The 57,671-nt window shown below is 71.1% G+C and carries 46 protein-coding genes (1 of these 46 running past the window's edge); 19 read left to right on the plus strand and 27 right to left on the minus strand.

Translation table 11 applies throughout. From position 1 onward, the window contains the following. Positions 1-134: 134 nt before the first annotated feature. From HJG45_RS26330 to HJG45_RS26340, 3 genes are all read left to right on the plus strand, one after another. A complete protein-coding gene (locus HJG45_RS26330) occupies positions 135-1,094 on the plus strand; it encodes an ArdC family protein (RefSeq protein WP_171616708.1) in 960 nt (319 codons plus the stop codon). A gap of 152 nt (positions 1,095-1,246) precedes the next feature. Beyond that, positions 1,247-1,891 (plus strand): AAA family ATPase, encoded by a 645-nt coding sequence (locus HJG45_RS26335; protein WP_171616710.1) that lies wholly within the window; start codon positions 1,247-1,249, stop codon positions 1,889-1,891. After that, positions 1,878-2,228 carry a ribbon-helix-helix domain-containing protein gene (locus HJG45_RS26340; protein ID WP_171616712.1) on the plus strand — a complete coding sequence of 117 codons (351 nt, stop codon included), beginning with the start codon at positions 1,878-1,880 and terminating at the stop codon, positions 2,226-2,228. Before HJG45_RS26335 ends, HJG45_RS26340 begins: the two co-directional genes overlap by 14 nt. Before the next feature lie 250 nt (positions 2,229-2,478). Here the strand turns inward: HJG45_RS26340 and HJG45_RS26345 are convergent, their stop codons facing one another. From HJG45_RS26345 to HJG45_RS26360, 4 genes are all read right to left on the minus strand, one after another. Then, positions 2,479-3,570: a histidine kinase dimerization/phosphoacceptor domain -containing protein gene (locus HJG45_RS26345; protein WP_171616713.1), complete on the minus strand. Its 1,092-nt coding sequence runs from the start codon at positions 3,568-3,570 to the stop codon at positions 2,479-2,481. A gap of 245 nt (positions 3,571-3,815) precedes the next feature. Then, positions 3,816-4,454: a hypothetical protein gene (locus HJG45_RS26350; RefSeq protein WP_171616715.1), complete on the minus strand. Its 639-nt coding sequence runs from the start codon at positions 4,452-4,454 to the stop codon at positions 3,816-3,818. Beyond that, on the minus strand, positions 4,451-5,347 hold the full coding sequence (locus HJG45_RS26355) for a hypothetical protein (RefSeq protein WP_171616717.1): 897 nt from the start codon (positions 5,345-5,347) through the stop codon (positions 4,451-4,453). The genes HJG45_RS26350 and HJG45_RS26355 overlap by 4 nt, the downstream gene beginning before the upstream one ends. Then, positions 5,344-5,832, minus strand: coding sequence for a hypothetical protein (locus HJG45_RS26360; RefSeq protein WP_171616719.1), 489 nt, complete (start codon positions 5,830-5,832; stop codon positions 5,344-5,346). The genes HJG45_RS26355 and HJG45_RS26360 overlap by 4 nt, the downstream gene beginning before the upstream one ends. 231 nt (positions 5,833-6,063) lie before the next feature. On the opposite strand from HJG45_RS26360, the gene HJG45_RS26365 reads away from it, so the two are divergent. After that, complete coding sequence (locus HJG45_RS26365; RefSeq protein WP_171616721.1) at positions 6,064-6,324, plus strand: hypothetical protein; 261 nt, start codon at positions 6,064-6,066, stop codon at positions 6,322-6,324. Between the two features lie 16 nt (positions 6,325-6,340). Then, a complete protein-coding gene (mobF, locus tag HJG45_RS26370; protein WP_171616723.1) occupies positions 6,341-10,807 on the plus strand; it encodes a MobF family relaxase in 4,467 nt (1,488 codons plus the stop codon). Positions 10,808-10,886: 79 nt separating this feature from the next. Here mobF and HJG45_RS29565 read toward each other — a convergent pair whose 3' ends face one another. The 15 genes from HJG45_RS29565 to HJG45_RS26445 all read right to left on the minus strand — a co-directional run bounded on the left by HJG45_RS29565 (position 10,887) and on the right by HJG45_RS26445 (position 27,234). Then, positions 10,887-14,609 (minus strand): ATP-dependent RecD-like DNA helicase, encoded by a 3,723-nt coding sequence (locus tag HJG45_RS29565; RefSeq protein ID WP_217363045.1) that lies wholly within the window; start codon positions 14,607-14,609, stop codon positions 10,887-10,889. A 397-nt stretch (positions 14,610-15,006) separates the two neighbouring features. Next, a complete protein-coding gene (locus HJG45_RS26380; RefSeq protein ID WP_254452806.1) occupies positions 15,007-16,860 on the minus strand; it encodes a type IV secretory system conjugative DNA transfer family protein in 1,854 nt (617 codons plus the stop codon). Next, positions 16,860-17,903, minus strand: a complete 1,044-nt coding sequence (virB11, locus tag HJG45_RS26385) for a P-type DNA transfer ATPase VirB11 (RefSeq protein WP_171616725.1) — start codon at positions 17,901-17,903, stop codon at positions 16,860-16,862. Before virB11 ends, HJG45_RS26380 begins: the two co-directional genes overlap by 1 nt. Beyond that, positions 17,900-18,997, minus strand: coding sequence for a TrbI/VirB10 family protein (locus tag HJG45_RS26390; RefSeq protein WP_171616727.1), 1,098 nt, complete (start codon positions 18,995-18,997; stop codon positions 17,900-17,902). Before HJG45_RS26390 ends, virB11 begins: the two co-directional genes overlap by 4 nt. Continuing rightward, positions 18,994-19,983 (minus strand): TrbG/VirB9 family P-type conjugative transfer protein, encoded by a 990-nt coding sequence (locus HJG45_RS26395; protein WP_171616729.1) that lies wholly within the window; start codon positions 19,981-19,983, stop codon positions 18,994-18,996. Before HJG45_RS26395 ends, HJG45_RS26390 begins: the two co-directional genes overlap by 4 nt. Continuing rightward, positions 19,980-20,783 (minus strand): VirB8/TrbF family protein, encoded by an 804-nt coding sequence (locus tag HJG45_RS26400; protein ID WP_171616731.1) that lies wholly within the window; start codon positions 20,781-20,783, stop codon positions 19,980-19,982. Before HJG45_RS26400 ends, HJG45_RS26395 begins: the two co-directional genes overlap by 4 nt. Further along, entirely contained in the window at positions 20,780-20,935 is a 156-nt protein-coding gene (locus HJG45_RS26405) for a hypothetical protein (protein ID WP_171616733.1), read from the minus strand. The genes HJG45_RS26400 and HJG45_RS26405 overlap by 4 nt, the downstream gene beginning before the upstream one ends. A 52-nt stretch (positions 20,936-20,987) precedes the next feature. Next, on the minus strand, positions 20,988-21,920 hold the full coding sequence (locus HJG45_RS26410) for a type IV secretion system protein (RefSeq protein WP_171616735.1): 933 nt from the start codon (positions 21,918-21,920) through the stop codon (positions 20,988-20,990). Continuing rightward, a complete protein-coding gene (locus HJG45_RS26415) occupies positions 21,910-22,317 on the minus strand; it encodes a hypothetical protein (protein ID WP_171616737.1) in 408 nt (135 codons plus the stop codon). Before HJG45_RS26415 ends, HJG45_RS26410 begins: the two co-directional genes overlap by 11 nt. 8 nt (positions 22,318-22,325) lie before the next feature. After that, entirely contained in the window at positions 22,326-23,024 is a 699-nt protein-coding gene (locus tag HJG45_RS26420) for a type IV secretion system protein (RefSeq protein WP_171616739.1), read from the minus strand. A gap of 14 nt (positions 23,025-23,038) precedes the next feature. After that, positions 23,039-25,456 (minus strand): helicase HerA domain-containing protein, encoded by a 2,418-nt coding sequence (locus tag HJG45_RS26425; protein ID WP_171616750.1) that lies wholly within the window; start codon positions 25,454-25,456, stop codon positions 23,039-23,041. Continuing rightward, positions 25,449-25,793 (minus strand): type IV secretion system protein VirB3, encoded by a 345-nt coding sequence (locus HJG45_RS26430; protein WP_171616752.1) that lies wholly within the window; start codon positions 25,791-25,793, stop codon positions 25,449-25,451. The genes HJG45_RS26425 and HJG45_RS26430 overlap by 8 nt, the downstream gene beginning before the upstream one ends. Before the next feature lie 11 nt (positions 25,794-25,804). Then, entirely contained in the window at positions 25,805-26,110 is a 306-nt protein-coding gene (locus HJG45_RS26435) for a TrbC/VirB2 family protein (protein WP_171616754.1), read from the minus strand. Beyond that, on the minus strand, positions 26,107-26,811 hold the full coding sequence (locus HJG45_RS26440; RefSeq protein WP_171616756.1) for a lytic transglycosylase domain-containing protein: 705 nt from the start codon (positions 26,809-26,811) through the stop codon (positions 26,107-26,109). Before HJG45_RS26440 ends, HJG45_RS26435 begins: the two co-directional genes overlap by 4 nt. A gap of 33 nt (positions 26,812-26,844) precedes the next feature. Beyond that, on the minus strand, positions 26,845-27,234 hold the full coding sequence (locus HJG45_RS26445) for a hypothetical protein (protein WP_171616758.1): 390 nt from the start codon (positions 27,232-27,234) through the stop codon (positions 26,845-26,847). A 1,068-nt stretch (positions 27,235-28,302) separates the two neighbouring features. Here HJG45_RS26445 and HJG45_RS26450 point away from each other — a divergent pair. The 11 genes from HJG45_RS26450 (at position 28,303) to HJG45_RS26500 (ending at position 48,719) form a co-directional block, all read left to right on the plus strand. Beyond that, positions 28,303-29,235, plus strand: a complete 933-nt coding sequence (locus HJG45_RS26450; RefSeq protein WP_171616760.1) for a replication protein RepA — start codon at positions 28,303-28,305, stop codon at positions 29,233-29,235. A 166-nt stretch (positions 29,236-29,401) separates the two neighbouring features. Further along, entirely contained in the window at positions 29,402-32,566 is a 3,165-nt protein-coding gene (drmD, locus tag HJG45_RS26455; protein ID WP_171616762.1) for a DISARM system SNF2-like helicase DrmD, read from the plus strand. Between the two features lie 2 nt (positions 32,567-32,568). Then, positions 32,569-36,426: an Eco57I restriction-modification methylase domain-containing protein gene (locus HJG45_RS26460; RefSeq protein WP_171616764.1), complete on the plus strand. Its 3,858-nt coding sequence runs from the start codon at positions 32,569-32,571 to the stop codon at positions 36,424-36,426. 241 nt (positions 36,427-36,667) lie between these two features. Beyond that, entirely contained in the window at positions 36,668-36,922 is a 255-nt protein-coding gene (locus HJG45_RS26465; RefSeq protein WP_171616766.1) for a hypothetical protein, read from the plus strand. Then, on the plus strand, positions 36,907-37,221 hold the full coding sequence (locus HJG45_RS26470; RefSeq protein WP_171616768.1) for a hypothetical protein: 315 nt from the start codon (positions 36,907-36,909) through the stop codon (positions 37,219-37,221). The genes HJG45_RS26465 and HJG45_RS26470 overlap by 16 nt, the downstream gene beginning before the upstream one ends. 102 nt (positions 37,222-37,323) lie before the next feature. Continuing rightward, complete coding sequence (locus HJG45_RS26475) at positions 37,324-38,430, plus strand: XRE family transcriptional regulator (protein WP_171616770.1); 1,107 nt, start codon at positions 37,324-37,326, stop codon at positions 38,428-38,430. Positions 38,431-38,437: 7 nt separating this feature from the next. After that, positions 38,438-38,950 carry a hypothetical protein gene (locus HJG45_RS26480; protein ID WP_171616773.1) on the plus strand — a complete coding sequence of 171 codons (513 nt, stop codon included), beginning with the start codon at positions 38,438-38,440 and terminating at the stop codon, positions 38,948-38,950. Next, positions 38,947-42,420, plus strand: coding sequence for a DISARM system helicase DrmA (gene drmA / locus HJG45_RS26485; protein WP_171616774.1), 3,474 nt, complete (start codon positions 38,947-38,949; stop codon positions 42,418-42,420). Before HJG45_RS26480 ends, drmA begins: the two co-directional genes overlap by 4 nt. 12 nt (positions 42,421-42,432) lie before the next feature. Beyond that, positions 42,433-44,313: a DUF1998 domain-containing protein gene (drmB, locus tag HJG45_RS26490; protein WP_217363046.1), complete on the plus strand. Its 1,881-nt coding sequence runs from the start codon at positions 42,433-42,435 to the stop codon at positions 44,311-44,313. A gap of 139 nt (positions 44,314-44,452) precedes the next feature. Further along, positions 44,453-47,230 carry an SIR2 family protein gene (locus HJG45_RS26495; RefSeq protein ID WP_174890578.1) on the plus strand — a complete coding sequence of 926 codons (2,778 nt, stop codon included), beginning with the start codon at positions 44,453-44,455 and terminating at the stop codon, positions 47,228-47,230. After that, a complete protein-coding gene (locus HJG45_RS26500) occupies positions 47,223-48,719 on the plus strand; it encodes a hypothetical protein (protein ID WP_171616777.1) in 1,497 nt (498 codons plus the stop codon). Before HJG45_RS26495 ends, HJG45_RS26500 begins: the two co-directional genes overlap by 8 nt. A 107-nt stretch (positions 48,720-48,826) precedes the next feature. Here the strand turns inward: HJG45_RS26500 and HJG45_RS26505 are convergent. Together HJG45_RS26505 and HJG45_RS29570 are read right to left on the minus strand one after the other, a co-directional pair. Next, positions 48,827-49,896, minus strand: a protein-coding gene (locus HJG45_RS26505; RefSeq protein ID WP_217363047.1) for an IS630 family transposase whose coding sequence is annotated in 2 segments (ribosomal slippage) — positions 48,827-49,404 and positions 49,404-49,896 — 1,071 coding nt in all. Because the reading frame shifts where the segments join, the coding sequence is not laid out codon by codon here. Positions 49,897-50,081: 185 nt separating this feature from the next. Continuing rightward, positions 50,082-51,071 carry a site-specific integrase gene (locus HJG45_RS29570; RefSeq protein WP_171616779.1) on the minus strand — a complete coding sequence of 330 codons (990 nt, stop codon included), beginning with the start codon at positions 51,069-51,071 and terminating at the stop codon, positions 50,082-50,084. 271 nt (positions 51,072-51,342) lie between these two features. Between HJG45_RS29570 and HJG45_RS26515 the strand changes: the two genes are divergently transcribed. The 3 genes from HJG45_RS26515 (at position 51,343) to HJG45_RS26525 (ending at position 52,636) form a co-directional block, all read left to right on the plus strand. After that, on the plus strand, positions 51,343-51,741 hold the full coding sequence (locus tag HJG45_RS26515; RefSeq protein ID WP_217363048.1) for a FitA-like ribbon-helix-helix domain-containing protein: 399 nt from the start codon (positions 51,343-51,345) through the stop codon (positions 51,739-51,741). Then, positions 51,738-52,160 carry a PIN domain-containing protein gene (locus HJG45_RS26520; protein WP_171616781.1) on the plus strand — a complete coding sequence of 141 codons (423 nt, stop codon included), beginning with the start codon at positions 51,738-51,740 and terminating at the stop codon, positions 52,158-52,160. The genes HJG45_RS26515 and HJG45_RS26520 overlap by 4 nt, the downstream gene beginning before the upstream one ends. Positions 52,161-52,330: 170 nt before the next feature. Next, positions 52,331-52,636 (plus strand): hypothetical protein, encoded by a 306-nt coding sequence (locus HJG45_RS26525; RefSeq protein WP_171616782.1) that lies wholly within the window; start codon positions 52,331-52,333, stop codon positions 52,634-52,636. A gap of 221 nt (positions 52,637-52,857) precedes the next feature. Here HJG45_RS26525 and HJG45_RS26530 read toward each other — a convergent pair whose 3' ends face one another. The 6 genes from HJG45_RS26530 to HJG45_RS26555 all read right to left on the minus strand — a co-directional run. Continuing rightward, on the minus strand, positions 52,858-54,786 hold the full coding sequence (locus tag HJG45_RS26530; RefSeq protein WP_171616784.1) for an AAA family ATPase: 1,929 nt from the start codon (positions 54,784-54,786) through the stop codon (positions 52,858-52,860). Beyond that, positions 54,783-55,286: an ABC-three component system middle component 2 gene (locus tag HJG45_RS26535; protein WP_171616786.1), complete on the minus strand. Its 504-nt coding sequence runs from the start codon at positions 55,284-55,286 to the stop codon at positions 54,783-54,785. The genes HJG45_RS26530 and HJG45_RS26535 overlap by 4 nt, the downstream gene beginning before the upstream one ends. After that, on the minus strand, positions 55,274-56,377 hold the full coding sequence (locus HJG45_RS26540) for an ABC-three component system protein (RefSeq protein ID WP_217363049.1): 1,104 nt from the start codon (positions 56,375-56,377) through the stop codon (positions 55,274-55,276). Before HJG45_RS26540 ends, HJG45_RS26535 begins: the two co-directional genes overlap by 13 nt. Beyond that, entirely contained in the window at positions 56,374-56,775 is a 402-nt protein-coding gene (locus tag HJG45_RS29035) for a PaeR7I family type II restriction endonuclease (RefSeq protein WP_302479817.1), read from the minus strand. Before HJG45_RS29035 ends, HJG45_RS26540 begins: the two co-directional genes overlap by 4 nt. Before the next feature lie 10 nt (positions 56,776-56,785). Continuing rightward, positions 56,786-57,100, minus strand: coding sequence for a HigA family addiction module antitoxin (locus HJG45_RS26550; RefSeq protein WP_171616790.1), 315 nt, complete (start codon positions 57,098-57,100; stop codon positions 56,786-56,788). 115 nt (positions 57,101-57,215) lie between these two features. Then, positions 57,216-57,671, minus strand: the final stretch of a protein-coding gene (locus HJG45_RS26555) for a hypothetical protein (RefSeq protein WP_171616792.1). It continues 468 nt past the right edge of the window; the window shows 456 of its 924 coding nt (coding positions 469-924); its start codon lies off the right edge, out of view — the gene reads right to left on this strand; it ends in the stop codon at positions 57,216-57,218.

Genomic DNA, 57,671 nt, shown 5'->3' on the forward strand with positions numbered 1-57,671 from the left:
CTCGCAAGCCTGCGGCCCGCTCCCTCGCAGCCCGGCCGCGCCCGGCCGCGGGCACCCCCCTCCCGCTCCCGGTCTCGCCGACGGGCAGGGAAGCAGCGGGGCTGCTTCCCGCTGCCACGAAGGGAGAGCAAGGCATGACAAGGGACCGGGCGAACGAGACGGGGATCGAGCGGGCCGACGTCTACCAGCGGGTCACGGACCGGATCGTGGCGGCGATCGAGGCCGGCGCGAAGGCGGGCGACTGGCGGATGCCCTGGCACGCCGGGGCGGACGGCCGGCCCGCGGCGGCGCCGGTCAACGCGGCGACCGGCAAGCCCTACCGCGGGGTCAACGTGCTGGCGCTCTGGGCCGCGGCGCACGCGGCGGGTCATGCGACAGGCATTTGGGCCACCTACCGCCAGTGGCAGGAGCTCGGGGCGCAGGTGCGCAAGGGCGAGCAGGCCAGCCCCGTGGTGTTCTGGCGCGTGCTGGACGGGCGGGGCGCCGAGGAGGCCGGGGACGAGGGCGAGGACGAAACGGCCGGCCGGGGCCGGCGGCTGCTGGCGCGCGGCTACGCGGTGTTCAACGCGGCGCAGGTCGAAGGCTACGAGCCCCCTGCCCTGCCCGTGCTGCCCGAGGCGGAGCGGATCGCGTGCGCCGACGCCTTCTTCGCGGCGCTGGGTGCCAGGGTCGAGCACGGCGGCGCGCGGGCCTGCTACGTGCCGGGCCAGGACCTGATCCGGCTGCCGCCCTTCGCGGCGTTCCGCGACGCGGTGGCCTACTACGCCACCTCGGCGCACGAGCACGTCCACTGGACCGCAGCGCCCGGCCGGTGCGGGCGCGACCTGTCCGGGCGCTTCGGCTCGGAGGCCTACGCGGCGGAGGAACTGGTGGCGGAGCTCGGGGCGGCCTTCCTCTGCGCCGACCTCGGCCTCGCGGCCAAGCCCCGGCCGGACCACGCGCAGTACGTGGCCTCCTGGCTCATGGTGCTGCGGGGCGACAAGCGCGCGGTCTTCACGGCGGCGGCCAAGGCGCAGGCGGCGACGGACTGGATGCACGCGCGCCAGCCGGGGGCGGGGCAGGGGAGCGACGCGGCGCCGAGCCTCGCCGCGTAGGCGACGGGCAGGGCGGCAGCCGCCCCAGTCCCCGGTGGCGCGGGCCGCTTCGCGGCTCGCAAGCGGCGGCGCTGCGCGCCATCCAAAGGCGCTGGCCTTTCCAGGCCAGAACCTTCATAGTGCAGACACTCGGGGCATGCAGAGGACCAGAGGTGCAGATCTTCTCGCTCATCAGCCAGAAGGGGGGCGCGGGCAAGAGCACCCTGGCCCGCCAGCTCGCCGTGCTGGCCGGCGAGGACGCGCCGAGCCTCCTGATCGACCGCGACCCGCAGGAGACCACCACGAAATGGTGGCAGCGGCGCCAGGCGCTCCAGCCGGCGCCCGAGCGGCCCGACCTGATCGACCTCGACGGCACCGACCTCACCACCGCCGCGGCGACGCTGCGCAAGCGGCCAGGCGGCGGGGCGGTGTTCGTGGACACCCGCCCGGCGGTCGCCGAGCCCGAGGCGGAGGCGGCGCGGGTCGCCGACCTGGTGATCGTGCCCGTCCGCCCGTCGCCCGACGACCTCGAGGCGGTGGGCGAGACGCTGAAGATCCTCCGCCGCCTCGGCCAGCGGGCGGTGCTGGTGGTCAACGCCGCCAAGAACGAGGGTCGGGCCCGCGACGCCCGCGCAGCGCTGTCGCGTTACCCCGTCCCGGTCTGTCCCACCCACATCGCCGACCGCGCGGTCTATCTCGACGCCTCGCTGGAGGGACGCGGGGTGGGCGAGATGCGGGGTGCCGCCGCGCGCGACGCCCACGCCGAGCTCAGGACCGTGTGGGCTTGGCTGCAGGAGGTCGCCCATGAGCAGCACTAGGCGCGGGCGCTCGCTCGCGGAGGTCATGTCGCCCATCGAGGACGAGGCGCCGGCCGAGGCCGCGAAGCCGGTGGCGGGGCAGGGGGGCGAGGCGGCGCCGGCCGGGGAGGAGGCGCGCGGCGCGCCCGCCGTGGTGCCGGTCAACATCCTGGTCGCGCCTGAGGACCGGCGCCGGCTACGCCAGCTCAGCCTCGACACCAACCTCAGCCTGCAGAAGCTCGGGCACGAGGCGTGGAACCTCTTGCTCCAGAAGCGGGGCCTGCCGCCGCTCAAGCCGGTCAGCGCCAACGTGCCGAGCGGGCGGGCGGCGGGGCGGCTCCGGAATGGAGGTTCTTAGCTGCGGTCCTGGGAACCTCAGAAGGTGAAAACCTTTGCGGTGCGCTCGCGGCGCGCGGGACCGCGGCAGGGGAGACCGGCATCTGATACTGAGAAAACCGGACGGGCGCTGCTTCGTCGTACATGGATAGCTCGGCCATCCGTGGGTGGAAGCGGCCATTCACAACTCGACGGATGCAGTATCTGGGGCCGATGCGCAATCGCGGGCCCCTCGGCAGGCGCACGGTGTGGGGAGACGCATGGCGTCGGGCTCAGACGACGAGCGGGAAGGTCATCGTCACCGCGGTCCCCGTGGATGAGCTGTCGATCTCGACCCGTCCGCTGAGCTGCGCGGCCAGGGACCGTACCAGCCGGAGCCCCAGGCTGCCTGGCCGCTGCTCCCCCATGCCCGGGCCGTTGTCGCGGACCACCAGCACCGCCTCGTCGGTCCCGGCGTCCACGCGGAAGGAGATGCTGACGAAGCCGTCCGGCCGGTCGTTGACCGCGTACTTGAGGCAGTTCGTCACCAGCTCGTTCAGCACCAGGCCCAGCGGCACGGCGCGGTCGGGGCGCAACTGGAGGGGCTCGAGGTCGCGCTCGATGCGCAGCTCGTCGCCCATGCTCCGCTCCAGCCCCGAGCAGAGCGCGTCGAGGTAGGTCGCCGCATCGACGACGCTCTGGCCGCTCTCGACGGTCAGCAGGTCGTGCGCGAGGCCGACGGCGGCGACGCGGTCCATGACCTCCCGGTAGTCCGCCCGGAGCTGCTCGCTGGAAGCCTTCCGGCTGCGGCTGGCCAGGATCGAGAGGATCATCTGGAAGTAGTTCCGCACCCGATGGTTCTGCTCGCGCATGTAGGTGTCGGCCTGGGCGAGGCGCCGCCCCAGCTCCTCGGCGTTGCGCTCCAGAGCAGCCTGCCCCTGGCGGTGCCGGATGCCCAGCGCGAGCGTCAGGGCGAGGGAGAGCAGGAAGCGTTGGTCGTCCTCACCGAAGGCGTCCGGGGCGGTGTGATCCACCTCCAACACGCCCCAGACCACCCCGTCGACGGCAATCGGTGCGTTCAGGACTGAAACGACACCGTGGTCCCGCAGCAGAGAGGAGTAGCGGAGGTCCGGGTCCTCGCCGATGTTGCCGCTGAGGACGGACTCCCGCGTCTGGTAGCTCTGGCCGGGCGGCGACATCATGTCGGCGCCCAGCCTGGCATGGCCGACGATGCCAGGCCTCCACCCCTTGCCCGCGACGACCAGCAGGTCCCCCTTGTCGCTTCGGTAGCGCATCACCTTGGTCAGGGGCGCGCCCGTCCCGCGGGCGGCGTGCTGGCAGGCGAGGTCGAGCAGGCGCTGCGTCTCGGTGGCCTCAGCGGCCACTCGCGCGAAGTCGAGCAAGACGGACTGGTGACGACGTACCCGTTCAAGGGTCTGGCCGAGATTGTTCCTCAACGATTGGCTGTTGGGCATTGCAGCGTCATCCGACCGCTACTGGCGGTGCGAGACAAACCGGCGGACGTGCAGTTGGTTGGCTCGCGACGGCCGCGAAGATCCACCCTGGTCGCAAGCGCCAGATTGAGATTTCCCCGAAGGCGAGAAGGATAGAACCTATGAAGGTTCTATCCTTAATTCTTTCCAGAAGCGCTTGGCGCCGTGGGCGGCGGAGCATCGAGCCAGAGCGCCACCGCGCAGGCCCGGCGGCCAGTGGCGTCCGCCCACACCGTGCGGCCCTCGCAGCGGCGCAGCGCCGCCTCGATGTCGTTGTTCTCCATCAGCCCGAGCCAGGCGCGCGCCGAGGCGGAGCCGTCCCGCAGCGCCGCGGCGAGCCCACCGGCCGCGTCGCGGGCGCGCGCGGCCTCTTCGGCGCGGCCCCAGGCGTAGCCGCCGCCCGCAGCGCCGAGCACGAGGAGCGCGACGCCGAGACCGGCGCCGAAGGCGAAGCGGCGGCTCGTGCTGAGCGCGAGGCGCGCCGCCTCCCGCCGGGCGCCGTCCGCCGCCGCGGCGGCGGCCTTGCGGACAAGCTCCGCCTGCGCTGCCGGGTCGAGCGGCCGGCGCACCGCCTCGATCCCGGCCGCGAAGGCGCCGAGCGCGGCCGAGAGCCCGGCGAAGGCATGACGCATCGGGTCGTTCTGCAGCGACGCCTTGGCCACCGCCCGCTCCAGCTCGGCCTGCGCCGCGCGGATCGCCGCGTCCGCGTCCTCGGCCGGGGCAGGGGAGGGGGCGTCGCCCGCCGCCAGCTCCACCGCCTCGCGCGTCGCGGTCACGGGAGCCAGGTGCGGATCGGCGCCAGCTCCGCCTCCATCGCCTCCAGCCACTTGCGTACCCGGCTGCGGTCGAAGGGGCCGAGCGGGGCGACCTGGCGCCCCTCCGGCGACTGTCCGTCGCGGGCGTCGGAGAAGTGCAGGCGCTTCGCCTCCACCTCAGCGGCGACAGAGGGTTCCAGCCGCGGCATCCACAGCGGCACCGCCCCGCGCGCCACCGCGGCGCGGAAGGCGCTGTGGCGCAGCACGCGGGCGAAGGCCTCCTCGCGCGGCAGCGTCGGGTCGGCGAGGCCCTCGTTGAGCAGGATCGCCACCGCCCGCGGCCGGAAGCCGCGCGCCTCGAAGGAGGCGAGCGAGGCGAGGTCGTCCACCCGCGGGCCGAGCGTGTAGACCGCGACCGGCGACACCCCGGCCTCCTCCATGGCGTCGGCGAGGTCGGGCACGTCGGCGAGCAGCCGGCCGAGGCTGGTGTCACCGCCGCCGAGGTCAAGCAGCCCCGACTGCCGGTGCACCATCAGGTGCCGCAGCAGCCGCTCCAGCCACTTCGCCACCGCTGCCGCGTCGTTGGTCGGCGGCTCCTGCACGCCGCCCAGGAAGCCCGTGAGCGAGCGGTTCTGCGGATCGAGCGCGGCGAACACCGCCTCGCGCCCGCCGTCGAGGATCACCTCGGCGAGGTAGCGCAGCAGCGTCGTCTTGCCGCTGCGCCCCGGGCCGATGGCGAACCAGGCCTTGGCCCGGCCCGAGAGGTCCACCGCCGGCGCGGGCGGGGCGGCTCGCGCCTCCGCCGCCGCGGTGGCGGGGGGCAGGCCGACGACCAGCTCCTCCTCGCCGTCGAGCGCGGCACTGGCCGCAAAAGGGGTGATCGCCGCGCCCTTGGGCGCCTTGCGTTGGGTCACGTCGGGTCTCCGTCGGTTGAGCGCCGGCGCGCCCTGCCGAGCAGGGTCGCGGGCTTGAACTCGGGCTCGTCCGCCGCCGGCTCCTCGGGGTCGAGCAGGGGCAGGCCGAACGAAGGGGCGGCCGCGCGCGGCTCCGGCGCGGCGGGCAGGGGAGGGGGCGGGGAAGGGGCGGCCGGACCGGGCAAGGGACGCCCCTTGCGCTTCGCCTCGGCCGCGGCGTCGCGGCGGACGCGCCACCAGACGTGGCGCACGGTCTCGGGGTTCATCGGCCCGCCGTCCGCCGCGGTGAAGCCGCGGCTGGCCAGGGCTGTGGCGACAGCCTCCCAGGTCGGGCTTTCCTCGGCGAGGAAGGTGGCGAAGGTGGTCCGCCGCGCCCGCATCCAGCGGTAGAGCGGCGAGCGGGTGGTCTTGCCGCTGCGCGCCACCTCCCGCCGCAGGGCGGCGAACTCGTCCTCCTCCGGGCTGCCCTCGGGCTTGGCTGGCATCCGCGGAGGCTACCCAGGCCTCCGGCGTGGAACAACCGCGGAAGGCCCGCGGCAGAGCCGTTGAACGATTGTTGAGCAGGCGTGGATGAGGCGTGGAAGCTGGGAAGGAGAGCAGGCTCACTCAGACCAATGCATCCTAGCGGATGCTTGCCCGCGCGTGTCGCGCGTGGTGGGATCGGGAACGCGGGGCACGGGCGGTTCCCTCCCCGGCCGGGAGGGGGAGAACAAACCATGCCCGAGAACGCCGTCACGGTCGAGCTGGCGAAGCTGCGGACCTCGGTCGAGGCCCTCACCCAGGGGCTGCGGCTGATGGTGGAAACCCAGGAGACGCACACCGAGATGCTGCGCGCGATCCTGGACGCCGCCACCGGTGAACCGCCGGAGAGCGAGCTGCCAGAGCTGCTGCGCCAGGTCGTTGGGCGCCTGGACGAGCAGACTGCCCTTCTGCAGCGGATCGAGGCCGCCGGGTCGCGCCGGACCCCGCCGGCCTGACCGGGCGCGCCCGGTCGTGCTGACCTTCCGCAAGGGGGCCGTCGCCGCGCCCTCGGCCGCGCGGGCGATGGCCGAGCACCTGCTGGAGGAGACGCTGTCGCCGGAGCGGCTGGGGGTGGCCGAGTACTACACCCGCGGCCTGGGCGTGCGGCCGCACCACCAACTCGACGCGGCGGACGCGGCCAGGCTGCCTGGGGTCGGCGTGGTGCCGACGCCGCGGCGGGACCTGCACCCCCGGGTGGCCGAGATCCTTGGCCTCGACCCGAACGCGCCGCCCGGCGTCGAGGCGGTGGCGAACATCCTCGGCGGGCTGCGGGCGGATGGGGGCGAGCTCCAGACGAACGCCGCCGCGGGCGCCCGGTCCGTCGCCTACATCGACCTCTGCTTCTCGGCGCCGAAGAGCGTGTCGCTGGCCTGGGCCTTTGCCGAGACCGAGGCCGAGCGCGGCTCCATCCTCCAGGCGCACAAGGACGCGGTGGACGCGGCGTTGCGCTACGTTGCCGGGGAGATCGGCGTGGCGCGCCGCGGCGACGGCGGCCGGGGCGGGTCGGAGCCGGGCCACATCGGCTGGATCGCTTTCGAGCACTACACCAGCCGTCCAACCGTCGAGCTGGCCCGCGCCGACCCGAAGACGGGGGTGGTGGAGACCGAGCTGCACACGGTGAAGGTCGCGGGCGACCCGCAGCTCCACACCCACTGCGCCGTGCCCAATATCGTCGTCACCGATGCCGGCCACGTCGGCGCGCTCGACCTCGCCGCGACGCGCGGGCGCATCCACGAGTTCGGCGCCACCTACCAGGCGCGCTTGGCCGCGAACCTCCGCCGCATCGGCGTGGCGGTGGAGCTCGACCCGCGCACCGGCATGGCACGGCTGCCCGCCGTTCCGGAGCGGGTCTGCCAGGAGTTCAGCAAGCGCACCCGCGATGCCGAGGGCGCCGCCCGCGCCGAGGCGCGACGCCGCGGGGTGGACTGGGACGGGCTCTCGCCCGAGGGCAAGATCGCTTTCCTCAAGGGCGGCGCCGGGGCGAGCCGGCGGGGGAAGGCCGACGACATGGGCGACTTCGCGGCCTGGCACGCCCAGGCCGCGGCGCTCGGCTGGCGGCACCGCAGCGCCGTGGACCCGCGCGGGCCGGCGCCTGCCCCCGCGCGCGCCGAGCGGCTGGCGCGCGCCTATCGGGCGGCGCTGCCCTTCCTGGAGGCGGAGTTCGCCCGACGCTCCGTGCTGGCCGGCGCGGACGCGCGCGCCGCGGCGGCGCGCGGCCTGATCGCCTCCGGGATCGAGGACGCGGCCGACATCGACGCGGTCACGCGCGCCATGCGCGAGCGCGGGGTGCGGCAGGACGGGCGGGCGACGGCGCTGGTCTGGGGGCGCGAGGGCGAGCGCGGCGAGGTGCGGATCACTACCGCGCTGCACGAGGCGCAGGAGGCCGAGCTGGTGCGCCTCGCCCGCACCGCGGCGGCCGACCGCTCGGCTGCGCTGCCGCGGGAGGCCATCGCGGCGGCGGTGGCGCGGAGCGGGCTCGACTTTTCCGGCGCGCACGGGGCGGCGCAGCGGGCGGCGATCGACCGGCTCGGCGACGCCGGCCGGCTCGCCGTCGCGGTGGGCGCCGCCGGCTCGGGCAAGACGACGCTGCTGCGCCCGCTCGTGGAGGTGTGGACCTCAGAAGGTTCGGAGGTTCACGGGGTGGCGCTTGCCTGGCGGCAGGCCGAGCCGCTGGCCGAGGCCGGCATCGCCAGGGAGCGCTGCGCCGCCCTTGCGCCCTTCCTGGACCGCGCCGCTCGGGGCGAGGTCGCGCTTGGCCCGCGGAGCGTCGTCGTGCTGGACGAGCTCGGCCAGGTCGGCGCGCGGCAGATGCTGGAGCTGCTGCGGCTGCGCGAGCGGCACGGCTTCCGGATCGTGGCGCTCGGCGACGACCGGCAGTGCGCGGCGATCGAGGCGGGGCCGGTGGTCTCGCTGCTGCGTCGGGCGCTGGGCGAGGAGGCGATCCCCGAGATCGTCACCACCCGCCGGCAGCGGACCGAGCGGGAGCGCGAGATCGCCGGCCACTTCCGTGCGGGGCGCGCGGCCGAGGCGCTGGCGATGAAGCGCGCCGACGGCACGGCCGAACTGGTGCCGGGCGGCTACGATGCCGCGGTGCGCCGCGCCGCCGCGCTCTGGGCCGAGCGGCGGGCCGCGAACCACGACGACCCCTCCTTCTCCATCACCGTCACCGCGCCGACCAACGCCGACGCTCGCGCCGTCGCCGCGGCGATCCGGGAGGAGCGGCGGGCGATGGGCGAGCTCGGGCCGGACCTCGTGACCCTGCGGGCCGCCGACCAGGCGGGCGCGGCCTACCCCCTGCCGCTCGCCGTCGGCGACCGGGTACGGCTGTTCGGGCGCGCCAACGCCACCTTCGAGGGCGGCACGGTCGGCAACATCGGCAACAACGGCTCGGTGCTGGAGGTGCGCGGGATCGAGGCGGCCGGGTTGCGACTGCGCACGGCGGAGGGCCGCGTCGGCCTGGTGCGCTGGGAGACCCTCGCCGACCGCGACACCGGGCGGGTGCGCCTCGCCCATGGCGATGTGCTGACGGTGGACGCGGCCCAGGGCCTCACCAGCACCGAGCACATCAATGCCCTGCCGGCGGGCTCGGCCGCGCTCGGCGGCGCCAAGGGCTACGTCGCCGAGAGCCGGCACCGCGAACGGTCCTGGCTCGTCGGCAGCGACGGCGCCGAGCGGCGGGAGGCGGCGGAGCGGCGCATGCTCGGCGACCCGCGCCCGGTCACGGCCGAGGACGCCTGGGAGAACCTCGCGCGCAACCTCGCCCGCCGGCCGGAGAAGGAGAGCGCGCTGGATTTCCTCGACCGCGCCCGCGAGGTCGGGCGCGGGGCGGCGCGGGCGATGCAGGGCGCTTTCCGCGGCACGGAGGCGCGGGCGGCCGAGGGCCGGCCCGCCACGGCGCTCGCCGGCCGGCTGGGTCAACGGCGCGAGGCGCAGGCGGTGGCCGAGGCGGCTGCGCGGCTCCGCCGGGCGCTGGAGGCGCGCTGGGAGGCGCTGCGGACTCTCGCCGGCCGGCTCGCGCGGGCAGGGGAGGGGGCCGGGGTGTCCGCCCGGCCAGAGGGCCAGCCCTCCCCTAGGGAAGCCGCGGGGACGGCCGAGGCGATGCGCGACCGGGCTGCGGCGGCGCGGCGGTCCGCCGCAACGGCGAGGGACGCCGGCCCAGACCACGGCCCGAGGCCCGGTGTGCTCCGCACCGCCGCGACGCGCCGCCAGGAGGCGCGGGCGGTCGCGGCGGTCGCCGACCGGCTCTGGATCGCGCTGGCGGAGCGCGGGGCGGCGCTGGCAGGCATGGGGCAGGGGAGGGGCAGGGTGGCACGGGATGGGCATCGGGAAGCCTCGGCCGGGGCGCCGCGCGAGGACGAGCGGCGCGGGGACGCCCCGCCGCGGGCCTTCGCCGCCGGCGAGGTGGAGGCGGCCTTCGCGCAGGCGCTGCGGCGGGCCGGGCTGCGCCCGCCGGAGTCGGTGGTGATGGACGGCGCGCTGCGGCGCGTGCCGGTGGAGGGCGACCGCAAGGGCCAGCGCTCCGGCACCTATGTCGGGCACCTCGACGGCTGGCCCGCGGGCTACATCCGCAACCACCGCACGGGCGAGGAGGTGCGCTGGAAGGCCGAGGCGCCGCGCGCGCTGCGGCCGGAGGAGCGCGCGGCCCTCGCTCAGGCGACGGCCGCCCGGGCGACCCGGCGCGTGGCACTGCGCTCGGAGGAGCAGCGCCGGGCGGCGCGCCTCGCCCACCGGCTCTGGGCGGCGGCGCGGCCAGCCGAGATGCATCCCTACCTCGCCGCCAAGGGCGTCTCCGCGCACGGACTGCTGCGGGTGGACGAGAAGGGCAACCTGCTGGTGCCAGTGCAGGGGGTGGACGGAAGCCTCTGGGGCCTGCAGCGCATCGGCGCGGATGGGTCGAAGCTGTTCCTCAAGGGCGCCCGCACCGAGGGCGGGCACCTGCTGATCGGCAGGCTGGAAGCCGGCACGCCGCTGCTGGTAGCCGAGGGTTATGCCACCGGCGCCACCCTGCACGCCGCGACGGGCCTGCCAGTCGCGGTCGCCTTCAACGCGCACAACCTCGAAGCCGTGGCACGGGCCTACCGCGCGGCCTACCCGGCCCGGCCCATCGTGGTCGCGGGCGACGACGACCGGCACCTGCCGCTCCGCACGCCGCCGCTGCCGAACGTCGGACGCGAGCGGGCCGAGGCCGCCGCAGCGGCCGTGGGCGGCGTCGCCGCGCTGCCGTCCTTCGCGCCGGGCGAGCGCGGGACAGACTGGAACGACCTTGCGCGGCGGCAGGGTCTGGAAGCGGTGGTCGCGGCCATTGATGCCGTCCTACCCAAATACGAGCGAGGGGTGATGCTCGACCGCCAGCAGGAGCAAGGAATGCTGCAAAGGAACACACCTAGAACCGAACAAGAGCAGCAAGGACGACGGCAGAGCCGCGGGATGCGGATGTAGAGGCTGGGCCGATCAGGCGTGGCGCCGCACCCTCTCGCCGGGGAGACGTTGTCGCGGCCCCCTCCGAGGCTGCCCACCTTCATCCGAGGACGATTCTGGCCAGCCGCTCCACTTCCAGCATGTCCAGACCCGCGCCCTCGACCTCGCCCGTCTCGATCAGCACGCGATCGGCACCTGCTGCGTCCTCGATCGGCCGAACACCCTCTGCCAAGTACGCAGCCCGCTTTGCCGCCCAGCGGCGCGCATAGGCCGGATCGGACAAGAGCCCGAGATGCTCCCAATAATAGATGATGCCGCTCGCGTCGTCTTCGATAGTGAAGTCGGGCCAGCGCGTCCGTCCGCCGAGCACCAGCGGCTGCTCGTAGACGTACTTCACCCCCATGGCGATCAGCTTCTCGGCAATGGCCAGCTCAGCCTTGGAGCGCACCAGCTCGTTGCGGCTGGTGCGATGTAGGAGGTGCTGGTCGAGGAACTTTGGTCCGGCCGCCGTCACCACCTCGGTTGGTAGCGGCTCCTGGAACAGGTCGGTCATCCGGCGCGCGATCTCGGAGGCCGCGGGATCCGCGTAGCGCCGCAGCGCGCCGACATCGTCCTCATGCAGGATGACCAGCTGGTCCCGCTGCCGCGTCAGCGCCGTGTAGAGCAGTTCGCGGGTGAGCGGTCGGCAGTGCTTGGGCAGGACCAGAAAGGTCTGTCCGAACTGGCTGCCCTGCGTTTTGTGCACCGTCAGCGCGTAGGCTAGCTCTAGCTCCGGCGAACCGTCGTCGCCGCTGAACTCCCAGTAAGGATAAGTGAACTGCACGCCGGGCTGGCTGTTGAACTCGACCTCGAGGTGGCGTGGCCGCTTCGTCATCTTTCCCCGTTTGAAGCCACCGACGACGATGCCAATGTCTCCGTTGGCCACGTACGCGTTCTTCTGAGCGGGATAGGTGCGCCGGCGGCCGTTGTTGCGGACATTGATGACCTTGTCGCCCCACAGCAGTCCCTGCGGACCCGCCGGCTTGGGGATCTTCGCCCAGCGGGTCTGCTCTGCCCACGCCCTTGCCTTCACCCGGAAACGGCGCTGCACGGCGAGGTTCAGCGCATCGACGCCGGCCAGCCCAGCGCGGATCGGCGAGAGGATCTGCCAATTATGCGAGCACGACGCGGCACCGCCCTCCCCACCGACTTCGCGCGCTGCCCAGAAGTAGATATTGCCCTCGTATGAGCTCCCCCCAAGGCTCTGCTCGAAGCCCGCTTCGTCGTCAGGCCCGGACAGCTGGAGCCCGGAGACGAGCTCGGCGACAAGCGTTTGCTCCACAGTGCTCGGTCCGGCCCAGCGCACCGCGCGCACGTGATCGAGCGTGCCTTCGGCCAATGCGTCCCACACTTCGTCAGCGCCGGGGTCCAGCGGTTCTCCGCTGAACTGCCGAGCTAGCAAAACATCGCCTCGCCCGCTGCCACGCTGGCGTCCGATCACCGTCAGCTCGGCGTAGCCGTCGGCTAAGCGTGGGAAGAGCGGCGGCTGCTCGGGCGGAGCAAGTTGGCGGCATATATCGACGAACGGCTTGCCTGCGCCGATCGGAGGCAGCTGGCGCGGGTCGCCGACGAGCACGAGGCGGTCAACGCCCTCGATGCCATCGAGGAGCGCGGCAAGCTGGTCCTCCGTCAGCATTGAGCACTCGTCGACGATGACTGTGCGGTACCCCTTCTCGCGCGGAGCTGCCGGATTCCAGTAGTAGCGCCCGCTTGCCCCGTCATAGCGGTCCAGACCTTGGAGAAACTGCGCGAGCGTCTTGCCCTGACCTAGGCGTCTCGTCGCCTCCTCAAGCCTGACTCGGGCCTTGCCCGTCGGCGCGAGCAGCAGCACCCCTCGATCACGCACCTGAGGAAGATCGCACAGGATCTTCAACAAGGTCGTCTTGCCCGAGCCGGCCGGGCCGATCAGCACTGAGAAGCGCGACCGCGCGAGCAGCTCGAGCGCGGCGGCCTTCTCCTGCCGGGCGCGCTCTTCCTCCTTCCGGTCATCCGCATTCGCCGGCAGCTGGCCGAGCTCCGCATCAACGAGCTTGCGCCAGGCGTGTGCCAGCTCATGCCGCCTGGCAGCGACCCGCTTGCGGACCGCCGAGCCGATCATGTCCCGGCTCGCGACGTAGCGCTTCAGCTTGTACGCCGGCTCGCCGGATCCGGTCCGAGCCTCGGCGAGGCCTTCCTTGATCCAATCTGCATTGGTGGCGAGCACGTCCTCATCGACGGCACATTTCGGCTCCAGCGGGGCGGCGTGGGCGCGCCTTACCACCCAGCTACGTGGCAGCAACGTGTGCCCTGCCTCGCTGACTGCTTGCTCCAGGAGGTCCATCACGAGCGCGCGCACGCGCCGCCTGTCGATGGCATCGGCCATCCGCGCCGGCGGCTCCAGCGGCGCCGCTTCGCGCACGGCATTGCCAGGGAACACGCCGCGGTCGATCGCGGTGAAGCTGATCCGGTCAACTGCCGCTTCGTCGCGTTCGAACATGATGTATGGATTGGCGATAATGTCGGCGTCCGTCGCCGCTGGCACGAAGGTTCGAATGCTCGGTTGGTAGGCACGGAGCGCTTGGGCCGGATGCAGATTACAACGCCCCACTAATTCCAGGAGCCGACGGCGGTCGGTCGGCAGCCCCTTCCACTTCTCGCGGAAGCTCGCTCCAAAGCCTAGTTGCTCGCCTTGCGGAAAGCGCCGGGGGTCGGCCACGAAGGCGTCGATGAAGGCAAAGGCGTCGAACACCTTACCCTCTTCGGCGCCGGCGCGGACGATCTCGTGCGCGAGGAGGCCGCCAAGGTCAAGCCCGAAGGCGGAAAGCGCGCTCCCCAGCCCAGGGTAGATGCCGCGCGCAGTCCACAACCGCGCGATCTCTGCGTCAATCCACTTGAGTGCTGGGCCGACCTCGACCTCGGCGCGTTCGGCCGAGGCCCGCAGTGCAGCCGCGCACGCCAGGAGCGACGCGATCGCAGCGTCATCATCCAGATGCTCGGAAGCATAGGAGTAGGCGCTGAATTGGTCGTCCGGTGCGAACGCTACGCAACTCGCAAGGTCGAGCGTCGGGTCGGCCTGCGCACCAGCCAGAAGATTGTGGTACGGCATCAGAAAGCCATCCGATGCGCCGCCGGGCCGCAGCGAGTGGCGAACGCAGCGCTCCCACAGCACGCCCTCAAGCGGGCCGGGAGCGGTGTAATTGTACTCGGTGGCACCCCCGACACCCGTGACTCGCGCCACTCCGATGATCACGCGGCGGTTGTCTTCGGCCAGCGGCGTGCGCTTCGCGTAGAACACGCAGAGCGATCCTTGCGGCTCGAGCGCGCCGAAGAAGGTGTCGAGCATCACGAGCTGGTTGTGTTTGTCCTGAATCCAGCTGGTCTCGAAGGGGAGCTCGGGCTCCCGCGCGGGGTCGTAGCCGAGCCGCAGCGCATCGGCCTTGCCGACAATGCCGCCGCGCTCGTCGCCCTCGACTTGGCGCCGCAGCATCCAGCCAAACGGGACGCAGGCTGCCGAGTATGCCTCCAGCCGGAGAACAGTCTCGCCGAAATGGCCGTGTGTCTCGGGGCTCCGGATCTTGTAGGGGTGCTGCTTCCGCAAAATGATATCGTGCTCAGAAAGGAAGCTTACCCGCTCCTCGACGCACGGTGGGAGCTCGGACTGCTCCAACTCGAGAAAAGGGCGGCCCGCCAGGGCGTCTTGGTCGGACCGCTTGCCTTTCGCGATGCGCGACAGCACCAGGCAAGAGGTGTTCGCCGAGGGAGCTGCGCAGACCCGGCCCGTCCAGCCGGTGTCGTGCCAGGGCACCCGAATCGTCACATGCTGCCGCGAAAGTCGCCGGGCTCCTGCAATCATCATACGCCTTGCCGTATTGTTCCACCGATAATAGCGCCGGGCGCAGGGCAGCGAGAAAGGCCAACGCTCCGCCGGCTACGACCGAATGGTATGTCGAGGAGGCGTCGGGGGTAAGTTGCCGCCCCGTGAGTCGGTCAAAGGAGATCGACCAGAGGTCTCCCGGCCCGCATCTCCTCGCCCCTCCGCCCCCTCAGCTTCGTGCCGCTCGGCGGCGCGCCGCCCTAGGCGCGCTGCTTCTCCGGCTGCGGCCACGCCCGTCCAGTAGGCCGTTGCCCGCCGCCCCTGCTCCTGGCGCCGCGCGTCCCGGCGTCCCGCCTCGTCGTTTGCCATCACTTTCTCCCCTGCCGTTCTATTCCGCCGCCGCCCGCGGCTCCGGCCGGAACCGGTTGGCGCCGACCAGCGCCGCCATCTCCGGCCGCCGGAAGTAGATCGCCCGACCGCAGCGCAGCGGCTTGGCGCCGCGCGCCAGCACGAAGGCCTCGTCGGCGCGCGTGTCCTGCAGCAGCTCGTCGGGCTTGATCAGCGCGCGCTTCAGTTCGTGCCGGTTGGTACTGCGGCCCTTTGACAGCGAGCCGACCTCGAAGGCCTTGCCCTGGCTACCGCGGTTGTCACCCTCGCTCTCGGCCATCACCGCGTGCTCGCCGCAGGCGGCGGAAAGCGACCGCGCGGTGTCGGTGTTCTGCACAGCGGCGTAGAGGCGCCAAGCCACACCATCAAACCAGGCGTTGCGGCCGTGCGACCCCCACTGCTCGGCGACCTGGCCCTCGGACTGATAAAGCAGCTGCAGCGTGATGCCGTATTTGCGCCCGGCGTCGCGCGCCGTTTCCAGGATGCGCATGCGGCCGAGCTGCGCCACCTCGTCGAGCAGGAACAGCACCCGCCCCTCCACCGCGCCGTCCGCCTCGTAGAGCCCGTTCAGCAGCGCGCCCACCAGCACGCGCGCGACCGCGGGCGTCTCCTTTAGCGCCTTCAGCGGCACCTGGACGAAGACGGTGAGCTTGCCCGCCGCGAGGTCGGCGGTGCGGCAGGCCGGCGCCCCCTCCGCGCCGCCCGAGACCAGGTCGGCGTAGGCGCCCACCGAAAGCCAGAAGGTGCCCTCGTTGGCGTTGGCGTAGATGCCGGAGAAGGTCTCGTCCACGATGCGCATGAGCGAGCCGGCGAGGTCGCGCGCCATCGGGCTGCGCGAACTGGCGTGGATGCCGGCGAGCACTGCGCGCATCCGGTCCTCGGGCGTCGCCACACCGGCGCGCAGAGTGCGCAGGGTTTTCTCCGCCGCGGGCAGGTCCGGGTCCCACAGCATGTGCGCGAGCAGGCAGGCGACGAGCTGCTTACCCCACTTGCGGAAGAAGCGGTCCTCGTCGCCCCCGCCCGCCTCGGCCTCGCCGAAGATCCAGCCGACAACCGCCTGGACGTTGGTCTCGGCCAGCGGGTCGCCGATGTCGATCCAGTCGAGCACGTTGATCCCGCCGCCCTCCGGGTCGCCTGGGTCGAGGGTGACGACGTGGTGCTCCATGTCCTCCCGCGCCGCCCGGAGCATCGGCCCGAGCTCGCGCGAGGGGTCGAGCACGACGGCCGAGCCGGTCCAGTGCAGCAGGGTCGCGACCGCCGTGGTGGTCTTGAACCCGCCCGAGCCGGCGAAGACCAGGCTGTGCGTCGGGCCGGTGCGGCAGGGGTCGATCAGCAGTGGCGCCTGGCCACCGATGCCCCAGGTGCGCCGGTCGGCGGGATCGAAGGCCACCTTCGCCACCCGGTCCTCGTCCACCCGGTAGGCCTCGCCCACCACGACCCCGCCATAGGCCGGGTGCGGACCGGGGAAGAGCTTCCGCGCCGCCGCCATGGTCATCCAGTCGGCGTGCCCGTGGTTGTCCGACACGCCGCGCACGACCCCACCGGGGCGGATGCGGGTCCGCCGCAGTCCCGCCAGGCGCCACGCGGCGAGGGCGAGAACTCCGGTCGGCACGGCAGCGCCGATCCTCAGCCAGCGGGAGACGATGGCGTTGGGCGGCGCCCAGAGGGCATAGCTCCACCACTGCCAGAGCCAGCTATGGCCCTCGAAAGGAAAGAACCTCAGAAGGCCGGAGCCCCAGAGGAACACGGCGGAGGCCGCGAGCGTCCAGGCGACGCCGATGACGGCCGCGGCGCCGCCGAGCAGCAGGAGCATCCGGGGCGAGGGAAGGCGAGGGGCGCGGGCCAGCAGCGGCATCAGGCCACCCGCAGCAGGTCGGCCGCGGTCTCGCCGCGGCGGGCCGCGTCGTCGGCGAACCACACCTCGCGGATGGCGTAGCCGCCGGCCTCGCTGCGCAGCGGCACGATCGCGTCCACCGCGGTCGCCAGCATGTCCATCAGCGTCGCGTCGCCGTAGGCGGCGCCCTGTGGCGTGCCCTTGACCAGGTTGAACAGCCGCCGCATCGCCTGCGGCGCGTCGGCACCATGGATGGTGGTGAGGCTGCCGGGGTGCCCGGTCATCACCTCGTTGAGGTAGACCCAGGCCGCCTCGTCGCGCAGCTCCTGCAACAGCACCCGGTCGGGCCGCATCCGCAGCGTCGCCTGGAGCAGCGCGTCGGCGGTGACGCCGCCCTCGGACAGCCCGCCCTTGCTGTAGAGCAGGCGGACGCAGTTGGGCTGCGGCACCACGAGCTCCAGCGCGTCCTCGATGGTGAGGATGCGCTCGGCCATCGGGATCTCGGCGGTCAGCGTCTTGGACAGAAAAGTTTTCCCACTGCCGGTGGCCCCGCAGAACAGGATGTTGCGCCGGGCCAGCACGAGGCCGCGCAGGAAGCCCTCGACGTCGCCTGCGTCGAAGCGGGCCAGCAGCTCGGCGCTGTCCGCCTGCCGCGCCTCGCGCCGCTGCTCCCAGCGGTTCCAGCGCGAGGTGTCGTAACGGCCGGCGACGCCGGCGAGCGGCGCCACGGCATCCGAGGGCCGGCGGAAGGTGAGGCTGACCGTGCCGGGCGGCACGGCGGGGGGCAGCACCGCCTGGAGCCGGTGCCCGGCCGGCAGGTCGGTGGAGAGCAGCGGGCGCTCGGCGCCGACGCGCTGCCCGCGCAGCGCCCCGGCGAGGATCGCCACCGCTTCCAGCGCCTCGAAGTCGAGCGCGGGCGCCGCGTGCCGCGCGAAGCGCCCGCCCTGGCGGAGGAAGAACTCGCCGGGGCGGTTGATGCAGAGCTCCTCCGTGCGCGGGTCCGCCAGCGCCGGGGCGACCGGCGCCAGCGCGAAGTTGAGTTGGGCGGCGGCCTCCCCGTTCACCGCGGTACAAGCCTGTAGACATCGGAGAAGTCGAGGTGCCGTGCCACGAACACCGTCATCGGCTCGGCCTGGTTCCGGCGCAGGGTGGAGGGGATGTTGATGTCGGCCGAGAGTGCCGTGTTCGCCGCCTGCTGGCCGGCGCCTTGAAATTGGTAGAAGCTGACGCCGCCGCGCTCGCGGGCGAGGGCGTTGCTCGCCACCAGCGCCGCCGCCTGCAGGCCGCTGTCGATGAAGGCGAGCAGCATCGCGCCGCGGAACCGCTCGAAGAAGTGCGTGTCCACCTCGCCGTCGAGGCCGGCGGTGCCGAGCACGTCGGCGCCGGGGCTGTCGAGGGCGATCTCCACCCCGTTCGGGGTCAGCGCCTCGGTCATCACCACGAAGAGCCGGCGCGAGCCGCGCGCCAGCGCCGAGCGAACCTCGCCGACGATGCGCGTGCCGCGCTCCATCAGCACCACCGTTCCCGTCGCGCCGCGCACGTCCACCGGCACGACGCAGGAGAAGAACCCGGCTACCGAGCTGTCGATCGGCATCTCGGGCAGGCAGGGGATGCGCGTGCCCATCGGCACCGTCAGCTCTGGGTTGCGCAGCACCGAGGCGCGGGCGGGCTGCAGGCGCGAGGGCCGGAGCCGCGACGACAGCGCGTCTTCGGGCGCGGCGCGCGGCCCGCCGCCCTCCGGCCCGGCCGCGCGCACCGCCTGCGGCGCCATGCCCTGCTGGGGCGGCGCGGCCCGGTCCTCGTAGGCCATGATCGGCGACGGGCTCGGCCGGACGAGCGGCGCGCCGCCGCTGGTGGGCATGGGCATGCCGGGGTTCACCACCGGCATCGCGACCCGCGCCACCGGCTCCGCCGGTGGCTCCGGGACCGTCAGCGGGCGGTAGGGCACGCTGCGCCCGCCGTCCGTGATTGCCTGCGGCTCCTGCCGCGAGGGTGCGTGCCGGTCGGAAGGCCAGAGCGCCACCGCGCCGCAGGCGGCGAGCACCACGGCGCCGATCGCCACCTTCTCGCGGGCGGTGAGCAGCCGCCGCCCGCCCGAGACGGCGGAGACGGCCGGGTCGGCCCCGGCGCCTTCCCCCCGTGCCGTGGCCTCGCTCATGGCCGGACCTCCCGCACCACGTCGGCGCGCGTCGTGCCGGTGCCGGGGTTGCGCCCCGTCGGGTCGTAGGCGCGGTTGAAGATGCAGAGCACCTCCTTCCCGTCGCGCAGGCGCAGCGCGGCGAGCACGCCGTGCACCGTCACCAGCCCGTCGGCCGAGGCGGAGTAGTTCACCGCCGCTTCGCGCCCGTCCGGCAGCACCGCGAAGATCGCCGGGATGCGCCGGTTGCCGGGGAAGCGGAGGAAGGTGCTCTGCCCGTCGTCCCAGGTCTCCGACGGCGCGAGGCCGCGGTCGCCCTGGCCGTCGTAGCGCCAGTTCGCCGCCGCGGGCGCAGCCGCCGTGGCGAGGCGGTCGCGCGCGGCACGGGCCTCGCGCTGCGCCCGCGCCTCCGCCGCCCGCGCCGCGGCGGCCTGGCGCCGGGCCTGGGCCGCCGCCGCGGCGGCCGCGCGCTCCTCGGCGGGGTAGGCGAAGCGGACGAGGTAGTAGGTGTCCGGCGTGCCCTCGGTGAGCGGCCCGGCACGGGTGGAGAGCTCGAAGGTGTAGGCGCGCATCACCTCCCGCCCCGTGGTCGGGTCGGTGCTGCGGCCGATGATGAAGAGCGGCTGCGGGTCGAGCTCGCGCAGTGGCTTGAGCATGACGAAATTGCCCCGCACGGCGGTCAGCAGATTGCGGTCCGCCGCTGGCCCGTTGCGCGGCGCGGCGCCCCCACCGGCGAGCGCCAGGGGGCCGGCCGGGGCCTCCTCGCGCGGCGGATCGAGGAGCGACTGGTCCGACACCGCGAGGCCCGCCACGGTCTCGCCCGCCGCGAGCTGGATGGTCAGCGTGCTGCCGGGCACGGCGTAGAGCTTGACCACTTGGTTCGGGTCGTAGGCGACGGTGCGGATGCGGCTGTCCCGCGCGCTCCCGCTCGGGGTCTCCATGGCGCGCGCCGGGACGCCCGCCAGGAACGGCAGGACGAGGACGAGGGCAGCGAGGCGGCGGGTCACAGTGGGCCTCCCGTCGGCCCGGCCGGCACGCCCTCCCGCTCCGGCGGGCGATATTCCGTCACCAGCACGCCGAGCGGGTTGAAGGTGGTGCCGTCGCCCGCGGCGATGGGCTGGCCCGTGCGGAAGCGCAGCGTCGCCACCCAGGTCGTGACGACGGGCGGGCGGCCCTGGGCGCGCTCCGTCCGGCGGAAGCGGAGCTGGTAGATCTGGTCCGGTTCGGCCGTGTTGTTCGGCAGCAGCGCGCCGGAGAGCTGCTCGACGGTGACGACGGCGCGCGTGCCCCAGACCGCCTGCGGCCCCGGCGGCACCGCCAGGTTGAACCACTCCTGGAAGGCCTCGCGCACGCGCGGCGCCGACATGCGGCTGACCACGTCGTAGGCGTACTGTGCCTCGCCGGAGGACCAGCCCTCGCGCAGCCGGACATACTGGAACAGGGTCGAGCGCACGGCGCGCTCCTGCACCGCCGGTGGTAGCGCGTCCCCGTGGGCGACAACGGCCATGGAACCGTCCGGCTGCGGCACGGCGATCACCGGCACAACCCGCACCAGCGGGAAGAGGTAGACCGCCGCGAGCGCCTGCAGGCCCACGACGCCGAGCAGGCCCGCGATGGCGACATTCTTGGCCATGCCGCCGCGCCGGGCCCGGCGCGCCTCGCGCCGCTGCCGCTCCTGCGTCTCGCGGTAGAGCCGCTCCAGCTCGCCGCGGGGGATGACGACACTCGCCGCCATCTCCGCCTCGGACGGGCCGCCGCTGGTCGCCGTCGGCCCGATCGCGGCACCGGCCTTCGGGATCGCGTTCACCGGGCGGCCCCCGCGGACAGGGGCGGGAGGTCGGCCACCGCGGCGACGTGCCCGGGGTTGAGCGGGAAGACCTCGCCCCGGCAGGAGGGTGGGTCGTTGGAGCAGGCGGCGAGCGCCGCGGCAGCGGCGAGGGCGAGCAGGACGGGCTTCATGCGGGGCGTCACGGGGTTGCGCGTTGGACAGGGGCGGGGAGGAGCGCGCATGTCAGCGCCAGACCATGCGGTAGGCGCCGGCGGCGAGGGCCTTGCCGCCGCGGCCGGCGCCCCCGGCCGCGGCGTTGGCGTAGTGGGCCGCGCCCGCGGTGACCGGGGCGACCGAGGTCGCGAGGCCGCCGCCGATGGAGTAGGCGACGGTGGTCAGGCCGGCCATCAGCAGCAGGCCGCACCAGTACCAGCCGGCGACTTGGAGGAAGGAGGCGATCTTCTCGTCCAGCCCGGCGCCCATGTTGTTCTGGACGCTGCGGAGATACGTGGTGAAACCCGTGATGAGCAGCTGCAGGAGCACGGCGGCCGAGACCTGCACGAGCGTCAGCGACACCAGCTTGCCGACCCAGCGCTGCACGAAGGGACGGGTCGCGTCGAACAGCCACAGGCCGATCAGGAACGGTCCGAGGGCGATCACCAGGCCCATCACCACCCGGCAGACGATCCAGATCAGGAAGATGACCACAAGCGGGATGAAGGTGGCCGCCATGAGCAGGCGGATGGCGACCCGCTCGCCCACCTGCGTCCACCCCGTCGCCTCCGCCAGCACGCCGGCCGCGGCCCGCATCGTCGCGTTCCAGATCGCATCGAACTGCGCTGCGGCAGCGCCGGTGCTGGTTGAGGAACCCGTCAGCGCGGAGCCGACCGAGGTCGGGATGGTATCCAGGAAGAGGTCGCGTACCAGGGTGTTGAAGGTGCCGGCCGAGGTGAGCAGCGCCGCCACCGCGACGATGCGGATGATTCGACCCGCAAGCACATTCCTGTCGAGCCGCCCGGTGAGGACCAGATACCCAGTGATCAGCACGTAGAGCGTAGCGCCGGCGCGCACCTGCGGTCGCGCCCATGCCAAACCACTGCTGATGACGTTGTTTACCCCCTGCATCAGGTTGGCGTCGAACTGCTGCGCGATCGTCTGGAAGAAATCAGCGGCCACTCGCGCCTCCCCCGCCGTACCGCTCCAACTGGCCGCAATACGGTAGGAACATCGCGGAGCCTGGACCGCGTTCTGTGCAGGCGCGCTTCAGGGCCTGATAGCCGAGAGGATTGGTGCGGGGATTGTAGTCCGGTTCCGGTAATCCGTCGGGTCCGGTCGCGGGTGGGCGCGTAGTGGGCTGCAGCGAGCGCTGTCCGAGGCGCGAGGCCGCAGCTGCCTCCGCGTTCTGGCAATCGTAGGTCGCCATCAGCCGCGCGTCGCGGTGGCAGCGCCGCAGCGTCTCGTCGAGGACCTGCGGCCGCGCCTGGTACCAGGGCACATCGTGCACCTCGCCCCGCTGCGCCAGGGCCGGGCCGCCAACCGCTCCGGCGAGCAACAAACCGAAGGCGGTTGCCACGCTGCACATCAGTTATCCCCCAGTGCGGGCAGACTGTCGCGCCACTGCTCGGCGCTCTGCCGCTGCCTTTCCTCGGCGCGCTGTGCGTCCACCTGGTCCTGCGCGCGCTGGAGGACCTGGAGCTGCAGGAGTTGCTGCTGCTGGGCCGCGAGAAAGGTCTGCTCGGAGGCAATGCGGCCGTTGAGCGCGTTCACCGCCTGGAGGTCGGGCTGCCGGTCGATCTCCGCCTCGAGCTGTTGCAGCCCCGCGATGCGCCCCTCCGTCGCCTGCATCTGCTGGAGAGCGATCGCCTGGACGTTGGCGGTCGCCTGCGCCCGGCGCTGCATCTCCTGCGCGGCCCAGTCCGTTCCCTGCGGCGCGTAGACGCGGTTCTGCCCCATGAGCGTCGAGGCGAGGCCGCCGATCGAGGCGTTGCCGCCCATCAAACCCTGCACCTGGCCGGCGCCAGGCAGGGTGTTGGTGAGCCCGCCGAGCTGCCCGGCGAGGCCGGTCACCGAGTTGGTGTGGGCGATCGCCTCGTAAGTCGAGCGGAGCTGCTGGTACTGCGCCTCCAGCTGGCGCACGGTCTGGAGCGCGTAGGCCACCTGCTGCACGAGCTGCATGTTCGCGCCGGCGTCCGTCACGGGAATCTGCGCCCGCGCCGGGGCGGCTCCGAGTAGGGCGGCGAGGGCCAGGGCGGCGGAACCGAGGAGAGGGGCGCGCGGCATGGGCTGGGTCTCCTTCAAGCGGCCGCCTCGCGCAGGCGGCGGCGGAACTCGGGGATGAGGACGCTGGGGTCGTCCGTGCCGCGCTCGGCGCGGATCGCCCGCAGCAGACGCACGGTGGCGGCGCGGCCGGACAGCACCGCCACGTGCTCGGCCATCGCCTCGGGCAGCTCGACCCGGCAGACCACCGAACCGCCATCGCGCTTGATGAGCACCGAGCGCGGGCCGGCCAGCATGTCCTCGGACACGGCGCGAAACTCGCCCGGCGTGCAGTTGAGGCCGCCGTCGTAGGCGCCCCCGCCGCAGTAGGCGGCGCGGTCGGCGTCGGCGTTGCGGAACAGCAGCTTGGTCCGGCAGTTGGAGACCAGCGTGGCGCCGACGGGATGGCGCAGCACGTGCTCGGGTTGCTGCGTCGCCATCACCAGCGCGCCGTTGCCCTTGCGCAGCGTCAGCGCGAAATCCTCGAAGGCGCGGGCGAAACGCTCGTCGGGCAGGTAGGCCCAGAACTCGTCGGCGGCCAGAACGAAGCGCCGCCCGTCGATTACCGAACGGATGCGGTGCAGCAGGTAGGCCGCCGCCGGTCCGCGCACCGCCTCGTCGGCGAGCAGCGCCGAGGTGTCCACCCCGACCAGGCCGGCATCGGGGTCGAACAGGTCCGCCTCGCCGTCGAAAGCCCAGCCGAGGTCGCCGCCCCGGCCCCAGCGCTCCAGCCGCTTGCCGGCGCTGCCCGCGCCCTCGCCCACCAGCCAGGCGCAGAGCCCGGCGAGGGAGCGGAGCCGCGGCGGCATGCGCAGCTGGAAGGCGATCCCCTTGGCCAGCCGCTTCAGCTCCACCGCGTCCGGCGGCGGGCCGCCATCGCCGCGGATCAGGCCGACCGCGAAGCGCAGCAGCCAGGTCCGCGCGTCGGGCGTGTCGGCGAGCGCGCGAAGCGGCGCCATGCCGCTGTCCTCGCCGGAGCGCAGCGTCAGGTAGCGCCCGCCGAGGGCGCGGACGAGGATCTCGTTGGCGTTGTCCTTGTCGAACAGCACCACCGTGCCGCCCGCCTCTGCCATCGCCCGCTCCAGCCCGGCGACGAGCAGGCCGAGGAACACCGTCTTGCCCGAGCCGGTCGGCCCGAAGATCGCGGTGTGGCCGACGTCGTCCACGTGCAGCGAGAAGTCGTAGGGCGTGCCGGCCGGGGTCAGCAGCCGCAGCAGCGGCGTGCCCCAGACCCCACCCGTGGCGTCGCCGCGCGGGTAGCCGTCGAGCGAGGAGAAGCCGACGAAGTTGCGCGACGAGATGTCGCCCGGCCGGGTGCGCCAGCGCGCGTTGCCCGGGAGCTGCGCCCAGTAGGCCGCCTCGGTGCCGCGGTCCTCCAGCGCCACGTTGGCGCCGGCGTTGGTCAGCGCCGCCCGCACCTCGCCGGCGCGGCGGTCGAGCTCGTCCAGGGAGTCGCAGTGCAGCGCCACCGAGACGTGGTGCGAGCCCATGGTGGCGAGGTTGGAGGCGACGTCGTCCATGGCGACGTGCAGCGCCTCGATCTGCGAGAGCGCGCGGTCGCCCGCGTTCTGCATCTGGATCTGCTGGCGCGATAGGCGCCCGGTCGCCCCGGCGCGGCTGTGGAAGCGGAAGGAATTGGTCAGCACCAGCCGGCACTCCGCCGCGAGCAGCTCGTTCAGCATCCCCGGGCGCGTCCGGTCGGGATACTCCTTGAAGCCCAGCAGGCAGCCGAAGGAGGGCTGGCCCGGCGCGCGCACCTCGAAGCCGCGCCGGCCGCAGATGACGCGGTCGGTGTAGATCGCGCCGCCGAGGGAGCCGTCGGTCAGCGGCACCGGGAGGAAGCGCGCGGTGAGGAACAGCCGCAGCGCCTCGGCGATCTCGGAGAACACCACGCCGCCGCGCTCGCGCAGGCCGAGCCGCACCGGGCGGTAGGCGGCATAGGCCTTGGCGAGGATCAGCATCGTGTCCTCGAGCGCGCGCAGCAGGTCCTCGCCGGCCTCGGCCGCCTCCGGCTGCCGCCCCAGGCGGGCGCGGAGCAGCTTCCAGCTGCTCGCGGCCGGCGCGCGGGGGTGGACGACGAGGGTGACGAACCACTCGTTGGCGCGCTCCCGTCCGGCGAGGACGTGGCGGCGGTACTCGGCCTCCAGTTCGGCGGCGAAGGCGCTGCGGTGCGGCGCCGGCGGGAAGGGGGGCACGCCGTCGTGGCGCACCATGGTCTCCACCACGGTCAGCCGGTCGTCGGCGATGTTGCGCAGCACCGCGTTGCGGAAGCGGTGCCGCCCATTGCGCGCGGCGTGGTCCTCCAGCTCGAAGGGCGCGCCGTCGAGTTTGAAGATACCGAGCACCGAGCCGTCGGTCTTGAGCACGGCGGTGTCGGTGACGTGCCCGACATAGGGCGCATAGTCGTCGGCCGCGCGCTCGGACCAGCCGGGGTCGGAGAGGAAGGCCCTAGCCACGCGCCATCCCGCGGCGGCCGCGCCGCGCCTCCCGCACCGGCAGCGGCGCGACCGAGGCGCCGCCCCAGTCCGCCGCGTCGAAGGCGCGCGCCGAGGTGTCGAGCCAGAGGAAGGCGATCCGCACCGCGTTGTAGTCGCGCGCCACCAGGAAGCGGCTCGCCACCCAGAGCGGGGCGACGATCGCCACCGCCCAGGCGACGCCCTTGAGCCCGTGCACGGCGACCTGGATCTCGGCGCCGCCGAGCCCGAGGGTGAGGGCCAGCGGCAGCGGCAGGCCCCAGAGCAGGGCCGGCCGCGTCGCGGCGACGTGCAGCGGGTCCTCCGCCAGGGGCTCCACGGCGCCGCCCGTCAGAACCCGAAGAAGCCGGCGATGGAATCGGCGTTGGCGAGGATCAGGCCGCCGGCGACCACCGAGGCGATCACGCCCGCGGAGAAGCGCATGACGAAGAGCATGATGGCGACGGCGATGATGCCGATCATCACCAGGCCACGGGCGATGTTCTGCATGAACCACTGCACGATCTGCGTCACGACGCCCGAGCCGGCGCCGCCGCCGACGGCCTGGGCGTGTGCGAGGTCGGGCAGCAGCAGGATGAAAAGAGCAGCGCCGAGGGCGAGGGCTGTCGCATGCTTGGCCGAGGGAAGGCGCGTCATTCTGACCTCAGGAGTGCAGGAGGTTCGGAGGGGAGGAGGGGCGTGGCCGCGCCGGCGGCCCCTTCCTCCGCCGGCGCGGGTGTCGGGGTGGCGGCGGGCGGGGCCGGCCGGCGCACGTAGGTCGCGCGCGCCCACACGTCCCACTCGGGCGGTGCGTCGGGGTCATCGTCCGGCGCAGGGGTGAGCGCGCGGGCGGAACCGGCCGCCTCGCCGCGCAGGCGGATCGCCGGCACCACCGCCTCGGCCGCATCCTGCACGCGGGCGACGTAGCCGTTGGCGAAGCCGCGCGCGGGATCGCCGGTGTTGTAGCGGGAAAAGGCGACCCGGAGCGCCCGCTGCGGGTCCGCCTCGCCGCGCGCCGCCGCGGCGTAGCCTTCGCGGAGGAGGCGGGCGCCGGCCCGCAGGTTGGTGCAGGCATCAAATGCGTCCACGACGGACAGGCCGAGGGCCCGGAGGTTGCCGGAATTCACCTGCATCAGCCCGAGATCCACGGAACGGCCTTCGGCGATGAGCGCGGCGGCGAGCGCCACCGCCTCCTCGCGGGTGGCAGGGCGCCGGCGCCCGCCGCCCTCGCCGTTCACGTTGACCGCCAGCGTGTCGAAGCCGCTCTCGGCCCGCATCACCGCGGCGAGCGTCTCGAAAGCCACGCCCGGTGCGCAGGCGGCGGCGAGCTGCGCCGCGGCGGCGAGTTCGAGGATCATGCGGCGCCCCTCGCGCGGAGGCGCCGCGGGCGGTCAGTCGGCCGGGTGGGGGTGGTCCACGGGAGTGCCCGCCTCGGTCCCGGCGCCGTCAGGCCCGTCGGCGCCGGGCACGCCGCCATCCCTGGGCAGGACGCCGCGGAACTTGCGCAGCTCGGGGCAGCCCTGCGGGTAGACGGTGATCGGGGCGTGGTAGTTGAAGGTGCCCGGCAGCTTGAACAGCTTGTCGAGGCTGCGGAAGGTGCGGTCCTCCTTGTCGCGCCAGGTGCGCAGGATGCGGTAGCCGCGCGCCCAGCTGGGGCGGACGTAGATCGCGTATTCGAGCTCCGGGCCGTCGCTTCGCGCGACGACGAGCCAGCCCAGGATCTTGCCGCCTTCGCGGATCCCTTCCCGCAGATCGGCTTCCTGCAGTCCCTTGCCGCCCAATTCGTTTCCGCCCCATGCGCGCGAATGACCGGCCGCGCGGATGGGAAGTCGGCGGACGCGAACAATGCGCGTGCGGACAAGCCGCCGAGCCGGCAACGGCCCCTGCTGGCCCGGGCGACGCACGGCACCCCGATCCCCGACTCCGACCACACGGTGGGTCGGGGCGAAGGGGAGGCGATTTGCCAGTGAGTCGCAAGCGCGCAGGCGCACGTCGTGAAAAATCCGGAACAGTGGCGCATCCGGGGCACGCTTGCCGCGGCCACCATTGCGGGCGCGGCGATCGCCCCATTCCGGCACAAGACGAGAGGGAAAACTATCTGTCGCAACGATGTTCCCTCCCCTTCCAGGACGGAAGGCTATCGCTTCGCGACAACCAAAATCAACACGGGTCGGCGTGAGATAGCGGCTTATCTCACTTCACTCGCGCGTGAGGATGTTGGTCTGCGCATAGTATGAGGCGAGGCGAGTGAAGTGAGACTTCTCAGCATCAAGAGAGATAGTGCTTCATCCCTCTTGACTCCCCCCGCAGTGTCCGGCGCAAGCTGTGCCTTGCCGAGCGGGAACACGCGGCGAAGATGCCGCGCCCCGCCCAGGATTGAAAGGGAGGTACGGCAGGGAGCGCGAGGCCGATTCGCGTGGCAGCAGAAGATTGGCAGCCGCTGTGCCGACGGTGCCCGGAAGGGTGTGGACTCTGGCGACCGCGATAAGGGACCGGAGCGGGTGAGGCTGGCCAGGGGTGTGGACTCTGCCGACCAGGTTATCTGCTGAGGCCCGCCGATCGGGCCCGACATGCCCCCGATTCGAGCACTGGAGGCCTCCGAAGGCACCGTTCGCGGGGCGCTCTTGCCCACACGGTCGCGCGTGGACTCTGCCGGCCAGGGTGTGGACTCTGCCGACCGACACCGACGGCGCGTCAACGACTTAGGCTGGTTATCCCGTGGACTCTGCCGGCCAAGCAAATAGTAGAGAATCCAAATATCTCCAAATAGCTCTCGGTCGGCAAAGTCCACATCGACACACCGGCCGCATGCAGGGCAGCCTGCATCAGGTTCGGTCGGGAAGGACGCGATGGGGACGGTGCACGACCTGCTGGAGGCGAAGGGCAAGCAGGCCGCGCGCGAGCTGGTCGAGGGCCGGCGCGGACCCCGGGTCGTCGAAGCGGCGTCGAACTGGGCGGCCGACGAGGACATCGGCACCGGCTACATGTACTCCGGCTGGTGCCAGACCGCCCTGCCGCACAAGCGCCCCGCCGACAACGCCGCGATCTGGAAGCTCGAGACGGACAGCATGACGCTGCTGGTCGAGCCCGGCGTCCGGGTGGCGCCGGGTGGCGACCCGGCGCACGTCGGCGTGCCCTTCGGCGCCATCGCGCGGCTGATCCTGATCTACCTGCAGTCCGAGGCGCTGCGCACCGGCAGCCGCGACATCGAGCTCGGGGGCAGCCTGCGGGCCTTCCTCGGGCGGCTGGAACTCCCGGTCGGCGGCAAGACGACGAAGCTCGTGCGCGAGCAGGCCGAGCGCATCAGCCGGTGCCGCCTGACCTTCCACGCCAAGCGGCAGGGCAGCAGCCTGCTGGTGAACCAGAACATCGTGGACGTCGCGATGTTCGTCGACGAGCCGGGAGAGGCCGGGCAGGGCACGCTGTTCGTCGAAACCGCCCGGCTGAGCGAGACCTTCTTCCAGCAGCTCAAGAAGCACGCCGTCCCGCTCGACGAGGCCGCCATCCGGCACATCCGCAACTCGTCGATGGCGCTCGATGTGTACTGTTGGCTCGCCTACCGGCTGCACTCGCTCTCCGCGCCGAAGTCCATCACCTGGGCGGCGCTGGCCGGGCAGTTCGGCGCCGGCATCAAGCTACGCAAGCACTTCAAGCCGGCGTTCCTGGAGAACCTCGCCCTGGCCCAGGCGGTGTACCGCGACGCCAAGGTAGAGGTGACTGAGACGGGGTTGCTGCTGCATCCGTCACTACCGCCAGTGCGCAAGCTGTTGAAGCAGGGATAGGTCGGGAAAGCAGGCCCTGCCAGCAGCTATGTTGGGAATCAAAGTGAGAGCCGCTGGATTAAGCCATCCTACCACAGGTTGCCCCTGTGGCTCTGGCGTTGCCCGCCACGCCCATTCGGCTATTGGTTGAATAGGTGAGCCAAGTGGCGTGTGGGACGGGGGCCGTGTGAGCGAGACGTCGGTGCAATCGGGCGACTTCGTACGGCTGCGCGGCCGCCGATGGCTCGTCGAGGGGGAGCGTGACCTCGGAGGCGGCCTCTCGGCGCTGCACGTCGCCTGCGTGGACGACGACGCCCAGGGCGAGACCGCCGAGGTGGTGTGGTCGGCCGAGCTCGATGCTGAGCGCCTCAGCGACGAGGGCTGGGAGGCGCTGGCCCGGAGCGGCACGGATGACCCGGCGGTGTTCGCCGCCTATCTCCGGACGATCCGCTGGGGCACGGCGACCGCCGCCGACCGTGACCTCTTCCAGGCGCCCTTCCGCGCCGGCATCCGCCTTGACGCCTACCAGCTGCTGCCGCTGCGCAAGGCGCTACGCCTGCCACGCGTGAACCTCCTGATCGCGGACGACGTCGGTGCAGGCAAGACCGTCGAGGCCGGCCTCGTGCTCCGCGAGATGCTGCTGCGCCGCCGAGTGGATTTCGCGGTGGTCGCAGCGCCGGCGGGCATGGTGCGGCAGTGGCAGGATGAGCTGGAGGCGAAGTTCGGCCTTACTTTCACGGTGGTTGACCGCGATCACCTCGCCGAGCTGCGGCGCGAGCGCGGCTTCGGCGTGAACCCCTGGGCAGCAGGCTCCTTCTTCGTCGTCTCCCACTCGTTGCTCGCCGACGACACCTACGCCGGGGGCTTGCGCGACGCGCTGCGCGGCTTCCGCCCGAATGCGATGCTCATCCTCGACGAGGCTCACCACGCCGCCCCGGCCAGCGGCGCGCGGTATGCGGTGGATAGCCAGTTCACCAAGGCGGTGCGCGACCTCGCCGGGCGGTTCGAGCACCGCCTGTTCCTCTCCGCCACGCCGCACAACGGGCACAGCAACTCCTTCTCCAGCCTGCTCGAGATCCTCGACCCGCAGCGCTTCACGCGCGGCGTGCCCGTGCGCCCGCGCGAGCTGGACGCGGTGATGGTCCGCCGGCTGAAGTCCGACCTGCGCCACTTCGGGGAGCGCTTCCCCAAACGGAACGTGGTGCCCATCGTCTTGGACGGCCTGCCCGAGGATGCGCCCGACCTGCGGCTGCCCCGCATGCTCGCCGCCTACGGCGAGGGCCTGCGCCGGCGCGCCGAGGCGCTCCCGCCGCGCGAGGCTGGGTTGGCGCGGCTCGCCTTCGTCGGCCTCCAGCAGCGGCTCCTCTCCTCGCCCCAGGCCTTCGCCGAGACGCTGAAGGTCCACATCGCGGGCCTCGATCGCTGCGGCGCCTCCGCCACCGTCGCCGCCTCCTTCGCCCAGGGCGCGCCCGAGGGGGCGGACGAGGAGCCGGAGGAGGAGGAGCGGAGCCTCGTCGCCCTGGAGCGTGAGGAGAGGGTGCGTGCCGAGGCCGCCGCCGCCTTCGCCGCGCCCGCTGCCGACCGTGCCGCCGCGCAGGCGATGCTTGACCTCGCGCTGGAGGCCGCGCGCCGCCCCGACGCGCGCGTGCGCTGGCTCGCCGGTTGGGTGCGCGACCACATGGCGCCGGGCGGCGCATGGAACACCCGCCGCCTCGTCATCTTCACCGAGTACGAGGCGACACGCCGCTGGCTCGAGCGCCGCCTATTGGAGGCACTGGACGACCTCGCCCCGGATGGGCGCATCGCGGCCTTCACCGGCGCCACGCCCCTCGACCGCCGCGAGGAGCTGAAGCGGCGCTTCAACACCGACCCAGCCTCCGACCCGCTGCGCATCCTCCTCTGCACCGATGCGGCGCGGGAGGGCATCAACCTCCAGTCTCGCTGCCACGACCTCATCCACTTCGACCTGCCATGGAACCCGGCGCGGCTGGAGCAGCGCAACGGCCGAATCGACCGCAAGCTCCAGCCCTCGCCAGAGGTGTGGTGCCGCTACTTCGTCTATGCCCAACGCGAGGAGGACATCGTCCTCAAGGCCTTGGTCGAGAAGACCGAGCGCATCCGCGAGCAGCTCGGCTCCGCCGGCCAGGTGATCGCGGCCCGCGTCACCGACCGCCTCGCGCGCGAGGGCATCGTTGCCGCCGCTCGGCAGGCGCGCGAGGTGGAGGCCGAGGGCGACGATCCCTCCGTGCGCCGCGCCCAGGAGGAGCTGGACGACGAGACGGAGCGGCGCCGGGCCCGCCAGGCACGCGAGCTCGATGACCTGCGCAGGCATCTGGAGCAGTCGCGCGAGCGCGTCGGCGTCGAACCCGAGGAGCTGCGCTCCGTCGTCGCCACGGCGCTCGCGCGGGCGGGCGCGCCGCTCGGGGCACCGGCCGGGGAGGTGGGTGGCACGCTGCTCTTCCGCCTCGACCCCTCCCACCCGGCCTTCGCCACGGCGGGCTGGCCGGAGGCGCTCGACACGCTGCGGGTCCGTCGCCGCGGCCGCGGCGACCGCTCGCTGAAGGAGTGGCGCGCCGCGGCGCCGCTTCGGGCCCTGTCCTTCCGGCCCGCCGTGACGGCGGAAGGCGCCGACGCCGAGGGCGTGGTGCAGCTGCACCTGGAGCACCGCCTCGTCCGGCGCCTGCTCGGCCGCTTCCTCTCGCAGGGCTTCCAGTCTGGCCTGTCGCGCGCCTGTGTCGTGCTCGGCCCCGGCGCGCAGCCGCGCGTCGTGCTGATCGGGCGGCTCGCCCTCTACGGGCCGGGTGCGGCGCGGCTGCACGAGGAGATAGTGACCGTCACCGCCCCCTGGACCGAGGCCGGGCGCGGGACCGCGTCGCTGAAGCCATTCGGCGCGCGGGGTGAGGAGACGACGATGACGCAGGTGGAAGCGGCGCTGCGCGCCCCCCGCCGCCCGCCGCCCGAAGCCGTCGAGCGCGTCCGCGCCTGGGCCGCGAAGGACGCCGCGGACCTCGAGCCCGAGCTCCGCCGCCGCGCCGCCGAGGCGCGCGAGGCCGCCGCGAAGGCCCTCGCCGAGCGCGGCGAGCGGGAGGCCGCCGACCTCCGCGCCCTCATCGCCGCCCAGCGTGCCCGTGTGGCGGAGGCCGAGGCCGCGCCGGAGGACGCGCAGCTTGACCTCTTCGGCGCGGAGGAGGCGGCGCAGCGGCGCCGCGACCGCCTGCACTGGCGCCGCAAGCTCGCCGACCTCGACGTGCAGCTAGAGGCGGAGCCGGCGCGCCTGCGCGAGAGCTACCGCGTCCGCGCCGACCGCGTGGAGGTGGTGGGCCTCCTCTACCTCTGGCCCGGGAGCAACTAAGCGTGGCCGCGCTCGACCCCAATCTCGAGTGGCTCGGCTACGTCCAGCCGACGGGCCTCGTCGTCGCGCCTGCCGTGCTGGCCCGCCATGGCCTGGTGCCGGAGGAGCAGCTGCGTGCCGATGGCGACGCGGTGGCGGAGCACCTGGCGGACGGCGAGGAGGGGCCGGCGCTTCCCGACCCTTGGCCGTTCTTCGCGGAGGTTCTCGGCTGGGACGCTGCCTTCGTCGCGGGCGCGCCAGGCGGACCTTCCCTTCCCGATGAGCTATCCGCTCACCTCCCCGAGGCCGACACCACCCTTGCGCCGACCTGGGCGGTGCGGGAGCCGGAGGGGGGCGGCTGGCAGATGCTCGTCCGCATCGAAGGGCCAGGCGTGGACCCTGACGCGCGCGGCGCCCTCGCGGGATGGGAGGCGACGCCGCACCAGCGGCTGGAGCGCCTGCTGCGCGAGACGGGCGTGCCGACTGGCCTGCTGCTGACCGACCGCCATCTCCGCCTCGTCCATGCCCCGCGGGGAGAGACGAGCGGCTGGCTCGCCTTCCCGCTGCGCGAGCTCGCCACGGTGGGCGGCCGGCCGATGCTCGGCGGGCTGAAGCTCCTCCTCAACGCCCATCGGCTCTTCACCGACGGGAGCGAGCGCCGGTTGCCCGGCCTGCTGCGCGCGAGCCGCGAGGCGCAGGCAGAGGTCTCGGCAAAGCTCGCCACCCAGGTGCTCGGCGCGCTGCACGAGCTGCTGCGCGGCCTGCACGCGGCCGACCGTGCGCGCGTCGAGCGGCTCGCACGGCAGCAGCCGGCCCATCTCTACGAGGGGCTGCTGACGGTCCTGCTGCGCCTCATCTTCCTGCTCTATGCGGAGGACCGGGCGCTCATCCCCTCCCGCGCCGACGGCCCGGCGCGGGCGCTCTACCAGGAGGGCTACGGCGTCCGCGCGCTGCACGCCAAGCTGCTGGCCGACCGGGCGCAGAACCCCGACACGATGGAGGAGCGGCGCGGAGCCTGGGGACGGCTGCTCGCGCTCTTCCGCCTCGTACACGGGGGCGACGGCACGGGCTGGATCCGTGGCCGCGGCGGTAAGCTGTTTGACCCCGCGGCCTTCCCCTTCCTCGAAGGCCGCGACAGCGCCGACGACAGGCCCATCCCGCTGCCCGTGACTGACGGCTGCGTGCTGCGCGTGCTCGACGGGCTGCTGGTGCTCGACGGCGAAAAGCTCTCATACCGCACCCTCGACGTGGAGCAGATCGGCAGCGTCTACGAGACGGTGATGGGCTTCACCGTGCAGACGATGCCTGGCCCCGCGCTCGCCATCAGGGCGGGCAAGAACAACCGCACGCCGGTCTTCGTGGACCTCGCGGCGCTCGCGGCGAAGCGGGGGAGGGAGCGCGAGAAGTACCTGAAGGAGGAGGCCGACCGCGGCGGGCTGCCCGCCCGTGTCGCGCAGGCCCTCGCGGCGGCGGAGGATGCGGCGGCGCTGGCCGACGCCCTGCGCCCGATCGTGGACGAGCGCGGCAGCCCGCACGGCCCGGTGCCGACCGGCACGCCGCTGCTGCAGCCGACCGACGAGCGGCGGCGCACCGGAAGCCACTACACGCCACGCACGCTGACCGAGCCGATCGTGCGCCACGCCCTGGAGCCCGCCTTCGCGCGCATTGGGCCGGACGCGACGCCGGAGGAGGTGCTGGCGCTGAAGGTCTGCGACCCCGCCATGGGCTCGGGGGCCTTCCTCGTCGAGGCGTGCCGGCAGCTCGCGGCGCGGCTCGTCGCCGCCTGGACGCGGCACCCCGGCACGCGGCCCACGCCGGCGGAGGACGAGGACGAGGACCTGCTCGCCCGCCGCCTCGTCGCGCAGCGCTGCCTCTACGGCGTTGACAAGAACCCGATGGCCACCGACCTCGCGCGGCTGTCGCTGTGGCTGGCGACGCTCGCGCGGGACCACGAGTTCACCTTCCTCGACCACGCGCTGAAGAGCGGCGACAGCCTGGTCGGGCTGACGCGCGGGCAGATCGGCGCGCTGACCTGGGGCGACGACCGACAGGGCAGCCTGATGAGCGGCTTCGTGCGCGGGCGCGTGGCGGAAGCGGTGCGGGCGCGCACCGAGATCCGCGAGGCGCCGGACGACGTGGAGCGGGCCGTCCAGGAGGCGCGGCACCGCGCGTTGGAGGGGCGGATGGCGGACGTCCGCACGCTCGGCGACGCGGTGCTGGCCTGTTTCTTCGGCCACGACAAGCCACGCACGCGGGAGGCGGCGCGGCGGGCGCTGGCGGCACTGCCGGGTGGGGGCGAGGCGATGTGGGCGGAGGCGCGGCGCCTCGCCGCGACGCTGGGCCACGGTGCGCACCCTATCCGTCCCTTCCACTGGGAGCTAGAATTCCCTGAGGTGTTCGAGGGCAGGGAAGGGGGGTTCGACGCCATCGTCGGCAACCCGCCCTTCGCGGGCAAGAACACGCTCATCAACGGTCACCGCGAGCACTATCTCGATTGGCTGCAGGAGTTGCACGAGGGCGCGCATGGCAACGCCGACCTCGTGGCGCATTTCTTCCGCCGTGCCTTCGGGCTGCTGCGGCCGGGCGGCTGCTTCGGTCTGATCGCGACCAACACGGTGGGGCAGGGCGACACCAGGGAAAGTGGGTTGCGCCAGGTGATTGAGGCGGGCGGCGCCATCGCGCGCGCCGTGCGCCGCCTGCCCTGGCCAGGCGAGGCGGCGGTGGTCGTGTCCGTTGTGCATGTGGTGCGAGGACAGGTGCGGAGCCCGGTGCTGGATGGGCGGAAGGTATGGCGGATCAGCGCGTTCCTCATGGAGGGTGACCTCGATGCAAGCCCCGCACGCCTAGCAGCAAACGCCCGGAAGTCATTTCAGGGCACTAACCCTGTAGGAGCCGGCTTCCTGCTGATTCCGCAGGGAGAACGCATACTCACGGCTGTCTCCGGCCGTGATGTGGCGGCGCTCATCAGCCCAGGGAACGAGCTGTTTCGCTTCGTGAAGTCGTATACTGCGGGGGAGGACATTGCCGGAGATCCCCAGCACCGACCAGGGCGCAAGATCATTGACTTCGGCGATCTCTGCGAAGCCACAGCTAGGGAACTCGGCGGTGAACTCTTCCGTGTTTTGGAGGATGATGTTCGACCGTCGCGGGCCACCGACAAGCGCGATCATCGTAGGCTGAACTGGTGGCGGCATGGTGAACCGCAGAAGGGCCTCTACGAGGCAATACGCCCCTTGCAGCGGGTTATCGCTCTTCCGCAGACTTCGCCGCACCTACAACCCACCATCGTTCCCAACGATGGCCTATTTGCGTCCACGGCTATAGTTTTTGCCTCCGACAGTCAGGCTTTGCTCGGTTTGCTCCAGTCGCGACCGCATGAGGTGTGGACACGGTTTTTCACCTCTTCGCTCAAGACCGACCTGCGATACGCCCCTTCTGACTGCTTTGAAACCTTCCCCTTACCGCCGCTCGACCACGCCGCAGTGCACGACGCCGCCGAGGCCTACCACACTCACCGCGCCGCCCTTATGGTCGCGCGCAACGAGGGTCTGACCAGAACCTACAACCGCTTCCACAACCCCGCCGAGCGCGCCGCCGATATCGCACGCCTGCGCGAGCTCCACCACGCGCTCGACCTTGCCGTGCTACGCGCCTATGGCTGGTATGACCTCGCCGACCGTGCGGTGCCCGAGTTCCTGACCGAGGACACGGAGCCCGACCACCGCTACCAGGGCCGCCTGTTCTGGCCAGCGCCCTTCCGCGACGAGGTGCTGGCCCGCCTCCTCGACCTTAACCGCGCTCGCGCCGCCGAGGAACGCGCCCTCGGCCTCTCCCCGCGCCAGCCAACAGGGCAAGAGGAAGAGGAGGACGAGGCCGCGTGACCATGAAGACGATCCATCAGGAGAAGCGCGGCGACCTCACGCTCCGCCTGGTCCAGACGCTGGATGGCAGGATTTCGGGCGTCGTCCTTCGTGATGCGGGCGGCCGGGTGGCCTTGATCGACGGCGGCGGCTGGAGGAGGAAGCAGCGAAGGCGAATCGGTCCTATGTCGGTTTCGACGGGGCCCGCGCCCGCTTCCTGCGCTTCTTCCCGCAGGGCTTCGCTGACCCGCGCTATCTCGAGATGGAGCGGGACTACAAGATCCGCGCGAAGCAGCGGCTGGACGCCGCCGCGCCAGTGGAGGCGGCCGCGACGGGCAGCGGCTTCGCGGAGGCAGCCCTGACCGCCTTCGGCGACACGAACCTGCTCTCGCCCTTCGAGAAGACCCGGCTCCGGGATGTCCTGCGCGGCCCCTCGGCCGACGCCTTCGTCCGCGCCGCCGCCCGCTTCGCCCTGGGAGAGGGTGGCCGGCCCTGCTGGACATGGAGCGCGCCCTGAAGCCGCACGACAGCGCCAAGTGGACCGTCGTGACCTACCTGCCGTTCCTGTGGCGGCCGGAGGCGCACATGTTCCTCAAGCCTCAGGCCACGCAGGATTTCGCGGCCCGCATCGGCCACGCCTTCACCCATGCCTACGAGGCCGGGCTGGACATGGCGGTGTACGAAAGCCTGCTGGATCTCGCCGGCCGAACCCAGGCCGAGCTGCACGCCCTCGGCCCGCGTGATCGCATCGACGTCCAGAGCTTCATTTGGGTGGTTGGAGCCTATGGCGAGGAGGACGTTCCGGCACCGCCCTGAGATAGCCTGACCGGCGTCCACCTTGCAGAATTCGGATTGCAAGATTTTCTTGCATTGTGCCTGTTGCTGGCCTATACCTCTCCCGCGAGAGGAGAAGGTGCCATGTCGGCCGGGCTGATCGGCACACGGATCAAGGCGAAACGAGAGGAGCTGGGGTTCAGCCAGGAGGCGGTGACGCGCCTGCTCGGCTTCAACGACCGCCAGACCCTCTCGGCCATCGAGACCGGCGAGCGCCGCGTCACGGCCGAGGAACTGCTGCGCTTCTCCGAGGTGCTGGCGGCGCCGCTCGACTACTTCACCGACCCGTTCCTCCTCGCCGGCGAGGGCCGCTTCTCCTGGCGGCAGAGCGGCGTGCCCGCGCCGAAGCTCGACGCTTACGAGCGGGAAGCCGGGCGGCTGATCGCCCTGTTCCGGGCGCTCGGCGCGGAGATGGGTCGCCGCCCGCCACTGCTCCGCCATGCGCTCGCTCTGACCAAGGCGAGCAGCTACGAGGACGCGGCGGAGGCCGGCGAGCGCTTCGCGGCGGAATTCCGGCTCGGCGACGCGCCCGCCCGGCGGCTCGCGGAGGTCATGGAGCGCGACCTCGGCATCCTCGTGCTGATGGTGGACGCCATCCCCGGCGTCTCGGGTGCAGCCTGCCGCCTGCCGGACCTGGATGTCGTGCTGATCAACCGGCGCGAGGTGCCGGGTCGGCGCCACTACGACCTGGCGCACGAGCTGTTCCACATCCTCACCTGGGACGGCATGCCGCCCGCGCGGCTGGAGGATGCGGCGGCCGAGCCGCGCGGGCGCGTCGAGCAGCTGGCCGACAATTTCGCCTCGGCCCTGCTAATGCCCCGGGTCGCGCTGGCCCGCCTCGGCCCCTGGGACGGGCTGGAGGGGAGGGCGCTGGCGGAGCGGCTGAACGCGGCAGCCGAGGAGCTGGGCGTCACCTCCTCGGCGCTCCGGTGGCGGCTTGTCGGGGCCGGGTTGCTTCCGAAGACCGTGGCGCGCGGCGTGGACGAGGCGCTCTTGCGCAACAACGGCCGGAAGGGGGCGCCGCGCGACCTGCCGCCGCTGTTCTCGCGGCTCTTCGCTGAGCGGGTGGCGGCCGCCGTGGACGCGGGCCGCATCTCGGCCCGCCGCGCGGCGGGGCTGCTCGGCCTCGCCGTGGACGACCTCGCCGAGGCCTTTGCGGCCAACGGCGTCGCCTTCGACCCCGGGATCTAGCGGGCGCATGGCGGGGGGGCCTGTCCTGGTGGACACCAACATCATCCTGGAGGCGCACCGCACTGGGAGCTGGCGCGCGCTGCGCGGCGGCCACCGGCTGGAGACGGTCGAGGAGTGCGTCGCCGAGACCCAGACCGGCGCGCAGAACCGGCGGCCGGAGCAGCGTATCGACGAGGCCGCGTTGCGCGCCGACCTGAAGGCCGTGCACGCCGTGACTGACCGCGAGCGGGCGGCGGCGCTGGCGCGCGATGACTTCCTCGCCTTCCTCGACGGCGGCGAGCAGGCGCTTTGGTGCCACGCCCTCGCACGCACCGACATCTGGGTGCTCTGCGGGCCGGACAAGGCGAGCCTCCGCCTCGGCGTGCGGCTCGGCCTCCGCGACCGGCTCGTCGCGCTGGAGGCACTGCTCGACGCTATAGGCCACCGGCCAAAGATCGCGCTCCGCCCGGCCTACACCTCGGCCTGGCATCGCGAGTGGGTGGCGAAGATCGCCCTGGAGGAGGGGAGTCGCCCTGCATGACCGATGCACTGCCCAACCCCCTCCCGATGCACGCCGAAGCGGTCCGCGGGCGGCTCGTCGAGGTGCTGCGCCGCGACCTCATCGGGCCCGGGCCGGAGGATGCCGATCTTACGCGCGAGGTGCTGAAGGAGAACCCCTCGCGCTGGTACCTCACGGGCTTCCTCGCGCCCTCGCCGGAGGGCGGCGGTGCTGCCGAGGAGCCCGAGGGCCTCGATGAGGAGGGCGACCCGTTGTTCGGCGACGACGCCGGCGCCGACCCCGAGACGGGGCCGGCCCGCGCCGCGGACGACGCTCCGCCGGACGAGCCTTCGGCCCGCCCCCGCCGGCTGCCCGCCTCGCTCGGCCTCACGACGCTGGTACCGGAGGGCGTGGAGGAGGTGGAGGTCGCCCTGACATGGGGCGACTATGCGACGGAGCCCCCGCTGCCGCCTGAGGTGCTTGCCGACACGCAGGCCCAGTTCGACCCGAAGTACCGCGACGTGCGCTGGCGCCGCGTGCCGGGCGAGGCGGTGGTGCGCATCCCCGTGCCGGACGGCCGTGGAGCGCGCGTCGTGCTGCCCGGCACCGGCGGCGCGCAGCGCCCGGCGGGCGGGCTCTCGATCGAGGCGCACGCGCGCCCCTACGAGATCGAGCAGCCGGACGGGTCCGTGGCACGGGTGCGCGCGCTGACCGTGATGGTGGTGAACCGCCGCCCGCCGGTGCGGCGCCGCTTTGCCGACATCACCTTCGCCTTCCAGGTGCGGCTGGAACTCCGCTGCGCGGCGGGCTTCCACCCGCGCAGCGATCTGTCGGGCTACGGCTCCGAAGACCCCGACGCGGCGCTCGCCGACCTCCACTACCGCGACGTCGCCGAGTATGCCGTGGGCCGCGGCACCTCGGCCGGCTGGCGGCACGATGCCGATGGGACGGTGCGGACGGTCTTCACCGATCACCTGCCGCGGGCGGAGGTGGAGCGCGTCGAGCCCAACGAGGGCATCGCCGGCGTCGAGTTCGGCATGGAGGCGCTGACCGCCCTTGCGCGCGGCAGCGCCGACGGCCTCGGCGATGCGCTCGCCGGCCTGCCCGCCGCCTACCGCGCCTGGATCGCCGCGCAGGCCGCGGGCGTGCCAGGGATCCCCGGCCCGGCGCGGCGCGCCACCGCCGAACGGCTGCTGAACGCCGCGCGGGAGGCGGAGGCGCGGATCGCCGACGGCATCGCGCTGCTCCGCGCCGATAGCCGGGCGCGTCGCGCCTTCGAGGCGATGAACGAGGCGGTGGCCCGCGCCGCACGCCGCCGCAATGCCGGGTCCGGCGGCGACCCGGCGGCGCAGCCGGCGCCGCGCTGGCGGCCCTTCCAGCTCGCCTTCATCTTGCTCAACCTCCGCGGCCTCGCCGATCCCGCGCACGACGACCGGGAGGTCGCGGACCTCCTCTTCTTCCCAACGGGCGGCGGCAAGACGGAGGCTTACCTCGGTCTCGCGGCGTGGACGATCGCCTACCGGCGGCTGTCGAACGGCGGGCTGCTCGGCGCCGGTGTCACCGTGCTGATGCGCTACACGCTGCGCCTGCTCACCCTCGACCAGCTCTCCCGGGCCGCGGGCGTCGTCTGCGCGCTTGAGCTGATGCGCGGGGAACCGGCGTGGCAGGAGGACGGCAAGCGCCTGCTCGGCGATTGGCCGATCGAGATCGGGCTCTGGGTCGGCTCGGCCGCCTCGCCGAACCGCCTCGGCAAGGCGGGCGACAAGCGGGACGACACGGCCGTCGCGCGCATCCGCCGTTACCGGAAGAATGGGCGGGAGGCGCCGGCACCGATTAAGGCCTGCCCTTGGTGTGGCACACCCTTTGGGCGTGAGAGCTTCAGCTGCGTGCCAAGCGACGCGGCGCCGCAGAACATGGTCGTGCGCTGCGCCAACGCTGCCTGCGACTTCACGCGCGACCGGCCGCTGCCGGTGCTGACGGTGGACGAGGCGATCTACCGGCGCCTGCCCGCCTTCCTCATCGCCACCGTGGACAAGTTCGCCGGCCTGCCCTGGGTGGGCGAGGCGGGCGCCTTCTTCGGGCACGTGGACCGCCATGACGAGTGGGGTTTCTACGGCGCGGCCGAACCGGGCCGGGGCAGGCCTCTCTGGAGCGGCCACGCGCTCACGCCGCCCGATCTGATCGTGCAGGACGAGCTGCATCTCATCAGCGGGCCGCTCGGCACGGTCGCCGCGCTCTACGAGGTGGCGCTCGACCGGCTGGCGACGCGCGAATTCATGGGCCGGCGGATCCGCCCGAAGGTGGTGGCGAGCACCGCGACGGTGCGCCGCGCCGCCGCGCAGGTCCGGGCGCTGTTCGACCGGGAGAGGACGGCGGTGTTCCCGCCGCCCGGTCCCGACCGGTGTGACAGCTTCTTCGCCGTGACCGTGCCGCCCAAGCGCAAGCCTGCGCGCCTATACATTGGCCTCGCCTCGCCCGGGCGGGGACCGAAGCTGATCTTCCTCCGGGCGCTGACCACACTGCTCGCCGCGGCGCGGGCCGAGGCGGCGCGCGGCGCCGATGCGGACGCCTACGAAACCGCGCTCTGCTACTTCAACGCGCTGCGCGAGCTCGGCGGCGCGCGACGCATCGTCGAGGACGAGGTGCGCGCGCGCCTCGCCGCCTACGGGGCGGAGCGGCGCCGGCTCGACCCGCCCGACGCGCCCTTCGCCGACCGGCGCCTCCGCGAGCCGCTGGAACTGACCTCTCGGGTGAGCACCGACCAGGTGGCCGAGGCCAAGGAGCGCCTCGCGCTGCCCTGCGCCGACGCGAAGGGTGTGGACGTCGCGATGGCGACCAACATGATCTCGGTCGGCCTCGACATCGGCCGCCTCGGGTTGATGCTCGTGCAGGGTCAGCCGAAGGCCGCGGCCGAGTACATTCAGGCCACGAGCCGCGTCGGCCGGCGCGAGGGGCAGCCCGGCCTCGTGCTGGCGCTGCTCAACGCGCACAAGCCGCGCGACCGGATGCACCACGAGCAGTTCCGGCAGTTCCACGCCTGCTTCTACCGCGCCGTGGAGGCGACCAGCGTGACGCCCTGGGCTGCGCGCGCCCTCGACCGCGCGCTCGCCGCCGTGGTGGTGGCGGCCGGGCGGCACCTCGAGCCTGACATGACGCCGGAAGATGCCGCGCCGCGGCTGCGCGGCAACGCGGCGCTGCAGGAGCGGATCGTGCAGGTCGTGCTCGACCGCGCGCCGGAGGAGGCGGTGGCGGGCGGCCGCGCGGCGCTCCGCGAGACGGTCGCCGGGCTGGTGCGGGCCTGGGCGGAAACGGCCGACGAGGGCACCGCGACGGGTGGCAAGCTCTACTACGGCCACCCGCGTGACAAGGCGCTTCTGCACGATCCGCTCGACCCGATCCTCGACAGCCTTGCGCCGGCGCACCGGCGGTTTGCGGCGGGGCGGTCGATGCGCGACGTCGAGCACGCGACGCCGCTCCGGATCGTGGACGCGCACCGCAACGAGCTGCGTTGAGGGGAGTGGGCGGTGGCCGACGAGGCGATTCGGATGAGCCAGGTGGTGGGCGTGTTCGGCCCCGGGGCAATGCTCGATCTGCCGGAGCGCTCGGTGGTGGTGGGCGGCCTCGACCGCTGGGATATGCATGCGCCGGGCGCCTTTCGCACGATCGAGGAGCCGCGGCTCGCGCGCCTCCTCTATCAGCGGCTTGCGGGCGACCCGCGGCTCGGCGTGGATCGGCCGCCCGACCTCCGGACGCCACCGGTGGACCCGAACGATAAGCGGGTGACGCGGCCGCCCGCCATCGAGGCGCCGGTCTTCCCCGAATGGTTCGTGTGCGACACCGTCGAGGGCGATGCGCCGGGGCGGCGGCGCCTCGTGCGGTTCGGCGACCTGAAGCCGCCGGCGCGGAAGGAGCACGTCGCCGACGACGGCAGGCGCCGCCGCGCCTCGCCGGTGCGCTTCGTGTGCGGCTGCACGAAGGGCCACCTGCAGGATATCGAGTGGCGGCGCATCCTTCACGGCGACGGCACGGTCTGCCGCGAGCAGATGTGGCTCGTGGACGCCGGCACAAGCGCCGACCCACGGGATACGCGGGTCGTCTGCGACTGCGGCCGGTCACTCACCCTGGAGGAGCTGTTCCAGCCGGGCCGGCTCGGGCCGTGCCGGGGCGAGCGGCCCTGGATCGGCGACCGTGACCCCATGCCGTGCGACGCGCCGAAGGGTCTGAACCTGCTCACGCGGAGCGCCACCAACACTTACTTCCCGCAGGTCGCGACGGTGATCTCGCTGCCGCCGTCGGAGGATGAGCTGTCGCGCCGGATCGAGCAGCACTGGTCCGTCCTGCAGAAGGCCAAGAGCGCCGACTGGCTCGACATCGCGCGCGAAGCGAACGCCGCCGTCGGCGCGGCGCTTGAGGGTTTCACCAACGAGGAGGTCTTTGCGCGCATCCAGGCAATGGCGGCGGGCGCAGGCGGTACGGACCAGGCGAAGGACCCGCGGCTCGCGGAGTTCGAGCTGTTCTCGAGCGGCCGGCCGCTGATCGGCGAGAACTCGTCGCGCGCGCTTCTGCACGCCGAGACCCTGGAGCGGCGGCGGTGGGACTCCGAGGGCGCACCCGAGCTGCGCGGCATCGGCTCGCTCGTGGCGGTGCACCGCCTGCGCGAGGTGTCCTGCCTGTACGGTTTCACGCGCTTCGAGCCCGCGGCGCTCGCCAACGACGACCTCGAGGATGTCGGGCTCGCGGTGGAGGGCGCACCGCTCGGGCGCAGCCCGAGCTGGCTGCCGGCTATGGAGAGCTTCGGGGAGGGGTTCTTCCTCACCTTCGACCCGGACGCCCTGGCCGCCTGGCTCGCGCGGCCCGCGCTGCGCGACCGGGCACGGGCGCTCGAGGCCGGTGTGTCGGCGTGGGAGCGCGCGCGCCGGCAGCGGGGCCTCCAGGCGGACCGCGCCACGCTTGGCGAGCGCGTGCGGCCGGAGTACGTCATGGCCCACAGCCTCGCGCACGCGCTGATGACGGAGGTGGCGCTCGACTGCGGCTACCCCGCCAGCGCGCTGAAGGAGCGTATCTACGTGCCGCCGCGCTGCGCGGATGGCAGGCCGCAGGCCGGCGTGCTCGTCTACACGGCCAGCGCCGGCATGCAGGGAACGCTCGGCGGGCTCGTCGAGGTGACGGGGCGCTTCGCGCGCGTGCTGCGGGCCGCACTGGAGCGGCTGGGGCTGTGCTCGGGCGACCCCGTCTGCGCCGACCACGAGCCGGGCGCGGCCGACGAAGACCGCGCGCTGCACGGCGCCGCCTGCCACGGCTGCCTCCTCGTCGCGGAGACGAGCTGCGAGGCGCGCAACCTCCACCTCGACCGGGCCCTGCTCGTCGACACGGTCGGGCCCGAGGGTGCTGGTTTCTTCGCATAACGGAGCGCATCCCAGCACGGGGGTAGGTCGGCCTTGGCCTGCTGGCAGCATCCGTGTGGAAATTGTGGAAATTCATGCAGGAGCAATACCTGCAGCGAGTTCGAGCTGAAATGAATAAGGTATTGGCGATCCACGCACCATGACCATCCAGATTACTACGCCGGGACGCCTCCGCTCGCTTCTTATGGACAGCCACGACCCTGTCCTTCTGCTAGGTGCGGGCGCTTCCATTACCTCAGGCGTGCCGGCTGCAGCGGAAACGGTCGAGAGGATCGCGCGCTGGGCTTGGTGCAAGGAGCACGGCCGGCATCCCGATGACATTACCATAAGGCGGTCGGACTATTGGCCCTGGCTAACCGCCCAGTCCTGGTTCCGCACCGACCAGCCGTTGGCCGACCTGTATCCCAATGCTGTTCTTCGTCTGCTTGGCGTGAAGCGGGATCGTCGTGAATTTTTTGAGCGGCTCATCAACCCGGGCGTCGCGCCGTCGCGCGGCTACAACGCACTCACACAGATCCTGCACCAGGGTTGGATATCCACCGTCCTGACGACGAACTTCGACCGCTGTCTGGAGCGGGCCGCTATCCTGAACAACAGGCCGCACCGCCTTATCAGCATCAGTACACCTGACGACTACATCAGATTCAGCTCGGCGCCCCAGGACCCCCAGCTCATCTACCTGCATGGATCAGTCCAGCACTACAGCGACAAGAACCTGACGGACGAGATCCAGTCGCTCGATGCTCCCCTGGCCGACCGTCTGAAGCCACTGCTCCGCGATCACCCCGTCATCGTCGTGGGGTACCGCGGTGCCGAACCGTCCGTGATGAACGATCTGTTCCTCGCGCAGGCTGTGTCAGGGACCGCTTACCTCCAGGGTATCTATTGGTGCGTGCGACGCGCGGAGGGGGACGCCTCTCTCTCGCCGCTGGTCAGCCAGCTCGCGCAGCTGATTGGGACGAACTTCCAGCTCGTTCCCATCTCGGGGTTCGACGACCTCTTCGAGAAGGACCTGCTGGCCAGCATGATCGCCGCCGGAGCGGCGCCAACCCGTCGGCCATCGGGTTTCACAGTCAGCGGTATGCCGGCCGACATGCGGCCGCTACAACACCTCCCGGCTTCCGGCCTCGAACGGCCTCTGCTGCAGGCGCGACTTCGGCAGTACGCGGCGCGGACGGACCTCTGGCATCCCCGCGAAGCGGACGATACATGGATTGATCAGATGACACACCGGCTGGACCTCGTTCGTCCAATCGGCGATCTGGTGGTGCCGACACTGGGAGGTTGGCTCCTGTTCTCGCGGAATCCCACCGAGCAGTACCCCCAGGCCCGGGTCGAGTTCCATGCGCGCGGGCCTGCGCGCTGGCTGTGGAGCCGCTTCGGCGAGGACGTCGAGCTCGAGCCCACTCAGCAAGACGACGAGTTTTTCGTGCGGCGGACGATCACGGGGAACCTGTGGAGCCAGCTCGATGAGCTGACCGACCTTCTCGCGCTGGTCAACTTCCAGTTCCGCCTTAAGGCCGAAGTCTCTCGCACCGTCAATGCCTACAACGCCCTTGCGGTCAAGGAGATGATCGTAAACGCGATCGTCCACCGGGACTACGAGCGCGACGAGCCCGTGGAGGTCGTTGTCGAACCGCGCGCTATCACCGTTACCAGCCCGGGCGGCTTGGTTGAGGAGATTGCCGCACAGGTCGGCGCGCGATCCCTGCAGGAGGCCATTGCCGAGCGAAGCGGACCTATCAAGGGCTACCGCAATCCGGCGATCTCGGACCTGTTCTATGGCGGCGGGCAGATGGACCGCCGCGGCTCCGGTCTATCCGATATGGTCGTGCTGACGGCGAACAACAATGCTTCGGTCTCATTCGGACCCACGGCTGGGAATCGGCAGTTCGTCGTGCGCATGGAGGCGCGCCCAGAGGCCGTGGACGAGATCACCAATACTGCTTTGCCCACGACGGAGGAGACGGTCCGCTACGCATCCAACCTCGTGCCGATCGAGGTCATGCCCGCGAGGGTCTGGCACGCCGGCACCAGCGCGAGGTCCAACCGCTCGTTTTTCCAGGCGGCGTCCGGCCTCGCCGCGCCCTCGGGGCACGTGAGCGACGGGCGCTTCTACTCCTTCTACGACCTTGAGACACTCGCCGAGGAGATGGTGACGCCATTCGATCCAGGCGACGTCGAGGCGCTGGACTTGGCGGAGCTCCTCGATCAGCCCGGCGGCGAGGCAATCGTCTTGAAGCTGCTTCACGATGCGCTATCCGAGCACTTCCGGGCGAAAGGACTGCAGGTCGAGCATGATCGGCGCCGGGCATACTTCGCCCGCGGGAACGAGCCGGAGCTGAAGCTAAGCTACCGTGGACGCTTGAGGCGCGCGACCCGCACGGTGGTGAAGGCCAGGACCAAACGGGACTCCAACGACGTCGCATACTATGAGCACGAGGCGGTCAGCTTCTCGGCCATGCGGTTCGGGACGGACTGGGCGGTTATCCTGACGCCCGGCTACGCCTTCACCCGCGACGGTGTGCGGAAGCCGATCAGCCGCGAGAGGACAAACTCGCTGTCCACGCGGAGGGCCGCACGCGATTTCAACCCGAGTGTGCTACAAGACGTTTCCTTCTGGCTCGCGGTCCTGTCCGGCGAGGCGGACGGGCTCTTTGCGCTGGAGCACAGCAAACGGAACGATCTCGCCCGCTTCGCGCAGCCCGTAGTCCTATCTCACAGGTTGCCCACCATTTCTTTGAACGTATCTTCGTTCGGCGATGCTTCGCTCAGCGAAGCGGAGATCGATGACGACCTGATGCGGCTGGACGCAGAGCTCGAGGAACTCGCGTCGCAGCCCGATGACGGCAATGGCGACGTCGGTTCTGCCCTGCCCGGTTCTGGCGAGAGGGTGGTGGAGCCTGACTATGATTGACTTGTCGATCCTCGAACTGCCACCCCCGAAGCTGCAGTTTGGTGGCGCAAGTGCCCACAGCGACCCGAAGGCCGGCCTCCTCGCGGCCGGTCCCTTCGACCTGCGCTTCGGCTCTGCCAGGAAGGACCATGTCCACATTGGCATCGTTGGGACCGACGAGCAGGTGGCAGCGGTCGCTGGCTGGCTTGAGAGATGCAGCCAGGCGATCCCCGTGCTGGGCGATCCTAGTCCGCTGAAGAGGCCATTCCCCGGGTTTGAAGATGCCTTCCATAAAAGGCTTGTCTCACCACTCGGCTCGCGAATACGCCTCTCGACGGAGAAGGAGTTTGGTCTCTCTCGAGCGCTCGACGGCGAGCCGTACGAATGCTTCCAGCGTGTCGTCGACCTGTACTCCGAAGCGCATGCACGGCTCGCATTGAGGGACCTCCACCGCCCTGACATCGTGTTGATGTGTATCCCGGATGAGGTGCTGGCGAAGGTGAGCGCCGTCGAGCGCAAAGCGACCGAGGTGGAACGTCAGGGCGCAAAAGACATCCGACGCGCGCGCGCCGGCAACCAACTAGATCTGTTCGACGTCCTCGATGAGGTGGAACAGACGCCGGAAGACTTCCTAAGACGCGACCTTCGCCTTGCTCTGAAGGCCAAGGCCCTCCGTCTACGGTTGCCGATCCAGATCGTCACGAATGCCCTAATCCACGACACGCCCCGTAACCAGGATCCAGCGACACGGGCGTGGAACTTCTCGGTCGGGCTGTACTACAAGGCAGGAGGCGTTCCCTGGCGCCTCCCCCCGCGAGGTCCGGACACGTGTTTCGTCGGGATTAGCTTCCACCATTTCCGGACCACGAAGCGGGCGATCGTGCGTTCGAGCCTCGCCCAAGCGTTCTCCAGCGATGGTGAGGGTTTCGCGATCCGGGGTGGGGGAGTCCCAGTCGAGCCAGGCCAAACACGTAACCTGCACCTCTCGCAGCAGCAGGCGTTCGATTTGGCACGGGATGTCTTGAAAGAGTACGAGCTTCGCACGGGCGGAGCGCCGCTAAGGGTAGTGCTGCACAAGACGTCGCACTTCGACGACGCCGAACTCGCAGGCTTTCAGACGGCCCTGAAGGACATCCCTGTGGTCTCGATGGTGACGTTGGTCCCCAGCCTCTTCCGCCTGCTTCGCTACGGCGCGTATCCGCCGAAGGTCGGGACCCTATGCACCGTGAATGGCGACAGGTCCTTCCTCTTCACGTCCGGCTTCATGCCCGAACTCGGGACCTATCCCGGTCCGCACGTGCCGCAGCCGTTTGAGGTGCGGTGCTGCGGATCCGAGAACGCCGTAGCAGCAGCACAAGATGTGCTCAATCTGACAAGGATGAACTGGAACACCGCCGAGATTAAGGGGAAGTGGCCTGTCTCTCTGTCGTTCGCCCGAAGGGTGGGCGGCATTCTGGATGAGTATGGCGACGACGACCTAGTCGAAACTTCCTTCCGGTACTTCGTATAACGGCAGTTCAGGTTGCTTGCAGGACATGGTGCTTGCAGTGCAAGTCGGTGCGGACTCCTGCGCGCCGTCGCCTTCGCTTCCCCGCCTTCATGCTAATACCAGCGGCCTCAAATCGTGACCGATGCCCATGATCTGGTTGCGATGGCGGCGATACGTCCTGGCTCGCCCGTAAGGGCGTTCCAGGCGTCGCAGCAAGCCTGGACGATGGCATCGTAGCTTTCCCAAACCTGGTGGCTGAGATGATTGCCGCGCAGGAACTCCCAGATATTTTCCACCGGATTGAGCTCAGGTGAGTACGGTGGCAGCGACAGGAGGGTGATGTTGTCGGGGACCCTCAGCTCGCCTCCGGTCTGATGCCAGCCTGCACCGTCGAGGAGGAGAAGAGCATGTGCGCCGGGAGCGACGTAGCGGCTGATCTCGGTGAGGTGCAGACCCATGGCTTCCGCATTGACCTCAGGCAGGACCAGGGCCGCGCCGATCTCGCGCATCGGGCAGACGGCGCCGAAGAGATAGGCCCAGGTGTGGCGCTGGTCCTTCAACGCGGGCGGGCGTGAACCTCGCTCTGCCCAGACGTAGGTCAGCGTGCCCTGCTGGCCGACCCTCGCTTCATCCTGAAACCAGACCTCGATCGGCTTGCCCTTGGCCGTCTCGGGCAGCACGGCTGCGGCGTGCTCGGCGAAGCGGTTTTAAAAAGCGCCTGCGTCTCCAGATCACTCTTTGGATGCCGCGGGCGGGTGGAGATGCGGGAGAAGTTCAGCTTGCGCAGCAGCTTGCCCACCGTGCGTTCCGCCAGGCTGACCCCGAACTTCGCGGCGATCTCCCGGCTCAGATCGATGCGCCGCCAGCGAATGACCCCATGTGCCACCAGATCAGGGCCGCGCCGAACCCACGCGGCCACCTCCGCCTCTTGCGCTGACGTCAGACACGGCGTGCGTCCGGGCGGGCGCCGATCCAACAGGCCAGCCAAGCCCTCCGCATTGTAACGGTGCACCCAATCACGCAGGGTCTGCCGGTCCATCCCGCACGCCCGTGCCGCCGCCGTCCGCGAGTGGCCCTCCTTCACCAAAGCCAGGGCGAGCATCCGGCGTGCCGCATCCGCATCTCGGCTCGCCGTCGCCGCCGCCCGCAACGCTTCCACCGTATGATCGTCGCGTGTGATCGCAACCGCCGCAGGCATCGCGTCCCCCCGAATCGGTCAGACCCTTAGGGAATCACGCCCGCAGCCGACGCCTTGATCACAGGTGAGTCAGAGCCAAGGGGCGCTGGTATAACACTAAATATAACACTGACGCTGTGCCTGCCAACCGAGGTGCGGGGGTGTCGTTGTCCCGTTTGGTGTGCGTGCAGCGGTAGTCGCCTCTGTCATAGGAACTCTTCGCCGGCGTGATCCTTGAAGAGCTCGCTATTTCGCACGTAGTCGGACAGCACCTGCACGCTCTTGTGCCGGCTAACCTCGCGCATCTTCCAGATGCTCGCCCCGGCCGCCGCCGCACTGGTCAGGAACCCGGCGCGCAGGGAGTGCGCCGCGAATTCCTCGGCCGAGTAGCCCGCCGCCGCGGCGCGCCGCTTGACGACGAGGGCGACGGATTGGTCCGTCAGCGCCGAGCGGCCTACCTTACCGTTCGCCACGCTGCGGAACACCGGGCCTTCGGTGATGCCGGCGCGCTCCAGCCAGGCGAGCAGGTGCGCTACAGGGCGCAGGCGTCGGCCGTCCGGGACGGCAATGATCGCGCCCTTGCCCTCCTGGTCGGTCTTGCCGCGCGCCACGCGCACGCGCAGGCCGTCCGGAACGCGCTCGAGGTCGGCGACAGTGAGGGCCACCAACTCGGAGCGGCGCAGCGCGCTCGCCATGCCGAAGGCGATGAGGGCGCGGTCGCGCAGGTCCGCGAGGCTGTCGCCGGTGATGGCGCGCAGCACGGCATGCACGACGTAGCTGTCGGCCGCCGCCTTGCGCGCGGGCGGCGCGACGCGGCTCCGCCGGATCCCGGCGAGGACGTCGAGCACGACGGCGCCGCCCTCGGCCTTCTGCGGCGCGACCAGGCCCGCCGCGCGGTGCCAGTGGCCGATGGCGGCGAGCTTCCTGTTCACCGTCGGCGGCGCGCAGCCGCGGTCCGCCTCGTGCGAGAGATAGACCGCCACCACCGCCGGGCTGGCGGGCAGCGCCTCGTGGCCGCGCGCGCGGCACCAGCGGGCGAAATCCGCCCAGTCGCGCGCGTACTTCCGCCGGGTGCTCTCGGCCCGCGAGGCGTCACGGTAGCGGCGCGCCGCCTCGACCTCCTTGCGCGGGAAGCCCGGGACGCCGCCGTCGCCATCCGCGGCCGGGACGAGCGCGCTCTCGTCGCCGTCAGCCACGCTTGTTTCCGGCCGCCATGGGACCCCCTTCCCAGCCTCGATTCCAGGTAGCGGGAATCGCGCTTTCCGCTACCTGAGACAGGGTAGCCGGTCATGAGTCGCCTGTGCAACGGGCGGAGATCGGGAACGGCACGAACCATCCGGCCCCGCTGCCCGGCCCGGGAGGAGCCCTCATCCTTCCGCTTCGGTGCATCTTTGCCGTGCAGCGGTGCAATCAATGCCCTATATGCATTACTGCTGCATTGCTAGCAGCCGTGCATCGGAGGTGCCCATGCCCGTTTCGTCCTCGGCCGCCGCACCCGGCGCCGTCACCATCCGCGGCCTCGCGCCCGAACTGAAGGCGCGGCTGCGCGTCCGCGCCGCCCACAACGCCCGCTCGATGGAGGCCGAGGCCCGCGCCATCCTGGAAGCGGCGCTGGCCGCGCCCGAGGAGGACCCGACCGACCTCGCCGCCTTCGCGCGGAGCCTGTTCGCCCCGCTCGGCGGGGCCGAACTGGACCTGCCGCCACGCGAGCCCGCCCGCGACCCGCCTGACCTCGGGGCGGGCCTCGCCGAGGAGGGCCAGTCCTCGGCCGGCGCCGGAACCCCACCGACAGCGCCGAGGTCGAAAGCCCAGGTGCAAAGCAGCAAGGCGACGCCGGCCTCCGGCGGGCGGCGGCGCAGCCGGTGATCGTCCTCGACACCAACGTGCTCTCGGAGCTGATCCGCCCGGAGCCGGATCCGCGGGTTTCGGCCTGGGTCGCGGCCCAGCGCCGGGCGGAGCTGTGCACCACCGCGATCAGCGAGGCGGAGCTGGCCTACGGCCTCGCCCTGCTGCCTGAGGGGCGCCGGCGCGAGGCGCTGACGCAGGCCGTTGCCCGCCTGCTCGGCGAGGGGCTTGGCGGCCGGGTGCTGCCCTTCGATCGTACCGCAGCCGTTGCCTATGGAGTCTTCGCGGCCACCCGCCGCGCTGCGGGCCGGCCGGTTGCGACCGCCGACGCCCAGATCGCCGCCATCGCCGCGGCCCGCGGCGCGGCACTGCTCGCGACGCGCGACACACGTGGGTTCGAAGGCTGCCGGACGCGCCTCGTCAGCCCGTGGGAGGCCTGATCCCGCCCACGGCGGAGATCGGCTTGGAAGCCTGACTGTCGCCAAGCAGGGGTCCGTCGGCGGCGCCGGCGCGGAGCGCGGCAAGGCGATCCCGCCAGGAAAAACCGGAGCCGCGCAGGCGCGCGTCGTCATGGCCAAGTGTCCGGCCAGGCATCTCCTCGTGCAAGAGGTTGAGGCCCTCGCGCATCAGAGGCGAGCGGCTGCGCCCGGCCGCCCAGCTGGACGCTTGGCTGGCGACCGCGGGGATCACCGAGGGCCCGCTGTTCCGCTCGGTCACGCGCGCTGGCCGCGTGCTGGGGCGCGCGCCCTGCGACCGCGAGGTGGCGCACCTTGTCTCGCGCGCCGCCGCGGCGCGCGCGGGGGCGACGGTCTTCCGCATCCAAGGCGTGTCGCGCCACAGGTCGCTGCAGGTCCTCGCCGGCTACGTTCGCGAGGAGCAGGCGTTCCGCGACTACACCGGGGAGAAGTTTCTGTAAGCCGCTTCACTCCGTCCGACAATCTGTCGCCATCGGGCAGCACAACCTCACTCTGCGGCGTCGGTCGCCTCGAGCTCATCGTCGATTGCAGCCTGCCTTCCATCCGAACCAGGCTGCCTCGCGCCCTGCCCCACCCGTTTCACAATCCAAGACGTCGTTTGATAGAACGTGAAAATGGCAGACAGAAGACTATCCTCTGGGCAGGAGTTCGGATGGTCCGATCACTCCCTGTCGCGGTTGGTTTCTTCTAAGGATGGTGATCCTGATCCGACACCGTGAAGTGGAAAGAACCCAAAGCGGCCGCTGTGGGGATTCCGGCTGAAAAATTCGACTTGAGGCCTGCCAAGCACGGCGGGCGGTGGGGTCGTATTTTCTATGATGATCACTTGGCGGTCGGTTGGCAGCGCTTCCAGGTAAGCATAGAATTGCTCGTTTAAATCGGTCCCGCGCAAGTCGTCTTCAGCCCCTTCCGGCGCTTGATCCTCAGATCCTTCCGGCGGCCGATAAGCGAGCAAGGGAGAATCCAGGACCACAAAGCCCGGATGAGGCGTTCCCTTCGCTCGGCAGTAGTCCAGCAGCCCAAGCGTGAAAGCGGCATGAGTGATGGCACGCAATCCCTTTCCGCGCGCCGTGCGAAGCTTGCCGGATATGACGATGTCCCTGCTCTTCGTATCGAAGAAGACTCTATCAGCTTCGGGGAAATGCCAGGCCTGCAGGATCTTCTCGATACGCGCGGCAAATTCGTCGGCGGCCGCGGTCGGCAGGTCGCCATCGGAAACTGATGCCGCCTTCGCCTCGGGCTCATTGTCGATCATCTCGCGGCGGCGCTCGATGTCCTGCAGGCTCCGCCATATGGCCAATGCCTCCCGGACCTCGCCCCTCTTATCGGCCAACTCGGCGTAGGAAGCGCGCAATTTTGTCAGCCGTGGTGATATCAGGCGGTCAACCTGCTCCGAGATACGGCCCAGCTCCTCTTGCAGGCGCGGCAAGCGCCGATCGAACGCCACGGCTTCGCGGTTGAGCACGGCAACGGTTTCGTCCAGCTCACGCCGCAGCAGGTCGACTTTTGCGATCTCGCTGCGCGCGGCCGCAATGACGCCGCTTACGTCGCCACTGCACTCTGCATCCCGATGACGATGCATTGGATCCGCCCCGCATAGAGGACAGGGTGCCTGGCCGAGGACGACGAACATCGTCCCAGCCTCCTCGATCCCGCGCAGCCGGGCGATATCGGACTCGTAGTGCTGGGCAAGGAGGGCGAATCTCTGCTTAAGACCGTCGATCTCTACCCGGCGGTCGTTCCCCTCCTCCAGCTTGCTCCTCAGTTCCCGGCGGCGATTCGCCAACTCTCGATATTGGCTCTCTGTGGTCGTCAGCTGCTCGGTGTGCTGCTTCAGCGCATCCTCCAGGCGGGACAGCTGGCTGTCGAGTTCCTTCGGCTCCTTGGTGAGCTCCTTCAGCCGATCGCGATATTCCTCTGCCAATTGGTCGAGCAGTTCCAGCTGTGCCTCGCGCGATTGGTCCTCGGGCGTAGCCGGTTTGCTTTCCGACAGGGCGCTGTCGTCGGTACCGGTGAGCAGTAGCTTGAATGTGGCGTAGTTCGGCGTATCCGCTGTAGGGTTACCATCTTTCAGAGGCGAGCGCTGTGACGTGATCTCCGTCTCGGTGACGATCATCAGCCGCGCGAGGTTTCGGAAGCTGAGACTGTTCGTTGCTCCACGATTGTTCCTGCGGACACGCATGCCCGCAAGCCCGCATTGCTCAAGCAGGAACATCGATAGATTGTCACGGTTCTTGTCACTATGCTGGTCTGATAGCTCCCGGGTGGCCTTGTTGTCGGTAGGCGGCTTGGTATGCAGCCCATCGAATACGCGAAAGCGTCCGCCGTCGGCACTGCGTTGCAGGGTAAATTCTGTGCCGTCGATGGTCTCGATCCCAAGCAGCACCCGGTCATAGCCAATGCGCTCCGGTATGTCTCGAAGCGGTAGCTTGCCCCCGAGCATGAAGTCGATGGCTTCGGCGATGAAGGATTTGCCGGTATCGGAAGCGCCATAGATCACGTTCAGGCCGGGGCCGAACTTCGCGGCTGCGGGCTCCTTCACGGGGCCGAGGAAAATGAGGTGCCGAAGTCGGAATCCCGGCGAAGTCATGCCTCGACCCCCAGGCTGCGCTCAACCTGCTGAAATTCCTCAACCCACTGATCGAAGAAACGGCGCATCAGGGCCCGAAACTCCGCATCGGGTAGATGGCCAACCCGATCGACAAGCCATGCGGCGCGCTCTTTAAGGGCCTTCATGTAATCGGACTGCAGGGCGTTCAGGAACACGGCTGCGCTTTCGCCGGCACTATAGCGAATGCCGTCCGGCGTCGCATCCCGGCTGACCAGGTCACGTGTCATCATCAGCAGGAGGGCCTGCTCGACGAGCTTGCGACGGATAAGGAACTCAGCCGACTTCATGGGTGTCGGCGGATGCAGGCTGGTCGGGCCGCCAATGTCACCCGTATGCACCAGGAGATAGTCGAGCGTGACCAGCCTCTGCAGGTCAAAGGAGGCAGGGTGAGCGGCGCCGAGAACGGCAACCGCGCGCACGCCAGCCTCAAGTGGACCGTTGAATGTCGCGGGCCTGGGCGCGGGAGTTATGACGTCCATTGGAACCGCGGCTTTCTGTCGTCTGTTTCATTGGCGAGCTGGTGACATATTCCATCCATATCCTGCCGCCTGGTCCGCGTGATCAGCGCATTGGACGTGATCGGTAATTCACGAGCAGCCTTGGTGACAGCACAGACGCGGGCGTAGCCGTCCGGATGCGGGGCGTCGTGCGTGTCAATGACCCCCATAAACACCTCCTCCTGCAGCGATTCGAACGTGCCCGGAGCCGCTTCACGCGCGAAGACGCGCAGGGATTCGGCATAGTAAAAGGCGGTGCGCTGTCGGTCGAAGTGCTCCTTCAGCTTCGGCCAAGGCTTAAGGCAATCGACTGATGTCACGGAAGTCTTCTTGTGGTCCGCGTAGGCCAAGTAGAGCTGCTCGATGTAGCGGCTCTCCTTGGGCGCAATCTCTTCAGGCGGCGCTCCAGGCTCCGGGCGCTCGGGCAATCCGCCGCCGAACCGGGCCGTGTGATAGGGACAGGTCTTCTTGTGCAACTCGACCACCTCGAGCGCGGTTTTCATGCCGAAGATCGTAAAGTCAAACTGCTCCACATAGGCCTTGAAGGCGCCTTCTAGAGGAATCTCCTGGGTGCTGGTGATCTCCTTGCGGCAGTTTTTGTCCCAGTTCTGGACTAGCTGCCGCTTCATCTTCTCGGCATCGGCCAAATAGCCGGCGAGAGTGGTTCCGACCTCGCGTGGTGCGACGAAATAGTAGCGTCGTGGCGCCTTAAACTCGCCGTTGAAGGAATACCAGAGCATCTTCCCGAGCTCAGGGTATGCATCGGTCGGGCGAAGAGGATGGCCGTAATGCTTGCATTGGTAATTGTCCCAGACGCCCTGGAGCATCTGGCTATCGACGAAGCCGGCAACATCAATGCCACGGTCGCCGGCGCCCGTTAGACGCTGCACCTGGTGGTACAGTGTCTTCAGCCCGAAATGCGCGTATTCATGGATGAACGCTTCCCACTCTGTCTCGGAGTAGAGGAGAATGCGCTGATGCGCCGCAATTTGTGGCCCCTGCAATGCAGCGTCCACGGTCAGAACGGAGGACGACAGGGATGGGGCGGAAATGTCGGAAAGCGTCAACTTCATCGCGCGTGCGTCCGGGCTGCCTCGGCGACGTGACCTGCAAGCGCGGTGACGAAGGTCGTCAGATCGGTCATGCCGGAAAGAGTGAAATACTCGTCGGTCGCGGCTGCGGTCCTTGGCGAGGCCAATAGGCACGCTGTAGTGTAAAGCTGTTCCTGCACCAACCGCGGGCAAAGAAGGTCATAGTGCATCAGGTAGGATGCACCCAGAAATTCTGGGAACACGGGGAAGTGCGGCGAGTTGTCGCGCACCAGGCGGCGGGACTCCGGCGCATCCCGACGTGTGAAGACTGCGCCGCGCTCCTCGATCCCAGCCTCGGCAGCAAGCGCTACGGCACTCGCGAGCGGGCAGAGCGTCGGCAGAGAAGGTTGCAGGACGGGGCGCGGGCTGTGAGCGGTCATGCTGCCGGCCTCACAGCAACCGGGGTTGCTGCTGTGCCCGTACTGTCGCCACGGACTGGACACGGATCGAACCTTCGCGCTTGCGGGCCCGCGCGAGATCATAGGCCGTCTGGAGCTGCAGCCACATTTCCGGCGTGCTGTCAAAGGCTTTGCTCAACCGGATTGCCATCTCGGCGGAGATGCCGGCCTTGCCGTTGACCAGGTTGTTGAGGGCTTGGCGGCAGACGCCCAGCACCTTCGCTCCCTCGGTGACGGTCAGGCCTAGCGGCTCCAGACAATCGCGGCGCACGGCATGGCCAGGATGAGGCACTTCGAGGGTGGACATGGCATTGACCAAGGGCGGATGGCTCGAGGGGAAATGATATGTGACAATCGCCACTTGTCACACCCCTCGTCGAGCTACATTCTTTAGATAGCGGATTGCGGTTCCGGAGGGGCCGTCAGGAGGGCGGGGCCTTCGGATGCCGATAAAGGCGGTCTCCGACCAGGTCGCCGCTACCCCAGTTGTAGAACGCATCCAGGTTTTTCGCGAGGGGATGCCGGAGGACGGCCTCGGGTCGGTTCAAATCGCCGTACAGCTCACTCGGCGGCCGGTGTTTGAATAGATGATTCAGGCTGTTCGCCAGGACGTCGGCCGCGAGCACCAAGCCGTCGCCCGCGCTGACCGGGTTGAAGACCAGTTCGCGTACCACGCTCTTGATCGCCAGCTCCGGGGAATAATTGACCTGGATGCTTACCTGGCCGCGGACAATGCTGCGGGTGACAGTGTCAAAGCCGGTCGATCGACTCACCAGTGGCTTGGTGCTGAGAAGCCGAATGGCGGCATTTTCAAATTCCTTGAGGATCGGGGCGTCGACCTGATCGGAGCGGATCTCGATGCAGACATCGGCCTTACC

Source organism: Roseicella sp. DB1501 (assembly GCF_013112485.1).
Taxonomy (GTDB): domain Bacteria; phylum Pseudomonadota; class Alphaproteobacteria; order Acetobacterales; family Acetobacteraceae; genus Paracraurococcus.

Bases quoted from the DNA above. Each gene is read 5' to 3' on its own strand.
- HJG45_RS26330 (WP_171616708.1), top strand. From the start codon at position 135: ATGACAAGGGACCGGGCGAACGAGACGGGGATCGAGCGGGCCGACGTC.
- HJG45_RS26340 (WP_171616712.1), top strand. From the start codon at position 1,878: ATGAGCAGCACTAGGCGCGGGCGCTCGCTCGCGGAGGTCATGTCGCCC.
- HJG45_RS26360 (WP_171616719.1), bottom strand. From the start codon at position 5,832: ATGCCAGCCAAGCCCGAGGGCAGCCCGGAGGAGGACGAGTTCGCCGCC.
- HJG45_RS26365 (WP_171616721.1), top strand. From the start codon at position 6,064: ATGCCCGAGAACGCCGTCACGGTCGAGCTGGCGAAGCTGCGGACCTCG.
- HJG45_RS26380 (WP_254452806.1), bottom strand. From the start codon at position 16,860: ATGCCGCTGCTGGCCCGCGCCCCTCGCCTTCCCTCGCCCCGGATGCTC.
- HJG45_RS26390 (WP_171616727.1), bottom strand. From the start codon at position 18,997: ATGAGCGAGGCCACGGCACGGGGGGAAGGCGCCGGGGCCGACCCGGCC.
- HJG45_RS26405 (WP_171616733.1), bottom strand. From the start codon at position 20,935: ATGAAGCCCGTCCTGCTCGCCCTCGCCGCTGCCGCGGCGCTCGCCGCC.
- HJG45_RS26420 (WP_171616739.1), bottom strand. From the start codon at position 23,024: ATGCCGCGCGCCCCTCTCCTCGGTTCCGCCGCCCTGGCCCTCGCCGCC.
- HJG45_RS26435 (WP_171616754.1), bottom strand. From the start codon at position 26,110: ATGACGCGCCTTCCCTCGGCCAAGCATGCGACAGCCCTCGCCCTCGGC.
- HJG45_RS26440 (WP_171616756.1), bottom strand. From the start codon at position 26,811: ATGATCCTCGAACTCGCCGCCGCGGCGCAGCTCGCCGCCGCCTGCGCA.
- HJG45_RS26450 (WP_171616760.1), top strand. From the start codon at position 28,303: ATGGGGACGGTGCACGACCTGCTGGAGGCGAAGGGCAAGCAGGCCGCG.
- HJG45_RS26465 (WP_171616766.1), top strand. From the start codon at position 36,668: ATGGAGCGGGACTACAAGATCCGCGCGAAGCAGCGGCTGGACGCCGCC.
- HJG45_RS26470 (WP_171616768.1), top strand. From the start codon at position 36,907: ATGGAGCGCGCCCTGAAGCCGCACGACAGCGCCAAGTGGACCGTCGTG.
- HJG45_RS26475 (WP_171616770.1), top strand. From the start codon at position 37,324: ATGTCGGCCGGGCTGATCGGCACACGGATCAAGGCGAAACGAGAGGAG.
- HJG45_RS26480 (WP_171616773.1), top strand. From the start codon at position 38,438: ATGGCGGGGGGGCCTGTCCTGGTGGACACCAACATCATCCTGGAGGCG.
- drmA (WP_171616774.1), top strand. From the start codon at position 38,947: ATGACCGATGCACTGCCCAACCCCCTCCCGATGCACGCCGAAGCGGTC.
- HJG45_RS26495 (WP_174890578.1), top strand. From the start codon at position 44,453: ATGACCATCCAGATTACTACGCCGGGACGCCTCCGCTCGCTTCTTATG.
- HJG45_RS26500 (WP_171616777.1), top strand. From the start codon at position 47,223: ATGATTGACTTGTCGATCCTCGAACTGCCACCCCCGAAGCTGCAGTTT.
- HJG45_RS26515 (WP_217363048.1), top strand. From the start codon at position 51,343: ATGCCCGTTTCGTCCTCGGCCGCCGCACCCGGCGCCGTCACCATCCGC.
- HJG45_RS26530 (WP_171616784.1), bottom strand. From the start codon at position 54,786: ATGACTTCGCCGGGATTCCGACTTCGGCACCTCATTTTCCTCGGCCCC.
- HJG45_RS26535 (WP_171616786.1), bottom strand. From the start codon at position 55,286: ATGGACGTCATAACTCCCGCGCCCAGGCCCGCGACATTCAACGGTCCA.
- HJG45_RS26540 (WP_217363049.1), bottom strand. From the start codon at position 56,377: ATGAAGTTGACGCTTTCCGACATTTCCGCCCCATCCCTGTCGTCCTCC.
- HJG45_RS29035 (WP_302479817.1), bottom strand. From the start codon at position 56,775: ATGACCGCTCACAGCCCGCGCCCCGTCCTGCAACCTTCTCTGCCGACG.
- HJG45_RS26550 (WP_171616790.1), bottom strand. From the start codon at position 57,100: ATGTCCACCCTCGAAGTGCCTCATCCTGGCCATGCCGTGCGCCGCGAT.